Origin of the sequence: Mycobacterium europaeum (assembly GCF_002102155.1) — a bacterium.
GTDB classification, from domain to species: domain Bacteria; phylum Actinomycetota; class Actinomycetes; order Mycobacteriales; family Mycobacteriaceae; genus Mycobacterium; species Mycobacterium europaeum.
The window spans coordinates 1-52,679 of record NZ_LQOU01000071.1 but is presented as its reverse complement, the minus strand read 5'-3'; the positions used below and the strand labels follow the sequence as shown (position 1 = coordinate 52,679).

Sequence of the window (52,679 nt, the reverse complement as noted above, 5' to 3'; positions counted from 1 at the left end):
GGCCGGCGGCGACCGATCCCAACGCACCGCCCCCGCCGCCGGCCGATCCGAACGCCCCGCCGCCGCCTCCCGTCGACCCGAACGCCGGCCGGGTCGCCAACGCCGTGGGCGGCTTCAGCTACGTCCTGCCCCCGGGCTGGGTGGAGTCGGACGCATCCCACCTCGACTACGGGTCGGCGCTGCTGAGCAAGACGACCGGGCCGCCGCCGATGCCCGACCAGCCGCCGCCCGTCGCCAACGACACGCGCATCGTGATGGGCCGGCTGGACCAGAAGCTCTACGCCAGCGCCGAAGCCAACAACGCCAAGGCCGCGGTCCGCCTCGGTTCGGACATGGGTGAGTTCTTCCTGCCGTATCCGGGCACCCGGATCAACCAGGAAGCGACGCCGCTCACCGGTGCCAACGGCATCACCGGCAGCGCCTCCTACTACGAGGTCAAGTTCAGCGACGCGTCCAAGCCCAACGGGCAGATCTGGACCGGCGTGGTCGGGATGCCCTCGACGAGCACCTCCAACGCCGGGCCACCGCAGCGCTGGTTCGTGGTGTGGCTCGGGACGGCCAACGACCCGGTGGACAAGGGTGCGGCCAAGGCGCTGGCCGAGTCGATCCAGCCCTGGGCGGCCCCGGCCGCGCCGGCGCCTGGAACCGCGCCGGCGCCGGGTGCCCAACCCGCGCCAGAGGCTCCGGCTCCCGGTGCTCCGGCACCCGCGCCCGCTCCGGCGCCCGCGCCGGCCCCGGCTCCGGCGGGAGAGATCAGCCCGACCCCCACGCCGGCACCTCAGCGGACGCAATCGGCCTGACAGCCCCAGACGGGGCCTCAGTTGGCGGGTCAACCGTCGCCGAATCGCGCCCTTTTCCGTTACGCAAAGCGGGTATACCGAAGTGACGGCCCAGCAACTAGCTGGGCTTTGCCAGCGATAAGGAGACCCGCATGGACGTCATGGCAGCTACCGAATATCTGGCCCGCTCAACCACGTTCACGAGCGTCGGCATCATCGGTTACATCATCATCGGCGGTCTGGCGGGTGCGCTCGCCAGCAAGATCATCCGGGGCAGCGGCGCCGGCATCCTGATGGACATCGTGATCGGCATCATCGGCGCACTGATCGGCGGCTTCATCCTGAGCTTCTTCGTCAACACCGCGGGTGGCGGCCTGATCTTCACCTTCTTCACCGCGCTGCTGGGGTCGCTGATCCTGCTCTGGATCGTCGGCATGGTGCGGCGGACCTGATCGCGGTAACCGCGTTGCGGCCGTGGTGGTTGGCGGGATGATGGACGAATGGCTCCACCGCTGACCACCACGACCATGCGGGCGTGGCGGGTGCGCCGGCCCGGACCGATGGACACCGACCCGCTCGAACAAGTCACCACGGACGTGCCCCGCCCCGGGCCGTCGGAGTTGCTGGTCGCCGTGCGCGCCTGCGGGGTGTGCCGCACCGACCTGCACGTCACCGAGGGCGACCTTCCCGTGCATCGCGACCGTGTCACACCCGGCCACGAGGTGGTGGGGGAGGTCGTCGAGGTCGGATCCGAGGCCGGCGACACGTTCCGGGTGGGCGACCGGGTGGGCATCGCCTGGCTACGCCACACCTGCGGTGTGTGCAAGTACTGCCGCCGCGGCGACGAGAACCTGTGCCCGCAGTCCCGCTACACCGGCTGGGACGCCGACGGCGGTTACGCCGAATTCGCCACCGTCCCCGCCGCTTTCGCGCACCCCCTGCCGGCCGGATACAGCGACGCCGAGCTGGCGCCGTTGCTGTGCGCCGGCATCATCGGGTACCGCTCCCTGCTGCGCGCGGAGCTGCCACCCGGCGGACGGCTGGGGCTCTACGGCTTCGGCGGAAGCGCCCACATCACCGCGCAGGTCGCGTTGGCGCAGGGCGCCGAGGTGCACGTGATGACCCGCGGGGCCGAGGCGCGTGAGCTGGCGATGCAGCTGGGCGCCGCCTCGGCGCAGGGCGCGGCCGATCCGCCACCGGTGCCGCTGGATGCGGCGATCCTGTTCGCGCCGGTCGGTGAACTGGTGCTGCCCGCCCTCGAAGGGCTGGACCGCGGCGGCACCCTGGCGATCGCCGGCATTCACCTCTCCGACATTCCGCCGCTCAACTACCAGCGTCATCTGTTCCAGGAACGCCAGGTCCGCTCGGTCACGTCCAACACCCGGGCCGACGCGCGAGCGTTCCTCGCGTTCGCGGGCGAACACCACATCGAGGTGACCACGCCGGAATACCCGCTGGACCAAGCGGATCGCGCGTTGGCCGACCTGAGCGCGGGCCGCATCGCAGGCGCGGCTGTGCTGCTGGTGTGAGGGCCTCAGGCCGTCAGGTGCCAGACCAGGGCGGCGGCCAGCGCCCCGAGCCCGTTCAGCGACCAGTGCAGCGCGATCGGCGCGATCAGGCTGCCGCTGCGGCGGCGTAACCAGCTGAAGACGAAGCCGGCCGCTCCCGTGGCCAGCACGGCCCCGGTCACCCCGGCCAGCATCCCGACGAAGCCGCCGCCGAACAGCCGGGTGAACCCGACGTTGCTGCTGGTGAGCCCGAGCGACGTCGCGACATGCCAGAGGCCGAACAGCAGCGAACCCGCCAGGGCGACCCCGCGGAAACCCCAGGCCCGGTGCAGCGCACCGTGCAGCACGCCGCGAAAGGCCAGCTCCTCCGGGATCACGGTTTGCAGCGGGATGATCACCATCGAGGCGATCAGCGCGCCGGAGACCGTGGCGTACCGGTGGTTCAAGAACATCGGCCGGGTCATCGGGAGCAGCACCCCAACGGCGATCACCGAGGCGACGACGACGACCGCGGCCAGCGCATAGATCAGGCCCGATTTCCAGTGGTCGCGCCCCAACCCCAGGTCGGCCCACTCCAGACCGTTGGCGCGCATCAGGAAGACCAGGCCCACGGCCGCGGCGGGAACCGTCGCAACGCTGGCCCACGGCGTGGTGAAGTGCGCGATCAGGTTCGTCAACACCAGCACCGCTACGACGACGACGATGTCGAGATGGACCCGGAACCTGTGCAGCGCCCAGAGCTGCGAAAGCACCGGATGGGTGTCGGCTGTCCCGGTGGCGTCGAGCATCCGACCAGTCTACCGGCGGCCCGCGCCGCCGGCGGTGCGTCGAGATCGCCGTCCGGGTCGTGCCTTGCGACCCGGACGCGACCGTGGCGGCAATCTCGCCGTCAAGCCTCCCAGGTCCAGCCCGCGATCTGCGGGTCGTCCTCGCCGTGCTCGCGGGTGTAGATCCGCGCGGCGAGCCGGGCGTCGACCATCCGCTGGCGCAGCTCGGCGGCCCGGCTGGCCAACCCGTCGACCCGGTCGATGACATCCATGACCAGGTGGAACCGGTCGAGGTCGTTCAGCATCACCATGTCGAACGGCGTCGTCGTGGTGCCGCGCTCCTTGAACCCGCGCACGTGGATGTGCGGGTGGTTGGTGCGGCGATAGGTGAGCCGGTGGATCAACCAGGGGTAGCCGTGGTAGGCGAAGACCACCGGCTTGTCGCGGGTGAACAGCGCGTCGAACTCCCGGTCGGGCAAGCCGTGCGGGTGCTCGGATTCCGGCTGCAGCCGCATCAGGTCGACGACGTTGACCACCCGGACCGCCAGTTCGGGCAGTTCGCGGCGCAGGATGTCGGCGGCGGCCAGGGTTTCCAGCGTCGGGATGTCGCCGGCGCAGGCCAGCACGACGTCGGGTTCTCCGGTGGCCGAGCTCGCCCACGGCCAGATGCCCAGCCCGCGCGCGCAGTGCGCGATCGCCTGATCCATGTCCAGGTAGGCCAGCGCCGGCTGCTTGCCGGCGACGATGACGTTGACGTAATTGCGGCTGCGCAGGCAGTGGTCGGCGACCGACAGCAGCGTGTTGCCGTCCGGCGGCAGGTATACCCGGGTCAGCTCGGCCCTCTTGTTGGCCACCAGGTCGATGAAGCCGGGGTCCTGGTGCGACGCGCCGTTGTGATCCTGGCGCCACACGTGCGAGGAGAGCAGGTAGTTCAGCGACGCGATCGGCCGCCGCCACGGCAGTTCCCGGCTGGTGGCCAGCCACTTGGCATGCTGGTTGAGCATCGAGTCGACGATGTGCACGAACGCCTCGTAGCAGTTGAACAGGCCATGGCGCCCGGTCAGCAGGTAGCCCTCCAGCCAGCCCTGGCACAGGTGCTCGGAGAGCACCTCCATCACCCGGCCGTCCGGGGCCAGGTTCTCGTCGTCGGGCCCGAGCTCGGAGAGCCAGACCTTGGCCGTCGACCCGTACACGGCGTCCAGCCGGTTGGAGGCGGTCTCGTCGGGCCCCATCAACCGGAAGCGGTCGCGGTTGCGGGCGATGACGTCCCGCAGGAAGGTGCCCAGCACCCGGGTGGCCTCGTGGGTCTCCGCCGCCGGCCGCGATACCCGAACCGCGTAGTCGCGGAAGTCGGGCAGGTCGAGGTCGTGCAGCAGCAGGCCGCCATTAGCGTGCGGGTTGGCGCTCATCCGGCGATCGCCGCCGGGTGCCAGCGCCCGCAGCTCGGCGCGCAGCCTGCCGTCGCCGTCGAAAAGCTCCTCGGGGCGGTAGCTGCGCAGCCACTCCTCGAGCTGCGCCCGGTGCTGGGGGTTGTCGTGGGTCTCGGCGAGCGGAACCTGATGCGCTCGCCAGGTGCCCTCGACCTTCTTGCCGTCAACCACCTTCGGGCCGGTCCAGCCCTTCGGCGTACGCAGCACGATCATCGGCCACACGGGCCGCTCGACACTGTCGCCGCTGCGGGCGGCGTCTTGGATGTCCGCGATGTCGTCGAAGGCGTCGTCGAGGGCGGCGGCCAGCTGGCGATGCACGTCGGCGGGGTCGTCGCCGGCGACCGTGATGGGCCGGTAGCCGTAGCCGCGCAGCAGTGATTCCAGTTCGGGGTGGGGGATCCGCGCCAGGACGGTGGGGTTGGCGATCTTGTAGCCGTTGAGCTGCAGAATGGGCAGCACCGCGCCGTCGGTGACCGGGTTGAGGAACTTGTTGGAGTGCCAGCTGGCGGCCAGCGGGCCGGTCTCGGCCTCGCCGTCGCCGATCACGCAGGCCACGACCAGGTCAGGGTTGTCGAAGGCCGCGCCGTAGGCGTGCACCAGCGCGTAGCCGAGCTCACCGCCCTCGTGGATGGAGCCGGGCGTCTGGGCGGCCACATGGCTGGGGATGCCGCCGGGAAAGGAGAACTGGCGGAACAACTTTCGCAGGCCGTCGGCATCCTCCTCGATGCCGGTGTACACCTCGCTGTAGGTGCCCTCCAGATAGGCGTTGGCGACCAGCGCGGGACCGCCGTGGCCGGGCCCGGTGACGTAGATGACGCTGGCGTCCCGGTTGCGGATGATCCGGTTCAGGTGCGCGTAGATCAGGTTCAGCGCCGGGGTGGTGCCCCAGTGTCCCAGCAGACGCGGTTTGACGTGCGCGGGCGACAGCGGCTCGGTCAGCAGCGGATTGTCCAGCAGGTAGATCTGCCCGACCGACACGTAGTTGGCCGCGCGCCAGTACGCGTTGATCAGGTCGAGTTGGTCGTCGGTCAGTGCAGCGGTGGTCGGGGTTTGGAGGCTCACCCCGCCGATTGTCCGCGCCCGCGGTGAACGGCGCCCGACGCGGCGCTCATTCCTGATGGCGGCGACCCGCTTCACCCGGCTCCGCCGCGCTCGCGATCGCCGACTACTCTTCGCCGCGGGCCCGCGACTCGTAGGCTTGGCGCTGCCGGGCGTCGACGTGGTCGGTGAAGACGTGCTCGCCGCCGAGGGCGCGGTTCAGCCCCTCGGACAGCGCGCGCGGCATGAATTTCTGCGACGCGATGATCGCGCCGGCCGTCTTGGTGACCCGGACCCGCGGCCGGGGATGCGCGACCAGCCTGACGATCGCCTCGGCGATGTCGGACGGCTCGGCGTTCTTGATGCCCTTGGCCCCGGAGGTGCCGGCGATCAGTTCGGTGTTGACGAAGGTGGGCATGACGATCGAGAACTTCACGCCCGACAAGCGATTCTCGATCCGCGCGGCGTCGGTGAACCCGATGACGGCGTGCTTGCTGGCGCAGTAGGTGGCCGCGCCGGCGATGTACGTCTCACCGGCCAGCGAGGCGACGTTGATGACGTGGCCGGCGCGGCGGGGAGCCATGCGCCGCACCGCCAGTTTGCTGCCCAGGATCACGCCGTAGACGTTGATGTCGAGGACGCGCCGGGTCACGGCGTCGGGCTCGTCGATGACGAGGCCGAGCGGCATGATCCCGGCGTTGTTGACCAGCACGTCGATCGGGCCGAGTTGGCGCTCGACCTCGTCGAGGAACTCCGCGAACGAGTGTGGGTCGGTGACGTCGAGTTTGCCGTAAACGTCCAGGCCGAGCGCGGTGCCGGATTCCTTCACCCGCACCTCGTCGACGTCGCCGATCGCGACCTTGGCGCCGAGATTGTGCAGCGCGGTCGCGGTGGCCAGCCCGATGCCGCGGGCGCCGCCGGTGATCACGACGACCTTGCCGCGCACCTTCAGGCCGATCGATGCCGTGTCTGCCATTGCCCAAACCCTCCGAATTCTTGACGGGTGTCAACTGAGCACCGCGCTAAGCACAGCACCCGACGGCGGGCTTGCGCAACAACCCGCCCGCCGAGCCCCGATACTGCAACGATGACCGAGGTGCGGGCGGCGGTACCGGCGGACGCCCACGAGGTGGCCGGCCTGCACGCCCGGTCCTGGCGGGTGGCCTACCGGGGGCTCATCGCCGAGGACTACCTGGACAGTCTGAGCCCGGAGGCGTTGGTCGACCGTTACACCTTCGGCCGCGTCGGCCTGCGGATGCCGTCCACCCTGGTCGCGGTCGACGGGCCGGCGATTCGCGGTTTCGCCACCGCGGGGCTGTGCCGCGACGGCGACCTGCCGAACTTCGGTGAGCTGATGGCGCTCTACGTCGACCCGGACCATGTGGCGACGGGGCTGGGGCGTCTGCTCATGTCGGCCGCCCGCGGGCGGTTGCGGTCGATCGGTGTGACGGGCGCGGTGCTGTGGGTGCTGGACGCGAACACCCCCGCGCGGCACTTCTACGAGCGCGACGGTTGGTGGCCCGACGGGGGTAGGCGCTCAGCGGCTTTCGGCGACCAAACGCTGCGGTTGGTGCGCTATCGGCGACAGCCGTTATGACGACGGCGGCGCGACCGCCGACCCGGTCACCAACCCGCCGAACCGGGCCCGCCTTTGAACGGGCCGGTCACCCAGCTGGTGATCCAGCCGCCATAGAAGCCGCCCGGTTGGGGCACGACGACCTCTCCGTTGACCGTGCAGCGGTCGACGTTGCCCGCCATGACCGCGATCGCCCCGCCGATCTGTTCGAATCCCGGCGTCGGGTCCGGGTAGCTCCAGGCGGATTTCGGGGCGACGACGCCGCCGCCGATGAGGTCGTAATACGTTGCCCGGCCTTTCCATTCGCACCAGGAGCTTCCGGGCGCCGCGCGCAGCGCCCCGTCGGCGAACGCCTCGCGTGGCAGGTAATAGGTCGGCGGATGACTGGTCTCGAGCACCCGCCAGGCGCGCGGGGTAGACGCGATGACTTCACCGCCCAGCTCGACGGTGATCCGACCGGTGAACGGCTCGACGCGCGGTGGGCGCGGGTAATCCCACACCGACTCCTTCCGGGGTTCGGTGCCCGCGGGGCCGGTTCGACTCATCCGTCCTCAGCTCGACTCGTCGGTGTCCCGGGTACGGCCTACGGCCAGTACTCGTTCATCGGCTGAGCGTACTTGTCGTTGTTGGTCAGCCGGGGAAGTTGCAGGGAGTCCTCGATGGTGCGCAGCAGGCTGTAGTGGTTGTTGTGCGAGGTCGACACCAAATGCCCTTGACGCATACCGGAATTCGGTGACGGGATGACGATCATGGGAATGTGGTTGCCCTCGTTACCGAGGGTCAGGGACAGGTTGTTGAAGTCTTCGTCCCAGGTGATGAAGATGGCGCTGCGTTGGGTCTGAAAGGCCGGTGAATTCACGATGGTGGGCAATACCTGCTGCAGAAACTGGTCGCCGGCCTTGATGTTGTATTGATGAGACGTGAGCTCACTGCCGACGAAGCGGAGGTTGATCGGCCCTTCCATGTTGTTGTTCTCGTCCGCGGCGAACCACACGAAGTTCGGGGTGGTGGAGGTCAAAGCGAGATCGGTGGCCATCCGCGTCAACGGCAGCACGTGCGCCTGGCAGCGGGCCGCATTGGAGACGATGTCGTGGAAGGCCAAAAAGGGCAACTCGCCGGGGCTGTACGGACCGCTCGAGGCCGTCGCGCACGGGCCGGGCATGGACTGCTCGTAGCTGGCCCACGTCTTGCCCGCCGCCTCGAGCGAGTCGGCCAGGTTCGGCGCGTCGAAGCAGTTCATTTCGCAGTTGTAGTTGGCGCCGAAGTCGGATCCCCCGAGGATCGGGTAGTAATTCGGCAGGCTCGGGTGGGTCAGGGCGAAGTAGTTGGACCCGTACCCGTACGAGCTGATGAGGCTGTTGATGTACGGCGCATTGGGGCTGCCCACAACGTCTTTCACGCCGTGGTTCTCCATGTAGACCAGGAACACGTGATCGAGCGGCCTCACGGTCGACGCGGGCGGGGCGGGCGGCGGCGGCGCGGGCAAGGGGGCGCCGATGGTGAAGGAGAGGTTGTCGGCGTAGGAGTGGTTGTAGGCCCCGCCCGCCCAGTGGGTGTCCTTGAAGGTGACGGTGACGCGTGCGCTGCGGGTGCCCACCGGCACCGTCCCGGTGGTGTCGCGTTCGACCAGCTCGGTCTGGAACCCGCGCTGGAGTATCGAGACCGGCCCGATTGTGCCTGTGCCCAAGGGCAATTGGCTGGCGGCCAGGAAGTCGACGGTGGCCGACGCCTCCGACAGTTCCAGCTTGTTGCCGCCGAGCCAGCCGCTCAGCGTGAAGGGCACGGTGCCGGTGTCGATGGCCGCCGCCGCACCGCTGAGGTCGACGACTTGGGTGAGTGTGGACGTCGCCACGTTGCCACCGCCGAAATACTGCATGCCGCCGTCGGGCGGCCCATGCTGGGCGGCCGGGAATGCCAGGAACTTCGGCATCGTCGGCCCCGGCGACCCGAGCGGCGAGGGCAGCCGCACCAACGTGTTGTATTTGATCACGGTCGGCGTGCCGGTCGGGATCCAGCCCGGTATCGTCACCCCGCTGTAACCGGACAACGACGGGTCGCCGAGCTCGGCGCCCGGGTTGACCAACAGATTCGGGCTCATCGTGGCGGCGGCGGGCGCCTTGGGCGCCGTGACCGTCGACAGCACCAGCAGGGCGGCCCCGACGGTGGCGCCGGCCACGCGACAAAGGCGACAGAACATTCAGGCTTCACCTCTGTGGTCGAGACGCCGCGCATTTGCTCCGTCGATGGTGAGCTACGCCACGCTCAACTCATACGCTGTTGCGCGAACCGATACCCAGCGGTTGCCATTCGGTGACCGAGCCGGTGAGGCGATGTCAGGAGAAGTCGTGTACGAGGTCGCCCGTCAGCCGACGGCGAGCCACACCAGGCCGGCACCGCCGGCCACGGCGCAGTAGACGGCGAACGGGGTGAGCGTGCGGGTCTGAAAGTACTGCGTCAGGAACCGCACGGCGAGGTAGGCACAGACGAAGGACGCGACGCTGCCGGCCAGCACCTGGCCGTGGATTCCGGTGGCGCGGGGCCCGAACAGTTCCGGGATCTTGTACACGCCTGCGGCCAGGATGATGGGCGTGGCCAGCAGGAAGGAGAACCGGGCGGCGTCCTCGTGGGACAGGCCGCGCCACAGGCCCGCCACCATGGTGATTCCCGAGCGGCTGATGCCGGGCAGCAGGGCCAGGATCTGCGCGGCGCCGATCAGGATGCCGCGGCGCAGGGGGAGTTGGGCCAGGCGGTTGTCAACGGCCTCGCCGGTGTGCCCGCGCTGTTCCTCCGGCGGCTGTTCCCGGTCGGGTGCGGGGGCGACGCGCCGGCGCAGCACCTCTCCCGCGTACAGGGCGATGCCGTTGAGCACCAGGAAGATTGCCGCGGGAACGGGCTTGCCCAGCGTGGTGCGGAATGTCCGTTCCAGGACCAGCCCGGCCAGCCCGACCGGGATGGTGGCCCCGACGATCAGCCAGGCGAGCCGCTCATCGGGGGTCTGGATGCGGCGATACCGCAGCGAGGACACGAATCCGGTCACGATGCGCAGCCAATCCCGCCAGAAGAAGACCAGCAGCGCGGCGGCGGTGGCCACGTGCAGCCCGACGATGAAGGCCAGGTAGGGCGACTCGGGCGCGGAGACGCTCAGGTCTTGCGCCCACCGGCCGCCGACCACCGCGGGCACCAACACCGCGTGCCCGAGGCTCGAGACCGGGAACAGCTCGGTGACGCCCTGGAAAGCGCCGACCACCACGGCCTCCATGTAGGTCAGGTGCGCGCTCATGTGGGATGCCTCCGTCGGATCGTTGTGGCGGATACGGCCTCGCCGATCGGCCTGTGACGATAGCCGACGGCGCATTCGCCCGCTCAATCAGCTTGCCCGGTCGCCTTTTCGGTGGGTCGGGCGGCGGCGGGCCCGGCCGGGCCCCGCACCGGCGGGTACCGTGTGCTGATGGCTGACGGGTTGCTCGACGCCGTGCGCGTCCTCGACTTGTCGAGCGGTAACGGCGACGCGGTGACGCGGCTGTTCGCCGACTTGGGCGCCGACGTGCTCAAGGTGGAACCCCCGAGCGGAAGCCCGGCGCGCGACACGCCGCCGACGCTGTCCGGTGCCAGCATTCCGTTTGCTGTGCACAACGCCAACAAGCGCAGTGTGGTGCTGGACCCGTTCGACGAGGACGACTGTGCCGTGTTCCTCGACCTGGCCGCGCAGGCCGACATCGTCGTCGACGATGGTTTCTACGGCGAGGCACCCACGTTCGGGACGTCGGTCGAGGAGCTGGCCGCCCAGCACCCGCACCTGGTGGTGTTGTCCATCACCGACTTCGGGGCGACGGGCCCACGGTCGTTGTGGCGGGCCACCGATCCGGTGCTGTACGCGATGTGCGGCTCGCTGGCGCGATCGGGCCCCACCACGGGCACCCCGGTGTTGCCGCCGGACGGTATCGCGTCGGCCACCGCCGCCGTCCAGGCCGCCTGGGCGACACTCGTTGCTTATTACAGCCGATTGCATTGCGGCACCGGTGAATTCATCGACTTTTCGCGCTTCGACGCGGTCGTCATGTCGCTTGACCCGGCGTTCGGGGCGCACGGGCAGGCCGCCGCCGGCATTCGCCGCGCCGGCCAGTGGCGGGGGCGCCCGAAGAATCAGGACGCCTACCCGATCTACGCGTGCCGGGACGGCTACGTCCGGCTCTGCGTGATGGCACCGCGCCAGTGGCGGGGACTGCGGCGCTGGCTGGGCGAGCCGGAAGATTTCCAGGACCCGAAATACGACGTGATCGGCGCGCGCTTCGCCGCGTGGCCACAGATCAGCGAGTTGGTCCAGGCGCTGTTCGCGGGGCAGACCATGAAGGATCTGGTGAGCGCGGGACAGGCGCACGGGGTGCCGATCGCCGCGGTGCTGACGCCGTCGTGGGCGATGGGTTCCGAGCACTTTCGGGCGGTGGGGGCGATCACCGACGCCGAGCTCGTCCCGGGCGTGCGGGCCAGCGTCCCCACCGGGTACTTCGTCGTCGATGGGCGCCACGCGGGCTTTCGCAGCCCGGCGCCCGCCCTCGGCCAGGACGGACCGGGATGGCGCGGCAACCCCGCCGTGGTGCCGTCGCCCTCCGGCCGCGTCGGCGATTATCCGTTTGCGGGGGTGCGCATCCTGGACCTGGGCATCATCGTCGCCGGCGGCGAGCTCAGCCGGCTGTTCGGTGATCTGGGCGCCGAGGTCATCAAGATAGAGAGCGCCGAGTACCCGGACGGGCTGCGGCAGGCCCGCGCCGGGGAGGCGATGAGCGAGTCGTTCGCCTGGACCCACCGCAACCACCTGGCGATGGGCCTGGATCTGCGCAGCCCCGCGGGCAAGGAGGTGTTCACCCGGTTGGTCGCGGAGTCCGACGCCGTCTTCGCCAACTTCAAGCCGGGAACGCTTACCGCTCTTGGCTTTTCCTACGACGAACTGCGTGCCGTCAACCCGCGGGTCGTGCTGGCCGAGAGCAGCGCCTACGGCGACCAGGGCCCGTGGAGCACCCGCATGGGTTACGGGCCACTGGTGCGCGCCGCCACCGGCGTCACCCGGCTGTGGACGGCCGACGATCCGGAGAACCGTGATGACGGTGCGCGCCATGCCTTTTACGACGCCACCACGATCTTTCCCGACCACGTGGTCGGACGGATCACGGCCATCGCGGCGCTGGCCGCGCTGATCCACCGCCACCGGACTGGCGGCGGGTCGCACGTGCACATCTCGCAGGCCGAGGCGGTGATCAACCAGCTCGACGCCGTGTACGTCGCGCAGGCCGCCCTGGACGCGGGCGTGCCCAGGATCTCCGAAGACACCAGCCTGCATGCCGTCTACCCGTGCGCGGGCGAAGACGAATGGTGTGTCATCTCGATCGGTTCCGACGAGGAATGGGGCTGCGCCGCAGGAGTTTTCCAGCACCCGGAATGGGCCGACGACCCGCGGTTCGCCACCGCTGAGGCCCGGCTGGCGAACCGGCGCGAGCTGGTGGAATCGGTGTCGACCTGGACGCGCAGCCGCACCCCGGCGCGGGTGGCCCAGCTACTGCAGTCCTCCGGAGTCGCGGCCGGACCGATGAACCGGCCGCCGGACATCTTGGAGGACCCGCAGCTCGTCGGGCGACAGGTGTATGCCGAGATGCTGCACCCGCTCATCGAACGCCCGCTGCCCGCGGAGACGGGTCCGGCGCCGTTCCAGCACATCCCGCGGGCGCCCCAGCGGCCCGCGCCGCTGCCGGGTCAGGACACCGTCGACCTGTGCCGGAGGCTGCTCGGCATGAGCCCTCAGCAGATCGACCGGCTCGTCACCGAGGGCGTGCTGTTCGGGCCGCCCTGACAGCCGGGGATCCGGTCCGCATCGTCGCCACGCTAGGTTCGGTGTATGACCGTCGACCCCAGGACACCTGTGCTGATCGGCTACGGCCAGGTCAACCACCGCGACGAGATCGACCCGGCGACACGGTCGGTCGAGCCGTTGGATCTGATGGTGGCCGCGGCCCGGCAAGCCGCCGACGCGCGGATCATCGAGGCCGTCGATTCCATCCGCGTGGTGAACATCCTCTCGGCGCACTACCGCGATCCGGGGCTGCTGCTCGGCCAGCGGATCGGCGCCGCCGACTTCACCACGCTCTACAGTCCCGTCGGCGGCAACGTGCCGCAGTCGCTCGTCAACCAGGCGTGCCTGGACATCCAGCGGGGCAGGGCTCGGGTGGTGCTGTTGGCCGGCGCCGAGACCTGGCGGACGCGCAGGGGCCTGCGCGCCAAAGGCGGCAAGCTCGAGTGGACCGCCCAGGACAACTCCGTCCCGATGGCCGAGGTCAGCGGCGAGGACGTCCCGATGGCGGGCGAGGCCGAGATCAGGATTCGGCTGGACCGGCCCGCCTACGTCTACCCACTCTTCGAACAGGCGCTGCGGATCGCGAACGGCGAGTCGGTCGAGCACCACCGCAAGCGCATCGGTGAGCTGTGGGCCCGCTTCAACGCCGTCGCGGTCGACAATCCGCACGCGTGGATCCGCAAACCGGTGACCGCCGAGGAGATCTGCGAGGCCGGCCAGCAGAACCGGATGATCAGCTGGCCGTATACCAAGCTGATGAACTCCAACAACATGGTCGACCAGGGCGCCGCGCTGGTGTTGACCTCGGTGGAGCAGGCAAGGCGCCTGCAGGTCCCCGCCGACCGCTGGATCTACCCGCACGCGGGCACCGACGCCCATGACACCTCGGCCATCGCCGAGCGCGACGAGCTGCACCGCTCTCCGGCCATCCGCATCGCCGGCGGCCGGGCGCTGGAGCTGGCGGGCCTGGGCATCGACGAGGTCGACTATGTCGACCTGTATTCCTGCTTCCCCTCGGCCGTTCAGGTGGCCGCCGCCGAGCTGGGCCTGCCGGTCGACGATCCCGCCCGCCCGCTCACCGTCACCGGAGGTTTGACGTTCGCGGGCGGCCCCTGGAGCAACTATGTGACGCACTCCATCGCCACCATGGCGGAGTTGCTCGCGGCCAATCCCGGGCGGCGCGGCCTGATCACCGCCAACGGCGGCTACCTGACCAAGCACAGCTTCGGCGTGTACAGCACCGAACCGCCCGCCGAGTTCCGTTGGGAGGACGTGCAACCGGCCGTCGACCGAGAGCCCACCCGCGACGCCCTGGTGGAATGGGAAGGTGTCGGCACGGTCGAAGCGTGGACGACGCCGTTCGATCGCGAGGGGCAGCCGGAAAAGGCCTTCTTGGCCGTGCGCACGCCCGATGGCTCGCGGACGCTGGCCCTGATCACCGATAGCGCCGCGGCGCACGCCACCGTGCGCGAAGACATCGGCGGCGCCAAGGTCACCGTCGCCGCCGACGGCTCCGCGGCGCTGCAATAACCCGGCGAAGCCCTTTCCGCCAGTTCAGGGTCCCGTTAGCCCAGTAACGGTCGCGTAGGTCATGCCGTCTTGCCTATTGTTTAGTGTGAGGTCGGGGAGGTGAGACCCGGGTGCATATCCTGGTTACCGACGCCACCGGCGCACTTGGGCGGCTGGTTGCGCGGCAGTTGATCGCTGCCGGGCACACGGTCAGCGGCATTGCTGAGAGCCGACACCCCTGCCTGGACCGCAACGTTGACCTGGTTTGCGCGTCGCTGCGCGATCCGGTCCTGCGGGAGCTCGCCGAGGAAGCCGATGCGGTGATCCACCTGGCCCCCATCGACACCAGCGCGCCCGGCAGCGCCGACATCGAGGGCCTCGCGCACGTGACCGACGTGGCCGCCCGCGCCGGCGCCCGGCTGCTGTTCGTGTCCCAGGCCGCGGGACGGCCGGAACTGTACAAGCCGGCCGAGGAGCTGGTGGCCACCAGCTGGGGTCCCAGCCTGGTCGTCCGAATCGCCCCGCCGGTCGGCCGCCAGCTCGACTGGATGGTGTGCCGGACCGTGGCCACGTTGCTGCGCACCAAGGTCTCCGCGCAGCCGATGCGGGTGCTGCACGTCGACGACCTGGTGCGCTTCCTGTTGTCGTCGCTCAACACCGAGCGCACCGGTGTGGTGGACCTCGCCTCCCCGGACACCGTCAACGTGGTCACCGCGTGGCGGATGCTGCGCTCCGCCGACCCGCGGTCCCGGCTCAACCGGATCCGCAGCTGGCCCCAGCTCATTCCGGACATGGATATCGCTGCGGTGCAAGAGGATTGGTCGTTCGAGTTCGGCTGGCAGGCGCTCGAGGCGGTGGCCGACACGGCCCGCGGCCTCGTCGGGCGCCGGATCGCGGCGGCCGGGGCCACCGGCGACGGCCGCCGACTGGCGCTCCCCGTCGAGGCCGTCCCGCGCACCCACCCTGCCGGCGGGGAACACAGCGCGGCCCCCGAGGGCGTCGAGGGTGAGTTCGACGACCGGGTCGACCCCCGCTTCCCGATCTTCAGTGCGGGCAACCTCGCCGGAGCTCTGCCCGGGCCGCTCACCCCGATCACGCTGGATGTCCAGCTGAGCGGCTTGCGCACGGCGAATCGGGTGCTCGGTCACCTGTTGGCGCTCGGCGGCGTGGTGGGCGAGGAGTGGGGGAACCGGGCCATCGCCGTATTCGGCCATCGGCCCTACGTCGGGGTGTCGGTCAACATGGTCGCCGCGGCCCAGCTGCCGGGCTGGGATCAGGACGCCGTCGCGCGCAACGCCCTGGTCGGCCGGCCGCACCTGGGAGACCCGCTCCCGTTCGGTGAGCCCGCGTTGGCAGGCGGAGCCCTCGGCTCCGTCGCCAAAGCCGTCGTCGCGGGGCGCTCGCTGGTCCTGTTGCGGCACCTCAAGGCGGACACCCGGGCGTACAGCGCGGCCGCCGAAGCCGAACGGCTGGATGCCGCACAGCTGACGGCGCTGCCCGATGCCGGCCTCGAGGTCCGGATTCCCTTGCTGCGCGACCGCATTCACCAGGGCTGGGCCCTCACCGCGCTGTGGTTGATCGACACGGGCGTCACCGCCGCGGCGCTGGAACGCAGCAAGGCGGCGCCCGGCGTGCCCGGCGTGGACATGATCATGGACAGCAGCCGCGTCGAAACGGAGACCGCCCAGCTGGCAGCCGTACTGCGGGCCGACCCGCCGTTGTGCGCGCTGGCCCAGGAAGGCAATCTCGCCAGCATCCGCGCGTTGTCGCCCACCACCGCGGCGGCCGTGGATGCCGCCGTTGGCCGCATCGGGCACCGCGGGCCCGGCGAGGCCGAGTTGGCCAGTCAGACGTATGCCGACGACCCGGGGATGCTGCTCAGGGCGGCCGGGGATGCCGCCGTGGGCGCCGCGGCGTCGACGGAACCGCCGCCGCCGACGCTGGCTCAGCGCCTGGCCGCCGGCGCTCGCGATTCCCGTGAGCTTGCCCACGACACGACTCTGCGATTCACTCATCAACTACGGATGACGCTGCGCGAGTTGGGGTCTCGGCGAGTGGCGGCGGACCTGATGGATGCCGTCGAGGACGTGTACTACCTGACGTGTGACGAGCTGATCACCATGCCGGGCGACGCCAGGCTGCGAATCAAACGCCGCCGCGCCGAACGGGAACGGCTGCAGGCACAGCGCCCGCCAGAGGTCATCGACGGGACATGGACTCCGGTCGAAACGTCAGCCCAATAGCTCGGCCAGCGGGCGCTCGGGATCGGCCAGCTTGCCGGGGTCGACGGAAATCCCGGATCTGATCAGCGCTTTGACGTCTTCGAGCACATCCCAGACGTTGACGTTCATCCCGGCCAGCACCCGGTTGTCGCCGTCGAGCCAGAACGCCACGAACTCACGTCCGGCCATGTCGCCCCGGAAGACCACCCGCTCGAACCCGGCGGCGTGTCCGGCATATTCCATCCCGAGGTCGTACTGGTCGGTGAAGAAATAGGGCAACTCAGCGTATTCGCCCGGCTTGCCGAGCATGCCCGCCACCGCCACCGCGGGCTGCTTGAGCGCATTGGCCCAGTGCTCGGTGCGGATCCGGCCGCCGAACAACGGGTGTTCCGCGGCGGCGATGTCGCCGACCGCATAGATGTCGGGATCGCTGGTGCGCAGCGACGCATCCACCAGCACGCCGCCGTCACCCATGGCGAGCCCGGCCTGTTCGGCGAGTTCGATGTTCGGCTGCGCGCCGACGGCCACCAACACCGCATCGGCGGCAACCGTCGACCCGTCCCGCAGTTTCAGTCCGGTGGCCTTGCCGCCGGTCGTCGTGATCTCCTCCACCTGCGTCTCGAGCCGCAAGTCCACCCGATGGTCGCGATGCAGCTCGGCGAACACTTCGCCCACCCGTTCGCCGAGCGCGGCCGCCAGCGGTTGTTTGGCCGTCTCGACGACGGTCACGTCGACGCCACGCTGGCGGGCAGCGGCGGCCACCTCCAGGCCAATCCACCCGGCTCCCACCACCGCCAGCGAAGACCCTTCGGTCAGAACAGAATTCAGGGCGACGGCGTCGTCGTAGGTGCGCAGATAGTGGACGGCGTCGGCGTCGGCCCCGGGTATCGGCGGGCGCCGGGACGCCGATCCCGTCGCCAGCAGCAGCTTGTCGTACCGCACGCTGGTGCCGTCGGGGAGCGCGACGGCATGGTCGGAGGGGTCCACGGCCGACACCCGCGCGCCGAGTCTCAGGTCGGCATCGTGGTCGCGGTACCAGGCGGAGCTCTGCACAGTGAAATCGGTCAGCGTCTTCTTGCCGGTCAGGTACTCCTTGGAAAGCGGAGGCCGCTCGTAGGGCAGATGTTCCTCGTCGGCGAACAATGTAACTTGCCCGTCAAATCCATTGCCACGCAGTGCTTCTACCGCTTTTGCTCCGGCAAGTCCGCCGCCGATGATGACGAATCTGGTAGAGCCGGCCATGATCGTCACTCCGTTCCGCCGTTGACAAACTCAGCCTACGCCGGCGTGCTTACCGCAGGAGTTCTTGCAAGGTCAGCGCATTGCGCACCGCGTGCCCGCCCAGGTCGTTGTTGAAATACATCCACACGTCCTTGCCGGCGTCCCGCCACGCGGCGATCCGGTCGGCCCACTCGCGCAGGTCGTCCTTCGAGTAGGAGCCGGCATAGATGGCGTCCTGATCCGGGCCGTGCATGCGGACGTACACCAGATCGGTGGTGGCCCTCGGCACGCATGCCAGCCCGGCGCCGCTCATCACCACATAGGCGGCGTGCCGGCGTTCCAGGAGCGCGTAGACGGCGTCGTCGTTCCAGGACGGGTGGCGCAGCTCGACGGCCACCCGGATCGGCTCCGGGACGCTGCCCAGAAAGGCGTCCAGGCGCGCGTCGTCGCGCTGCTGCTCGGGATGCAGCTGGACGAGCAGGACCCCGCGCCGATCACCCAGCAGTTCCCAGCAGCGTTCGAAGCGCTCGATCCACGGCCCCGGGGAGGACAGCCGCCGGTAGTGGGTCAGTCCGCGATGCGCTTTGACCGACATCCTGAACCCGTCCGGCAGTTGGTCGCGCCATCCCGCGAAGGTCGAATCCTTCGGCCAGCGGTAGAAGCTCGCGTTGAGCTCGACGGTGTCGAACACCTCGACGTAGCGGGCCAGCCGGCGCGCGGCGGGCAGCCCCGGCGGGTAGAGCACGTCCGCCCAATGGTTGTAGGACCACCCGGAGGTGCCGATCCGTACGGTCAACCGCACACCTGCCGGCGTACGTCGTCGTCCAGCGACATCCGGATGAGTGCGGCGGCCAGCCGCGCATTGGCCTGCGGCGCAAGAGCTCCCAGCTTTTCCGGCTGCGTGGGCAGACCGAGTCGCCCGGCCGCTGCGGTGGTGCGGTCGTCGAAATAGGGCCGCACCCAGGTCCACACGTCCTGAACCTCGCGCAGGTAGATGTCGGCGCCGGTATCCCCAATTCCCTTGAATTGCTTGAGCAAACGCTTCGCCGCGGCGATGTCGCGCCGGCTGCGCTCGGCGAGGCCCCGCAGGTCGCCGGAATACTCGTCGCGCACGCGTTCGGCCATCTCGGTGAGCCGGGTGGCCGAGCTTTCGTCGTAACGCACGTAGTGCGCGCGGCCGAAGGCGTCGATCATGGCCTGCCGGTCCGCGGCCAGCACCGCCTTCGGCGTGCGCAGTCCCGCCTTGAACAGTTCGCGCCCGGCGCGCATGGCGATGCCCGCGTCGATCGGCTTGCTGGCAAGCATGCAGATGACCAGCAGCTGAAACAGGGGCATCGGCTTGTCGTCGAGCTTGATTCGCGCCTCGGCGGCATAGGTGGTTCCGGCAACGTCAAGCAGCCGTCGCACCAGTTGCTCGCTTGCGGGCATACCCGATCACGTACCCGCGGCGAGTGCCGGCGAACCGCGCCGGCTCACTTGGGCGGCAGGCCGCGCGCGTAGCCGACGCCGCGGGCCACCCAGGCGTGAAGTTGACGTTTCGTGCGCAGTCCGGCGGCCTCCACCCGCACCCAGCCGCGAACGTCGCGGCCGCCCATCACCATCGGACCGACGTGGGCGCGCCGCAGCACTTTGTCCAGGTCGTCCGCCGGGACCCGGACGAGCAGGCCGCCCTGGCCGCTGACCGCCACCGACATGTTGCCGTTGACCAGGAAGGCGAGCCCGCCGAACATGCGTTTCTCCTCCACGCCGCGTTCGGCGGCCACGAGTTCGCGGATTTCGTCGGCCAGCTCTTCGTCGTAGGCCATGGGCGGCGTCAGTCGAGGTCCACGCGAATGGTCAGCAGGTCACTGCCCATCAGGCGCACCACCGCGCTGTTGAGCCGCGGCAGGTCGCCCAGCCGCTGCAGCGGGTCGTCGTCGGGCAGCAGAAGCGCGGTGCCGCTGCGCCAGCGACCGCCGATGCGCAGCCGAACGGCGGGATTGGCCTTGATGTTGCGCACGTAGTCGGAGTGTTCGCCGTGTTCGGAGACCATCCAGAACTGGTTGTCCACCACGCGCCCGCCGACGGCCGTGCGCCGCGGCTTGCCGCTCTTGCGGCCGGTGGTTTCCAGAATGATGCCCGGCATCTGCCGGCCCACCGGGTTGACGAGCAGCCGTTGCACGCGGTGGACCACTTGGCGTTTGAGAGTCACGGCTTCCATTCAACGCTGAGCCCCCGCCGATGTCACCGGGCAACGAAAACAGCCGCCCCCTTTCGGAGGCGGCTGTTTTCGTTGTGCCGTCTTACGCCGCGTATGCGACGAATTGACCGGTGGGCAGGAACACGCCCCACTGGTTGAACGACGGATTGAACACGACCGGGTAGTCACCCGGCTGGCCCGGCGGCGTCCACCGAGGCGGAAGCCCGTAGCCGACCGGGTCGTTGTAGTGGCCCGGCGGGGGCGTCAGACCGCCCTGCCCCGGCGGAAGGGGAGTGCCCGGACGGTTGCAGTTGACCCCGGGACCGCCGTTACAAATCGGCGTCCCCGGCGGCGGCAGCTGGCCCGGCGCCCGCACATCCGGGCCGGGCACGTTGGGCCCCGGAACGTTCGGGCCCGGCACGTTCGGGCCATTCGGGTCGGCCTGCGCCACGCCGCCCCCGATGCCGAATGCCGCGGACGTGATGGTGCCGGCCATGAGCGCGCCGGCTGCGATTCTGTTCAACTTCATGATGAATCCCCTTGTCGAGCAGTTTGGCTGCCTACGCAGCTGAACCAATTGACTTGGTGATTCGCTCACCCCATCGCCCCTACGGGCAGTCGAACCTCCAACCACGCAATACCCGGCGGGTGGATGCGGAAAACCTCTTCGCCGTATTTGCTGCGTCGGCCCAGGTCCGTGCGGTCGGGCAGCAAAGCACCCCTGGCCTCATGCCGGGCGGGGGCAGGGACCCTTGCCGGCGTCCCGGCAAACCTCACATCAGGCAGCCAGCGTCGCGGGCTCGGCGTGCGGTTCCAGCGCCTGCGCGACGATGTCGGCGACATCGGTCATCGGCCGCACGTCCAGCGCGGAGAGCACCTCGGCGGGCACGTCGTCCAGATCGGGCTCGTTGCGCGCCGGGATGAAGACCGTCGACAGCCCCGCCCGTTGCGCGGCCAGTAGCTTCTGCTTCACGCCGCCGATCGGCAACACCCGCCCGTTCAGGGTGACCTCGCCGGTCATGCCGACATCCGAGCGCACCTGGCGTCCGGTCGCCATCGACACCAGCGCGGTCACCATGGTGACGCCGGCCGACGGGCCGTCCTTGGGCACCGCGCCGGCGGGCACGTGCACGTGGATGCGCCGGTCGAGGGCCTTGGGGTCGACCCCCAACGCCTGGGCGTGGGAGCGCACATAGGACAGCGCGATCTGCGCCGATTCCTTCATCACGTCACCCAGCTGCCCGGTCAGCTGCAGCCCGGCTTCACCGTCGGTGGCGCCGGCTTCGATGTACAGCACGTCGCCGCCCAGGCCGGTGACGGCCAGGCCGGTGGCCACGCCGGGCACCGCCGTGCGCTCGGCCGATTCCGGCGTGAAGCGCGGACGGCCAAGGTAATCCACCAGATCCGGTTCGTCGAGGGTGATCGGCTCGGGCGTTTCCGCCAGCTTGGTGGTCACCTTGCGCAGCGCCTTGGCCAGCAGCCGCTCGAACTGCCGCACCCCGGGCTCGCGGGTGTAGTCGGCGGCGATCTTGCGCAACGCCGCGTCGGTGATCGTCACCTCGTCGTCGGTCAGCGCGGCCCGCTCCCGCTGCCGGGGCAGCAGGTAGTCGCGGGCGATGGCGACCTTGTCGTCCTCGGTGTAGCCGTCGATCTGCACCAGTTCCATGCGGTCGAGCAGCGCCGACGGGATGTTCTCGATCACGTTGGCGGTGGCCAGGAACACCACGTCGGACAGGTCCAGGTCCAGGTCCAGGTAGTGGTCGCGGAACGTGTGGTTCTGCGCCGGGTCGAGCACCTCGAGCAGCGCGGCGCTCGGGTCACCCCGGTAGTCGGAACCGACCTTGTCGATCTCGTCCAGCAGCACAACGGGATTCATCGATCCCGCCTCGCCGATGGCACGCACGATCCGGCCGGGCAGCGCGCCCACATAGGTGCGCCGGTGCCCGCGGATCTCGGCCTCGTCGCGCACGCCGCCCAGGGCGACGCGCACGAACTTGCGGCCCAGGGCCCGGGCGACGCTCTCGCCCAGCGACGTCTTGCCCACGCCGGGGGGACCGGCCAGCACCATCACGGCGCCGGAGCCGCGGCCGCCGACGACCTGCAGCCCGCGCTGGGCGCGGCGCGCCCGCACGGCCAGGTACTCGACGATGCGGTCCTTCACGTCGTCCAGCCCGTGGTGATCGGCGTCCAACACGCCGCGCGCGGCCTTCAGGTTCGTCGAATCCTCGGTCCGCACGTTCCAGGGCAGGTCGAGCGCGGTGTCCAGCCAGGTGCGGATCCAGCCGCTTTCCGGGCTCTGATCACTGGACCGCTCCAGCTTGCCGACCTCGCGCAGCGCGGCCTCGCGCACCTTCTCGGGCAGGTCGGCCGCCTCCACGCGGGCCCGGTAATCGTCGGATCCGTCGGGTTCGCCTTCGCCGAGTTCCTTGCGGATGGCGGCCAGCTGCTGGCGCAGCAGGAACTCCTTCTGGGTCTTCTCCATGCCCTCGCGCACGTCCTCGGCGATCTTGTCGTTGACCTCGACCTCGGCCAGGTGGGCGCTGGTCCACTCGATCAGCACGCGCAGCCGCTCGGCCACGTCGACGGTCTCGACCAGTTGCCGCTTCTGCTCGCTGGACAGGTAGGACGCGTATCCGGACGTGTCCGCCAGCGCCGACGGGTCGGTCAGCCTGTTGACGTAGTCGACGATCTCCCAGGCCTCGCGCCGTTGCAGCATGGCCAGCAGCAGCTGCTTGTACTCCGAAGTCAGGGCCTTGACCTCGTCCGTCGTCTCGGCCTCGGGGACCTCGGTGACCTCGACCCACAGCGCCGCGCCGGGCCCGGACGCGCCGGTCCCGATCTGCGCCCTGCGCTCACCGCGCACGACGGCCGCGGTACCGCCGCCCGCGATGCGTCCCACCTGCAAGATCTTGGCGATCACGCCGTGCGACGGGTAACGGTCGTCCAGCCGGGGCGCGATCAGCAGCTGCCCGGATTCGCTCGCCTGGGCGGCGTCGATCGCCGCCCGGGCGGCCTCGTCGAGCGCGATCGGCACGACCATGCCGGGCAACACGATGGTGTCGGTGACGAACAGCACCGGCATTGATTTGGCTTCAGCCATCAATCCTCCAAAACTGAGTCTGATGCGCTCAACCCTGCCCGGCGCCGGTTTGTTCCCGCGGGGTCAGGCCGTGACGAGTGTGCGGCCAGCCTCACACTCGGTGTCGAATGTGCGGCCAGCTTCACACCGGCGGGACCGGCCCCAGTCGGCGCAATTGCGTCACGTGCTTGGGCGACAGCTCCTCGAGGCAGGTGACGCCGAGCAGCCGCATGGTCCGGATCACGCCTTCGGCCAGGATGTCGATCGCGCGGGTGACGCCGGCTTCGCCGCCGGCCATCAGCCCGTACAGGTAGGCCCGCCCGACCAGCGTGCAGCGCGCGCCCAGCGCGATGGCCGCCACGATGTCGGCGCCCGACATGATGCCGGTGTCCAGCAGGATCTCGGTGTGCTTGCCGACCTCCCGCGCGACCGACGGCAGCAAATGGAAGGGCACCGGGGCCCGATCCAGTTGCCGCCCACCGTGATTCGACAACACGATGCCGTCGACACCGCGGTCGACGACGGCGCGGGCGTCGTCGAGCGTCTGGATGCCCTTGACCACCAACTTGCCCGGCCATTGGGCCTTGATCCACTCCAAGTCGTCGAAGGTGAGGCTCGGGTCGAACATGGTGCTCAGGTACTCGGCGACGGTGCCCGGCCAGCGGTCCAGCGACGCGAACGCCAGCGGCTCGGTGGTCAACAGGTCGAACCACCATTTCGGGTGCGGCACGGCGTCGAGCACGGTGCGCAGCGTCAGCGTCGGCGGGATCGTCATCCCGTTGCGGTTGTCGCGCAGCCGGGCGCCGGAGACCGGGACGTCGACGGTGGCCAGCAGGGTGTCGAAACCCGCGTCGGCCGCACGCTGCACCAGCGCCATCGACCGTTCGCGGTCGCGCCACATGTACAGCTGAAACCACTTCCTGCCCTGCGGAACGGCGGTCGCCAGGTCCTCGATCGCGCAGGTGCCCAGGGTGGACAGCGAGAACGGGATGCCCGCCTTGGCCGCCGCCGCCGCGCCGGCGATCTCGCCCTCGGTGTGCATCAACCGGGTGAAGCCGGTGGGCGCGATGCCGAACGGCAGGACCACCGGCGCACCCAGGACGTTCCAGCCGGCGGTCACGTTCGTGACGTCACGCAGAATCGTCGGATGAAACTCGATGTCGCGAAACGCTTGTCGGGCGCGCCCGAGGGAAAGCTCGTCCTCGGCGGCGCCGTCGGTGTAGTCGAACGCCGCCCGGGGCGTGCGCCGTCGAGCGATGCGCCGCAGGTCTTCGATGGTGTACGCGGTGTCGAGGCGGCGCCTGGTCGCGTCGAACTGCGGCCGCTTGAACCGGATCAGCGGCGCGAGATCGCGCACCCTGGGCACTCGTCGTTGGACGGCCTTCCGTCTTTTGGACTCCACAGTGTGCCACCGTAGTCACATGGAATCGGCGACCGACCCCTACGATCTGAATCGCTTCACCAAGGCTCAGGCCGCGGTCTACCCGCACGTCGTCGCGGAGTTGCGCGACGGGCGAAAACGCGGTCACTGGATGTGGTTCGTGTTCCCGCAATTGCGCGGTCTGGGCAGCAGTCCGACCGCCGATCGGTATGGCATCTCCTCGCTCGGGGAAGCCAAGGGCTATCTGCGCCACGACGTACTGGGACCGCGGCTGCGCGAGTGCACCCGGTTGGTGAACGAGGTGCAGGGCCGGTCGATCGGCGAGATCTTCGGCTCGCCAGACGACCTGAAGCTGCGCTCGTCGATGACGTTGTTCGCCCACGCGACCGACGACAACGCGGATTTCCTTGCGGTCCTGGACAAGTACTACGACGGCCAGCAGGACCGGCTGACACTGCAACGCCTAGGCCGGGCTTAAAATCCGCCAGCCGTGCGGTTCCACGACCAGCGTGTCCACCACCTCTTCGGGCGGGGCCGCCGATCCGCCGATGACCTTTCGGTGGGCCGTACCCAGCTCCGGCAGCGCCAGGCGCAGCGGCTCGTCGTCGATGTTGAGGGCGACCAGCAGCGCGTTGTCCCCGCAGCGGGCCTCGTACACGTAGTGCCGGTTTTCCAACCGCACCGGGCGGGTCGTCGCCCCGTGCAGCCATGGGTGACGGCGACGCAGCCCCACGAGGAACTGGTGCAACGCCCACATCTGCGCCCCGAAGGCATCCAATTCCATTGGGGGAGAGGTGAACTCCGGGCGAACCGCGTCGTCGCCGCCGTACCGCTCCTCCTTGACGCCGCGGAATCCCAGCTCGTCACCGGCGTACACGCTGGGCACGCCGCCGACCGTCAGCAGGATCACCAGCGCGTGTGCCACGTGCTCGGGGCGTTCGAGCCGGCTCGCGATGCGGGTGACGTCATGGTTACCGATGAAGGTGAGCGGGGCGAAGCGGGCCAGGAACTCGCCGTGGCGCTGCAGCGCCCAGTCCAGCTCGAAGAAGTTGCCGTCGTTGAGGCTGCTCCAAATCGCCTTCCACAGCTCGTATTGGGTGGCCGAGTCGAACGTGGCGGCCCGGACCACCGCGGCGTAGTCACCGTGGATGAGCTCGCCGACGAACCAGGACTCCGGGAACCGCTCGCGCACCCGGGGCAGTGTGGATGCCCAGAAGCGTTCCGGCACCGCGTAGGCCGCGTCGAGGCGCCAGCCGTCGGCGCCGCGGTCCAGCCAGTGCGTCATCACGTCGACGGTGTAGTCGACCACTTCGGGATTGTCGTGATTGAGCGTGATCAGCTCCGCGTGACCCTCGAACGTGTGAAAGCGTCCGGGGCGCCCGCGAAACCAGCGCGCGGCGGCCTCGTCGTTGGGCGCCTCCCGGTAGCGGGGGAAATCCAGGCCGACGTGATTGAACACGCCGTCGAGCAGGATGCGCAGGCCGCGGCGACGGGCCTCGGCGACGAGGTGGTCGAAGTCGGCGTCGTCGCCGAGCCGCGGATCGATGCGGTAGTGGTCGGTGGTGTCGTAACCGTGTGTGCGCGAGGCGAAGATCGGTCCCAGCGCGACGCCGGACGCGCCCAGCGCGATGGCGTGGTCGAACCAGTCGACGAGCCGCCGCAGCCGGTGTTGGTCCGGCTGCGGCGGCTCCGACGAAACGGGGAAGGCGCCGACGAACCCCAGCGGGTAGACCTGCCACCAGATGGCGTGCTCTACCCAGGCTGGTGCCGTCACTGCGTCAGCCGACGGCAGCCGGCGTCTGGGAGGTGATGAGCGCTTGCGCCACGCCGGAGACGATCGCCGCGGCCTTCAACGCCTCGTGGATGGTCTCCCGGCTCACGCCCGCCTCGCGCAGCGTGTGCTCGTGGGAGGCCACACAGTCCGGGCATCCGTTGATCGCCGACACCGCGAAGCACCACAGCTCGAAGTTCGCCTTCTCCACGCCGGGATTGGCGATGAGGTTCATCCGCAATCCCGCACGCAGGTCGTCGTACTTGCCGTCCAGGAAGCCCCGGCCACGGTAGAACACGTTGTTCATCGCCATGATCGATGCGGCTCCCAGCGCCGCGTTGTATGCCCCGGCGGACAGGATGTCGGCCGCCTCGGCGCCGATCTCGCTGATCACCTGGGCGTTTCGCGTCGCTGCGGCGGTAGCCAACAGGGTGCCCCACAGCTGTTCCTCGTTGAGCTCGGTCGTGCGCGTGATCGAGCCCAGGTTGAGCTTGAGGTCCTTGACGTACTCAGGCAGTGCCTCTTTGAGGTTGTCTACGCTCATCTCGCCTCCTCAGCAGACCTTAGGCGACTAGGCCGAGGCCTTGAGCAGCTCGGTGGCGTTCAGCGTCGGGTCGCCCTTGCGCCAGTTGCAGGCGCACAGCTCGTCGGACTGCAGCGCGTCGAGAACCCGCAGCACTTCCTCCACGTTGCGTCCCACGGAACCGGCGGTGACCGAGACGAATTGGATCTCGTTGTCCGGGTCCACGATGAAGGTGGCGCGGTCTGCCACGCCATCGGCGTTGAGGACGCCGGTGGCCAGGCTCAGCTCACGCTTGATGTCCGAGAGCATGGGGAACGGCAAGGTCTTCAGGTCCTCGTGCTGGGCCCGCCAGTTGAAGTGCACGAACTCGCTGTCGATCGAAACACCCAGGACCTGCGCGTCACGGTCGGCGAACTCGTCGTTGAGCTTGCCGAACGCGGCAATCTCGGTCGGGCACACGAAGGTGAAGTCCTTGGGCCAGAAGAACACGACCCGCCACTTGCCCTCGTAGTCCTCGCTGGTGACGGTGGTGAAGTAGTCCTCGGGCTGTTGGGCGTCGACCTTGGACAGGTCGCCCGCGATCAGCGCGGTGAGCTCGTAGGCGGGGAACTGGTCGCCGATGGTCAGCAGAGGCATGTCGCTCCTTATTGGATTTACTCAAGATTAGCGGTCGTCACCCATACTGCCGTTCACCCAGGCTGAAGTAAAGGTGATATTTCCCACTACACTTATAGGTATGCCCGATAAGACTTATCAGCCCACCATCGCCGGCCTCCGCGCGTTCGCCGCGATCGCCGAAAAGCGTCAGTTCAGCAGTGCCGCAGCCAGTCTCGGTGTCAGTCAATCCACGCTGTCGCAGGCGCTGGCGGCGCTGGAGACCGGGCTCGGCACCCGGCTCATCGAGCGCTCGACGCGGCGTGTCCTCTTGACGGCAGAGGGCGCGGAGCTGCTGCCGCGCGCCCAGGCCGTGATCGAGGCGGTGGACGCGTTCTCCGCCGCGGCCGCGGGCTCATCCGATCCGTTGCGCGCCGGGATGCGGCTGGGGTTCATCCCGACGGTGGCGCCCTACGTCCTGCCGACCGTGCTCGCCGGCCTCGCCGAGCAATTCCCCGGGATGACCTTGCGGGTGACAGAAGACCAGACCGAGCGGCTGCTGACGGTGCTGCGGGAAGGAGCGCTGGATGCGGCGCTGATGGCCTTGCCCGTCGACCCCGGCGGTGTCACCGCGGTCCCGATCTACGACGAGGATTTCGTCCTCGCGCTGCCGCCGGGGCATCCGCTGTCGGGAAAACGGCGGGTGCCGGCGACGGCGTTGGCCGACCTGCCCTTGCTGCTACTGGAAGAGGGGCACTGCCTGCGCGATCAGGCGCTGGAGGTATGCCACAAGGCGGGCGTGCGAGCGGAGCTGGCCAACACCCGCGCGGCGTCGCTGGCCACCGCCGTGCAATGCGTGACCGGCGGGCTGGGGGTCACGCTGATCCCGCAGAGCGCGGTGCCGGTCGAGGCGACGCGAAGCCGGCTCGGCCTGGCGCGGTTCGCCGCCCCCCGGCCCGGGCGGCGCATCGGACTGGTGTACCGCTCGTCCAGCGGCCGCGACGAGTCCTATCGGCAGCTGGCCAAGACCATCGGCACCCTGGTCAGCGGCGAGCACCAGGTACGGCTGGTCAAATAGCGCGGTCGCCGACGGTAGGTTCTGCCTATGGAAAAGGTCATCGCCGTGCTCATGCGTTCCGATTCGGACGAGGAGTGGTGCGCCCGCCAGCGGGGGCCCGTCGCCAATGCCCTGTTGGAGTTGCGCCTGCCGGGGCTGTCGGTCAACGTCCGCGACGACGCGGTGCGCCACTCACTGATGACGCTCACCACGTTGGCCCCGCCAGTCGCGGCGGTGGTGAGCATGTGGACCCAACAGTGTTACGGCGAGCAGATGGCCGCGGCGCTGACCCTGCTGGAGGCGGAGTGCCAACAGCTCGCCGCGTACCTGGTGACCGAGTCGGTCCCGCTGAAGGCGCCGGTGACCGAATCCGGTGCCCGCACCGCGGGATTGGCCAATATCGCGCTGCTGCGCCGGCCCGCCGGCCTGGACCGGGACAGTTGGCTGACCCGGTGGCAGCGCGACCACACCTCGGTGGCCATCGAGACGCAGTCGACCTTCGGCTACACCCAGAACTGGGTGGTGCGAACGCTGACCCCCGACGCACCGGAGATCGCGGGCATCGTCGAAGAGCTGTTCCCCGCGGAGGCCATCACCGATCTCAAGGCGTTCTTCGGCGCCGCCGACGACGCCGACCTCCAGGACCGGTTGGGCCGAATGGTCGCCAGCACCACGGCATTCGGCGCCAACGAGAACATCGACACCGTCCCCACCAGCCGCTACGTCTTCCGGGCCCCGTTCGTCGAGGAACTCACGTGACAACACTGCGCGACGCCGTCGCGTTGGCCGCGGCGGAACACGGGCTGGCGGTGGTGTCCACCGTCCGCGCCGACACAACCGTACAGGCCTCGCTGGTCAACGTCGGCCTGCTCGCGCACCCCGAAAACGGCCGGGAGGTTTTGGGCTTCACGACCTACGGCAAGGTCAAACTGGGCAATCTCCGGGAACGGCCGCAGCTGGCGATCACCTTCCGCAACGGATGGCGGTGGGTGACCGTCGAGGGCCGCGCGGAGCTGGCCGGCCCGGACGACCCGCAGCCGTGGCTGACCCCCGACCGGCTGCGGCTGCTGCTTCGCGAGGTGTTCACCGCCGCGGGCGGCACCCACGACGACTGGGACACCTACGACCGCGTCATGGCCGGGGAGCGCCGGGCCGTCGTACTGGTCGCGCCCACCCGCGTCTACGGCAACGGCTGACCTCGTTAGGCTGCAGCCGTGACGCTGCAGATCGACGACGACAAGCGGGTGCGCACCCTCACGCTGAACCGGCCCGAGGCGCTGAACGCATTCAACGAAGCCCTCTACGACGCCACCGCGGACGCGCTGCTGGCCGCGGCCGACGATCCCGAGGTCGCCGTGGTGCTGCTGACCGGGGCGGGCCGCGGCTTCAGTGCAGGCACCGACCTCGCCGAAATGCAGGCCCGCATCACCGATCCGGACTTCACTCCGGGCCGGCACGGCTTCACCGGGCTGATCGATGCCCTCAGCGCGTTCCCCAAGCCGCTCATCTGCGCGGTCAATGGCGTCGGTGTCGGCATCGGTGCCACGATCCTGGGGTACGCGGATTTGGCATTCATGTCGTCGACGGCCCGCCTGAAGTGCCCGTTCACCAGCCTGGGCGTGGCACCGGAAGCGGCTTCGTCCTATCTGCTGCCACAGTTGGTGGGCCGCCAGAACGCGGCCTGGCTGTTGATGTCGTCGGAATGGGTCGACGCCGACGAAGCGCTGCGGATGGGTCTGGTCTGGCGGGTGTGCGCTCCCGAGGATCTGCTGCCCGAAGCCCGTCGTCACGCGGAAGTGCTTGCCGGCCGCCCCATTTCGAGCTTGATGGCGGTCAAACACACGATGATGGAACCGGTCCGTCCGGAGATCGCGGCGGCCAGCGCGCGGGAGAACGCTCACTTCGCCGAACTGATGGGCGCGCAGGCCAACGCCGCGGCCCTGGCGGACTTCAACAAGGCCCGCTGAGCGGGCGGCCCCTCAATGCGAGGGAGCGGTCTCGAGATTTGCCGACGCGGCGATGATCGCGCGCAGCGTCCGCTTGCAGCGCCCGCAGTCCCCCCCGGCGCCACACGCGGCGGCGACCTCTTTGGAGGTGGAGGCGCCGCGCGCGACCAACTCGGACACGGTGTGGTTGGTGACGCCGACACACAGGCAGACGTACATCAGCGCGGCCCCTGCATGCGGGCGGTGTTCCCTTGGTTGGCGGCGTGGCCAAGCGAGCGCACTTCGTCCTCCCTCTCGGCGTCCCGTGTCATCGGGGTGGCCGGAAAGTGCCGAACCGAGACCCAGTATTAGTTGAGTCTAACCTAAGTTCGTTAGCGCAGTCTAACCTTACTCGCCAGCAACATCTCGCCTCCGGCTACCACGCGACACACACTGAGCACAGCCATACCTTGCTGGCAGATCGCACCCCGCCGTGGCAAAGTGCGGGTACGGCCAGCCACGATGCGCGCAGCCCAGCGCGTCCGGCCCGGGGCCGAGAATGACCACCGTTTTCACCGTCACCGTAGGGGAGTGAACATGCAAGGGGATCCCGACGTTTTGCGCCTGCTCAACGAGCAGTTGACCGGCGAACTCACCGCGATCAACCAATATTTCCTGCACTCCAAGATGCAGGACAACTGGGGATTCACCGAGGTCGCCAAGCACACCCGGGAGGAATCCTTCGACGAGATGCGGCACGCCGAGGCGATCACCGACCGCATCCTGCTGCTCGACGGGTTGCCCAACTACCAGCGCCTGTTCTCGCTGCGCATCGGCCAGACGCTGCGCGAGCAGTTCGAGGCCGATCTGGCCATCGAGTACGAGGTGATGGACCGGCTCAAGCCCGGCATCATCATGTGCCGCGAGAAGCAGGACACCACGAGCGCCAACCTGCTCGAAGAGATCGTGGCCGACGAGGAGAAGCACATCGACTACCTCGAGACGCAGCTGGAGCTGATGGACAAGCTCGGCGTGGAGCTCTACTCGGCACAGTGCGTCTCGAGGCCGCCAAGCTAACACCGCGCGCGCCTTTCGCGGTTTTGGTTGCCACGGGTTGACCGTGGGCACTCAATACCATCGAAATCCGTGGGAAGGCGGGCATGACGAGGGCGACACCAGCGGCGGCTCCGGCCGGCCGCGCTTCGGATTCGGGACCCGGGGACGTCGCGGTCGACCCGCAGCGACGCAATTTCATCTTCGTGGCGGTCCTGCTCGGCATGCTGATGGCCGCGCTGGACCAGACGATCGTGGCGACCGCGTTGCCAACCATCGTCGCCAATCTTGGTGGCGCAGGCCATCAATCGTGGGTGGTCACCAGCTACCTGCTCGCCTCGACCATCATCACCGCCCTCGTCGGCAAGTTCGGTGACCTGTTCGGCCGCAAGCGGGTGTTCCAGGCGGCCGTCGTATTCTTCGTTGCCGGATCGGTGCTGTGTGGGCTCTCGAGCTCGATGGGCATGCTGGTCGCGTCACGCGCGCTGCAGGGCATCGGCGGCGGCGGGCTCATGGTGACCGCCATGGCGCTGATCGGCGAGGTGATCCCGTTGCGGGACCGCGGCCGCTACCAAGGCGCGATGGGCGCGGTATTCGGCGTCACGACCGTGATCGGTCCGCTGCTCGGTGGCTACTTCACCGACCACTTCACCTGGCGCTGGGCGTTCTGGATCAACGTGCCGATCTCGTTCGTGGTGTTCTTCGTGGCGGCCGCCGCCATCCCGGCGCTGTCCGACCGCACCAAACCGGTCATCGACTACACCGGCATCGTGTTCGTCGGCCTGGGCGCCGCCGGGCTGACACTGGCCACCAGCTGGGGCGGGACCACCTACCCGTGGGGATCGCCCGCGATCATCGGCCTGTTCGTCGGCTCGGTAATCGCGTTGTGCGTATTCGCCTGGGTGGAAAGCCGCGCCGCCGCGCCGATCCTGCCGACCCGGCTGTTCGGCAGTCCGGTGTTCACGGTGTGCTGCGTCCTGTCCTTCGTGGTCGGGTTCGCGATGCTGGGCGCCCTGACGTTCCTGCCGACGTACATGCAGTTCGTCGACGGCGTCTCAGCCACCACGTCGGGCCTGCGCACGCTGCCGATGGTGATCGGGATGCTGACCACCTCGATGGGCAGTGGCCTCATCGTCGGCCGCACGGGCAGATACAAAGTCTTTCCCGTCGCCGGCACCGCCGTCATGGCGGTGGCGTTCTTTCTGATGTCGAGGATGGACCCCTCGACATCGGTGGTGGTTCAATCGCTGTTCCTTGTCATCCTCGGCGCCGGGATCGGGATGTGCATGCAGACCCTTGTCCTGATCGTGCAGAACACCGTGGACTTCGACGACCTCGGCGTCGCAACCTCCGGCGTCACCTTCTTCCGCACGATCGGCAGCTCGTTCGGCGCCGCCATCTTCGGTTCACTGTTCACCAACTTCTTGCACAGCCGGATCGGCCCGGCTCTGGCGGCCGGCCGGGCGCCGGCCGCGGCCGCCGCGTCGCCGGAGGCGTTGCACCGGTTGCCCCGCCAGGCGGCCGCTCCGATCGTCGCCGCCTACTCCGAGTCGCTCACCCACGTGTTCTTCTGGGCGGTTCCGGTCGCGGTTGCGGGGTTCGTCCTGGCGTTGTTCCTGCGGGAGGTCCCCCTGCGGGAAATGCACGACAGCACAATCGATCTCGGCGACGCGTTCGGCATGCCGAACACCGAGACACCGGATCAGATACTCGAGGGCGCGGTCGAACGCATGCTGCGCGGTGTGCCCGGCATGCGATTGCGCAGCATCGCCATGCGACCCGACTGCCGACTCGACGTGGCCGGATTGTGGGGCGTCCTACGCATCAACCGCTACGGACAGATGTACGGCACGGCCCGGCTCACCGACATCGCCGACTATCTACGGATACCCTTCGAGGTCTTGGAGCCCACCTTCTCGCGCCTGATCGCGACCGGATACGCCCGGGGCGACGGCGACCAGATGTGGCTGACACCCGCGGGGGCACAGCAAGTGGACTACGTGCACTCGCTGCTGGTGGGCTGGCTGGTCGACAAGCTCGCCCGGTCACCCGGATTCGACGGACGGCCGGATCGTCGCGCGGTCGAAGCGGCACTGAATCGAGTCGCGGGCCGCGTTCTCGCGCAACGGGACTGGAACGACGACCGTCCCACCACGAAGATCCCGGTGCCCGCACCCTGAAAAGGGCGGCGCGGGCGTACCATCACGCCATGAGCCGAATCGGAACATTTGCTGACGACGACTTGGCCGGCTGGTTCGCGAAGTCTCCTGACATCGGCGGCGCCCTCGGCGGCTTCAGCCAGGCGGTCTACACCAAGAACCGGTTGCCGTTGCGCACCCGCGAATTGGCCCGCGCGGTGATCGCCCACCGCAACGAATGCGTCGTCTGCGTCAACACCCGCGACGAGGACGGGCCCGCCGCCGGTGTCGACGAGGAGTTGTACGACCACGCCACGCAGTGGCGCACCTGGCCCGGCTACACCGACCAGGAGCGGCTGGCGGCCGAGTTCGCCGACCGCTTCGCCACCGACCACACCGCCCTGCGCGACGACGAGGATTTCTGGAGCCGGTGCTCCGAACACTTCTCCGACGAACTGCTGGCCGACCTGGCCCTGTCGTGCGCGCTGTGGGTCGGCATGGGCCGAGTGTTGCGGACCCTCGACATCGGCCAAGCCTGCAAGCTGACCATTCCCAGCCGCGCATAGCCGCCGGGCGCCTTCGGCTCCTCCGTCCGGCACAACGCGCCACGACACATAAACGGCGGCGACGACACGCCGCCGGAAAACGTCGCAGACGTTTATGTCTCGTGGGCACAAAGCGCGGCACCACGGTGTTGCTCCACGGGTGAAGATTCGCTTCGGCGTCGGCCTGGGCGCGGACACCGCTCCAGATCAATTGGCGCCCATCGTCGATCACCTGGAAGCCAGCGGGGTGGACTCCCTGTGGTTCTCCGAGCTGGTGTACACGCCGGCGGTCGATCCGGCGGTCGGGATGGCGTACGCGCTGGCCCGCACGACCCGGTTGAAGGTCGGCACCTCGGTGGCCGTGCTTCCCGGGCGGCACCCGGTACTGGTCGCCAAGCAACTCGCGTCGTTGGCGGCCCTGGCGCCGAAGCGGGTTCTGCCCGTCTTCGGCCTGCGGTCGGCGATACCGGCCGAGCGCGAGGTGTTCGTGGTTCCCGACGGGGAACGCGCCGCGGTGTTCGACGAGTCGCTCCGGGTGCTGCGCTCGGTGCTGGTCGAGGATCCGCCCCGTTACAGCGGCCGGTATTTCACCGTCAGCGGGGCCGGGGTCATGCCCAGGCCGAACCCTCCGCTCGACATCTGGCTGGGCGGCTCCGCGCCGGCGGCGTTCCGGCGCATCGGCGCGCTTGCCGACGGCTGGCTGGGCAGCTTCCTGACCCCGGCGGAGGCGCGGGTGGGCCGGGAGGCGATCGAACGCGCGGCCGAGCAGGCCGGCCGGCAGATAGACCCCGATCATTTCGGGATCTCATTGGCCGTCGTCGACGGGTCCGGCGAGCTGCCCGCGGCGCTGGCCACAGCCGCCCGGGCGCGTCGCCCCGACGTCGATCCCGCCGAGCTGATCGCCGTCGGCTGGGACCGGCTGCACCGGCAGTTGGACGCCTACATCGACGCGGGACTGACCAAATTCGTCATTCGCCCGGCGGGCGGCGCGCCGGTCGACGCCTTCCTCGATCGGTTCGTCACCGAATTGACCGGCCGGCAGAACTGAATTCACGAGCCGGAGCACCGCGACCCTGCACAATGACTGCCATGACCGGCACACCGCTTGCCGCCGCCGCGATCGCCGAGCTGGAGGCCCAGGGCGTCGACACCGTGGTCGGCACCGTCGTGAACCCCGCCGGACTCACCCTGGCCAAGACGGTTCCGATCCGGCGGACGAGCGCGTTCGCCGAACCGGGCCTCGGCGCCAGCCCCTCGTGGCACGCCTTCGCGATCGACCAGAGCGGCATCGCCTTCACCCGCGATGTCGGCGTGGTCGGCGACCAACGCCTCCGCATCGACCTGGCGGCGCTGCGCTTCGTCGGCGACGGGCTCGCGTGGGCGCCCGCCGCGTTCTTCTCCCAGGACGGCGCACCCATTCCCGCCTGCGCCCGCGGCACGCTGAGCCGGATCGAGGCCGCGCTCACCGAGGCCGGGATCGAGGCCATCGTCGGCCACGAGGTCGAATTTCTTCTGGTCGCCCCCGACGGCGGCCGCCTCCCCTCGACGCTGTGGGCGCAATACGGCCTCGCCGGCGTGCTGGAACACGAAGCGTTCGTCCGGGAGGTCACCCGGTCGGCGGCCGCGGCGGGCATCGCGATCGAGCAGTTCCATCCCGAGTACGGCGCCAACCAGTTCGAACTGTCGCTGGCGCCACAGCCTCCGGTGGCCGCGGCCGATCAACTGGTGCTGTTACGGCTCGTCCTCGGACGCGTGGCGCGCCGTCACGGGGTTCGCGTCAGCCTGTCGCCCGCACCCTTCGCCGGTGGCGTGGGATCGGGTGCACACCAGCATTTTTCGCTGACCATGCCGGAGGGACCGCTGTTCTCCGGAGGTACGGGCGCCCAGGGCATGACGGCTGCGGGGGAGAGCGCGGTCGCGGGGGTGGTTGCCGGACTGCGTGAGGCACAGGGCGTGTTGTGCGGGTCGATCGTGTCCGGCTTGCGGATGCAGCCCGGCAATTGGGCCGGGGCGTACGCGTGCTGGGGAACCGAGAACCGCGAGGCGGCGGTGCGATTCATCACGGGTGGGCCCGGCAACCCGCGGGGCGGCAACGTCGAGGTGAAGATCGTCGACCCGTCCGCCAACCCCTACCTGGCGTCGGCGGCGATCCTGGGGCTGGCCCTGGATGGAATCAACCGCCAAGCCGCGCTACCACCGGAGATCACCACCGACCCGGCTACCCTGTCCGAATCCGACCGCCATCGCGAAGGCATCACGTGCCTACACCGGGGGCAGGCCGAAGTGATTGCCGCACTGGATAGCTCGGAGCTGATGCGGAGAATTCTGGGCGACCCCGCGGTCGACATGGTGGTTGCCGTCCGCCGGCTGGAACACGAGCGGTACGGCGATCTCTACACCGAACAATTGGCGGACAGGTTCCGCATGGCCTGGAGCGTGTGACGGCCCCGCCATGGTGTCTGACCCTTCGGCGCTGGCCCAGCGCATCGGCGAAGTGACGCTGATCGATCACCACGTCCACGGCTGCTGGTTGGCGGCAGGGGATCTACCGCGGTTCGAGAACGCGCTCAACGAGGCGAACACCGAGCCCAGCACGGGCCCGGGTTTCGACTCCCAACTCGGCTTTGCGGTGCGCGCCCAGTGCGGCCCTGTCCTGGGACTGCCCAAACACGTTGATCCGCAATCGTATTGGGAACACCGCAGCAGGTTCAGCGAGTCCGAGCTGGCCCGCATGTTCCTGCCGGCCGCGGGAGTGAGCGACTGGCTGGTGGACACCGGAATCGGCGCCGACACCGCCGGCCCGGCCGGCATGGCCGAGCTGTCCGGCGGGCGCGCCCACGAGGTGGTCCGCCTCGAGGAGGTGGCCGAACAGGCCGCGCAGGCGCCGGGGGAATACGCGGCGGCGTTCGAGGAGATCCTTGCGCTGCGCGCGGCTACGGCGGTCGGCACCAAGTCGATCCTGGCCTACCGCGGCGGATTTGACGGCGACCTGAGCGAGCCGTCGGCCGCGCAGGTCGCCGAGGCGGCCGGCCGGTGGCGTGACAGCGGCGGCACCCGGTTACGGGATCGGGTGCTGCTGCGTTTCGGGTTGCACCGGGCGCTGCGGCTGGGGAAGCCGCTGCAATTCCACGTCGGCCTCGGCGACCGGGACTGCGACCTGCACAAGACCAACCCGCTGCTGCTGCTCGACTTCCTGCGGCAGTCCGCGGGCACCCCGATCGTGCTGTTGCACTGCTACCCGTACGAGCGCGAGGCCGGATACCTGGCGCAGGCCTTCGACAACGTCTACCTCGACGGCGGGCTCAGCGTGAACCAGCTCGGAGCGCGGTCACCGGCGTTCGTGGCCCGGCTCCTGGAGTTGGCGCCGTTCCGCAAGATCCTCTACTCGTCGGACGGGTTCGGCCCCGCGGAACTCCACTTCCTCGGCGCGGCCCTGTGGCGCAGGGCGATGCAACGCGTGCTGGGTGATTTCGTGGCCGACGACGACTGGAGCGAGCGCGACGCCCTCCGGGTGGTCGACCTGATCGCCCACGACAACGCCGCCGGACTCTACCGCCTTTGACCCGCGATGATGCCCGGTCAGACCAACCCGGTCGCGTCGAACACCCAGCTGGTGTCGGCGTTCGCCAGGTTCTCGAAGTGGTTCGGGGGAGCGAAGGCCACCAGGCTGTTCATGTCCCAATAGTCTTTCCAGACAGTGATCTTGGCCGCGCCGTCTCGCTCGGCGACCTTATGAACGGTCACGAATCGCAGCACGCCTTGCTCGCCCGACGCGAATGTCCAGGTCTCGGAATGCTCGTACATCACGTCGGAGCCGTTGGACAGCAGCACGCCGTCGTGGTTCTCGTAGCCCGCCAGCGGCTCGAGACCCATCTTGAGCCGCTTGACGATGTCTTCGGGTCCGCGCGCCGCCAGCGCGGGCACCGGCATGTCGACGTAAAGGCAGTCGTCGGAGAGGAACGTCTTGACCGCGTCCCAGTCCCGTCGCGACAGCGCCCGCCACAGCCCGAGCACGGCGTCCTCGACCGAGATCATAGAAGTGTCTGTCATAGCGTAAATAAACTCGGTAACCGCACCGGTGTCAACAGCGTGAATCCCTAGCCGTTCACGCGAGCCATCGACCGCGCCGGCCCCAGTGCCACCGGTAGAGACGACCAACCCCGCAGCACGCGCGTGTCGCGCCTGCTCCCCGCGCCCGCCGCGCGCACCTCGGGAAAACGGTCGAAGAAGGCCCGGAGCCCGACTTCGCCCTCGGCGCGCGCCAGCGCCGCGCCCAGGCAGAAGTGCCGGCCCCCGGAGAAGGCGAGATGCCTTCCGGCATTGGGCCGTTCGATGTCAAAGCGGTGCGGGTCGTCGAAGACGGACGGGTCGCGGTTGGCGGCGGCGAGATAGACAATCACCAAGTCGCCCCGCTGCAGCGGCGTGCCGGCCAGCTCGACGTCGCCCTGCGCCATCCGCGCGGTCAGCTGTACCGGCGACTCCAGCCGCAGAATCTCCTCGACGGCGTTGGGCCACAACTCGGGTCGTTGCCGCAACGCGTCGAGGCGGTCGGGCGCGTCCAGCAGCATACGGATCCCGTTGCCCAACAGGTTGACCGTGGTCTCGAACCCGGCCGCCAGCACCAGTCCGGCGATCGCCTGAAGTTCGTTCTCATCCAAATATGTTTCCGTGGAGCCACTTTCGGCAATTTGAATCAGCTGGCTCAGCAGATTGTCGCTCGGGGCGCGCCGCAACCGGCCCAGATGCTCGCCTAGCCAGGAGCTGAAGCCCTCGAGCCCTCGCTGCACCCTGCGGTACTGCTGCCACGTCAGCCCGATGTCCAGGCTCGGTGCCGCCAGTTCGCCGAATTCCAAGACGCGCGGCCGGTCTGGCTCGGGGACGCCGAGGATGTCGCTGATGATCGCGACCGGAAGTTGCGAGCAATACCGGCCCACGACGTCGACGACGTCGGAGGAACCAGACTCGGCGGCCAACTGATCCAGCAGGCCGGCGGCGGTCTGCTCGACGCGATCTCGTAACGTGGCGACGGCGCGGGGAGTGAACACCGCCGACACCGTCTTGCGGTAGCGGGTGTGGTCTGGCGGCTCGACGGCGAGCAGCGACGGCGCGCGCAGCGGATGCAGCAGCGCGTCGCGGGTGCGGCCCTCCAGCCAGCGCAACGGCCGCGGCAGGTTCGCTCCGAATACCAGCACGCGGAAATCGTCGGACCGCAGCACCTCGTGGGCGAGGGCATGATCGGCCGTCAGATAGCTGACGCGGCCCTTGACCAACGGGCCCGCCGCCCGGAGTTGCTCGTAGAACGGAACCGGATCGGCGGCGACCCGCGGGTCGGCGATCAGCCTGGCGTGCAGGTCGCCCCGCCGGACCCCGAGCGTCGCGACACCCCGGATGAAGCCGTGCATCGCCAACCAGTGCAATCGTTCCTTCACTGGCGCCTCCATCGGTCGATGTCATCGAGCCTAGGCCCGCAGCCCCCGCCGGGTCAGCACTCGGCGATGATCTTGAACTCTGTCGTCACCACTTTGTCCGGGTTGCTGCGGTTGATGCCGTAGGCACTGCCGCTGATCGTGTACGCGTCGTTGGTGATGTCGGCGTGCGCGGCGCCCACGCCGCCTTCCCAGAAGCTGCCGGTGAAACCGTCGACGTCGCGGATCTTCACCCACTCGGGTATCACCCGGTAGCCACTGGTCAGCACCACCGCCTCGACGCCGCCGTCGTGATCCTTGATGTCGATCGTGCGGTACTGCTGGTTCTGGCTGCACGACGGCGGGCGTGTCGTGTGGGTGGCGCCGTCGAGGATCAGGCGCGCCGCCTTGCGGGGGATCGTCGGCGCCGTGCCGCAACCCGCGACACCGATGCCGGCGATGAGAACGAGAACAATCGCGGGTAACCGGTGTCGCACCGGTTCACCTCCTTCACTGCCGCTTCGGCATCAGTGCGGGTAGGGATTTGACGATGCTCCGTCGCACGAGCTCCGGACTCAGACCCTTGAACAAGTCGATCAGACGAATGCTCTTGGGCACGTACCAGTGCAACCGCTTCGGGTGGTGGTAAGCCTGCCACGCCGCTTCCGCCACGCTGCTCGCCGGCATCAACCGCAGCATGCCCTTCTCCGGCGCGACGGCGCGCAGCTCCTCCGCCGACATCGGCGCCGCCCCGTCGTTGGAACGGTTGGGCGTGGTGGTCAGGATCGCCGTGTCGATCAGGCCCGGGAGGACGTCGGCGACGCGGACGCCGTGCCGACCCCATTCGACGCTGAGCGCCTCGGTCAGGCCTTTGACCGCGTGCTTGGTCGACGAATACACGGCCAGGCGCGGCATGCCGTAGGTCGCCGACGACGACGACGTCGAGAACATCAGGCTGCCCGGGGACTTCTTCAGGTACGGCAACGCCGCGTAGGCGCCGGTGAGCACCGCCTTGTAATTGATGTCGACGACGCGCATGGCGGCCTCGTACGGCACGTCCTCGAACCACCCGGATTCGCCGACGCCGGCGTTGTTCCACATCATGTCGAGCCCGCCGTCGCTGTTGCCGGCGCAGAAGTCGGCCAGGGCGGCCTCGAACGCCGCCTTGTCCGTCACGTCGACCCGGCGGGTCCACAGCCGCTCACCCAGTTCTTCTCGCAGCGTCGCGAGGCCGTCGTCGTTGCGGTCCACGGCACCGACCCGCCAGCCCTTGGCGTGGAACAGCTTGGCGCCCTCCCGGCCCATGCCGCTGCCGGCGCCCGTGATGAAGACCGACTTCACGGCGCGTCAGCCCGCCTCGACCACATCTTTGATGCGGTTCAGGGTTTTGGTCATGTCCCGGACGTTGCGTCGCTTGCGCAGAAAACCACCGAACAACCAGTAGATGCCCAGCCACGGCGCCGGGCTGAGCCGGAACGATTCGGTGACGTCGGTGCCGCCGCCGCTGGGCGCCAATCGGTAGTGCCAGTTGTTGACGGCCCGATCGCCGAGCAGCACTGCGAAGCCGAACTCGCGGCCGGGCTCGCACGCGGTGACCTCGCACGTCGTCCAATACACCGGACCGATCTCGTTGCGGCGCACATGACCGCGGAATTTGGCGCCGAGGGCCGGACCATTCGCGTCGCCCAGCCACTCGGCCTCGAACACTTCGGGGGAGAACCGTCCGATATTGCCGACGTTTGCGATCAGATCCCAGATCTTGTCCGCGGACGCCGCCATGTGAACAGTCGCCGAACCTTCCATGGCCTGATCCAAACACAGCTTGCTGCGCGGTCATAGACCGCAACGGCGGTTGATCGTCAGTGCGGGACCGCCGCCTGGATCAGCCCGTTGATGATCTCCTTGATGCCCTGCGCCGGGTGCGAGTACCAGCCGATCGGCAGCCCCGACGCGGTGCCGCACTTCGGCCATGCCTCCACGCCCTGGTCGGCGAAAACCCGGTTGGCTACGGCGATTTGCTGTTCCCTGGACGCGGCGGCCGGGTTGCCGACACCGCCGTAGCGTTCCCAGGTGCCCGGCTTGAATTGGAGCCCACCATATTCGCCGTTTCCGGTGTTGGCGTGCCAGTTGCCACCGGATTCGCACTGGGCGATCGCGTCCCAGTTGGGGGTGGGGGCCGAGGTGGCCACACCGGTGGACGAAGCTATCGACACTGCAACGAACCCGCCGACCGCCAGGGACTTGACGAGAGGCTTGCAGAGAATTTTCATGCCATGGATTTCGGCGGCCGTGGCCAAAGCGTTACCTATTCGAAAATGCCACGAGATTGGCCTTCTATCTGCGGATATGCCCCTATTCCGGGGCCGCAGAAAAATGTTAGAAAGCGATGAGGAAAAACTAAATTATCGCTGGCAATATGACTGAGTTGCTAACGCCAGCGCGCGTTGATAGAGGCCGTCGAGCCGGCGCGCGCCGATGACCGCGCGGCTGGCGAGGTCGAGCTGCCCCGGACACGCCGGCGAATGCAGCAGGTCCCAGCTGGCCGCCACCTGAGACAGCATCACCTGGTTGAGGCCGTCGATGGCGGATCGCGACGCCGCCAGATCCTCCGCCCCGGTGGGTGCGGCCGCGGGGTCGAGCTTCCACTCCGCGAACCGGCTGTATTCGATCCCCTCGGTGGCGCTGATCTGGTCGCCGAACATCCGGGTGACGTAATCGGGGTCGATCTTCCGGGCGGAGGCCTCGGCGGCCATGTTCGCGAGTTCCTGCCTAACGCGGACGCGGTCTTCGATGGCCCCGTGGGTGGTCCACTTGAAGGCGGCCACCGGCTCGGCGATCGCCAACCGCTGCGCCGCGGCGTCGACCAACGCCTCGAGCGGGTTTGTGTCGTCTGCCCTCACCGGCGACGCGACCAAAACCGCCATCCCACCGATCACGCCGCCGCAGCGGCGGGCGATACGGCTGATCCCGCGGTTGGTCATAGCCATGATTGTGCGGCAGGCCCACCCAGCCCTTTCGGAGTTAGCCTGAATTGCTGATGTCGTCGACCATGGACAGCCGCGGCCCGCGCCGCGTGCGAGGGAAGGCGTTGCGCGCGAAGCAGATTCGCGCGCTGATAGCCGTTACGCTGGCGATTCCGCTGCTGTTGGGCGCCCTGTTCCTGCTGGTCGATCGCCTCCATTCGACCCCCGCCGACGCCCTCGAGCATCCAGCCAGCCCGGTCAGCGACGGCCAGTCGAGGGCTCAGGCCGTCGAGGCGGCACAGAGCGTCGTGGTCATGACGGGCCTGCAGACGTCGTCGGCCGGCTACTCGCTGATGTCCTGCAAGAACCGCGACGACCCGCCGTATCAAGGCTCGGTCTACCTGACGTTCACGGTGCCCGCGGCGGCGCCGGCCGACGCCTATTTCGCCCGAATCGCCGCGACGCTGGGCGAGCACGGCTGGGCCGAGGGCCTGCCGCCCAACAATCATGCGTGGGCCAGGACGCTCACCAGGGACTCGGTCACGGTGATCGTTTACCGCCACGACGACGAACCCCGACTGGGGGTCCTGCGGGTCTACGGCGAGTGCCGGAACATGAACGACCATCGCCGCGACGCCACGACATGGACCGATGTCACCGACCAATTCCCCCGGACGCGCTGAACCGCTCAGGGCAAAGGGGCCATGACGTGCTACTGCGCCCGACGGCGTCGTCGTCGGGCGCAGTAGCGACCTCGGGTCAGGCGGGGGTTATCCGCCGCCGCCGGCCGTGGCACCCAGGGTGCCCTGCAGGTCGGGCTTCATGGCGTTGAGCTGAGCTCCCCAGTACTCCCAGCTGTGCGTTCCGTTCTGGTCGAAGTGGAACACGGCGTTGTGGCCGCCGGCCGCGTTGTAGGCGTCCTGGAACTTCAGGTTGCTGCTGCGCACGAAGTTCTCCAGGAACTCGGCGGGCATGTTGGCCCCGCCCAACTCCGACGGTGTGCCGTTACCGCAGTAGACCCAGAGCCGGGTGTTGTTGCCCACCAGCTTGGGGATCTGGATCGTGGGGTCGTTGCGCTGCCACGCGGGATCGCTCGACGGGCCCCACATGTCGCTCGCCTTGTAGCCGCCGGCGTCACCCATCGCCAGGCCGATCAGGGAGGGCCCCATGCCCTGCGAGGGGTCCATCAAGGCCGACAGCGAGCCGGCGTAGATGAACTGCTGCGGGTGGTAGGCGGCCAGGATCAGCGCCGAGGAGCCGGCCATGGAGATGCCGACCGCGGCGCCGCCGGTGGGCTTCACACTCTTGTTGGACTGCAGGTATTGCGGCAGCTCACTGGTCAGGAAGGTCTCCCACTTGTAAGTGGTGCAGCCGGCCTTGCCGCAGGCCGGGCTGTACCAGTCGCTGTAGAAGCTGGACTGGCCACCGACGGGCATGATGATCGACAGGCCGGACTGGTAGTACCACTCGAACGCCGGGGTGTTGATGTCCCAGCCGTTGTAGTCGTCTTGGGCCCGCAACCCGTCGAGCAGGTAGACCGCAGGGGAGTTGTTGCCGCCGCTCTGGAATTGGACCTTGATGTTGCGGCCCATCCCCGCCGACGGCACCTGCAGGTATTCGACGGGCAGACCCGGCCGGGAGAAGGCTCCCGCGGTCGGCGCGCCGCCGGCAAGACCGATCAGGCCCGGCAGGGTGACAGCCGCTGCCGCACCGACTAAAAGCCGGCGCCCCCAGGCCCGGACCATCTCGCTCAGATCTGTCATACCTGCCCCTTGTCGCATGTGATCGTCGTCTCAGCAGGAATTTACCGTGCGAATAGGCTGAATGTCGATCGGGACGCGAGGTCATCTCAATTCGGTATCACTTTTCCCGTACGAATTGGAACCCCGGATAACGGCACGCCAGCCTGATGCCGGTCGGCGCGGCCGCCCACCATCGGCGCTGGCCGGACCGAAACGCCTGGCAGCGGGGCCGCGCGGCGGTTCGCGGTAATGGATAAAGCGCCCATTGTCGACTCGGCGGGGACGACGGCCGGCGCCGCGACGCCGAACCGGCGCCGAAAAGGCGGATTTGGGACGTCGCCGTTGGCGTGGCCGTTTGTCCCCCGGGACAACAAGGCACGGATTCCCGGCGCCGACGACCGTTGCCTCACCCGCCCGTCCGGTCGACACATCCGCCGCTCGCCGCCCGGCAGGTTGCGCGGTGAGGTGAACCGGCGCAGCCGGACTCACGCCGACCGCGTAGGCTCTCACGAAGCAAGCCGATGGAGACCACGTTTTCCCGGTCCGTTCCGGCCCTCACGAACCACCTCACCAGGGATTTCTGGAGCGCGTCGGGTGTGGGTGAGGGTGTCGGAGACCCGGGACCGATTGGGGCAATGAGTTTTGGACACGGTACTTGGGCTATCAGTGACGCCGACCGCCATTGGGTGGGTCCTCGCTGAGGGGCACGGCGCAGACGGCACCATCCTGGACCATCAGCAGCTGACGCTGGACGCCGGCCGGGGGCCGCGCGCCGTCAGTACCGCCGAGCAAGTGGCGGACGAGGTCGCGCGGGTCGAAGCGCAGGCGGCCGCCACCGAGCATCGCCTGCGGATGATCGCGGTGACGTGGAACGACGACGCGGCCGCCCAAGCCGCGCTGGTGCTGGAAGCGCTGACCGACGCCGGCTTCGACAACGTGGTGCCGGTTCGGCAACTCGAGGCCGTCGACACGCTGGCGCAGGCCATCACACCGGTCATCGGCTACGAGCAGACCGCGGTCTGCATCCTCGAACACGATTCGACGACGGTCGTCATGGTCGACACCCACGGTGGGGAAACACAGACGGCGACCAAGCAGGTGCGTGGCGGCTTCGACGGACTGACTCGCTGGCTGACCGGCATGTTCGACCGCAACGGATGGCAGCCCGGCGGGGTCGTGGTCGTCGGTGCCCACGACGACATCGAAAGTTTCTCCTGGCACCTCGAAAAGATGCTGCCGGTACCGGTTTTCGTGCAATCGATGGCTCAGGTGACCATCGCGAGAGGCGCGGCGCTCGCCGCCGCCCGCAGCACCGAGTTCACCGACCACGAACTGGCGGTGGACGACGCGGAAGCCGCGGCCACGCCCGCGCCACCTCGCAAGTTGCCGTACGCCGGTGCCGTGACCACGCTGGCCGCCGGCGTGGTCACCTTCGTCTCCTCGATATCGCTCGCGGTGGGCTTCCAGCTGGCCCCGGCCAGCAACTCCGCCCCGCGGCACGCGGTGCACGCGCCGACCCCGCAGGTCGCCCAGGCCGTGGCGCCGCCGGCGGTCGTCGCTCCGCTGACCCCGCAGGCGAAAGTGCCTGCGGGCGAACCGATCACGGAGCCCGCCGCGTCGGACGCACCGCAGCCGGACCCCGATGGCCGGCAGCCGTATTTGACGCGAGTGCTCGAGCACATTCCGGCCGACGCCGGCGAACCGGTCGGTGACTCGGCAGTGCCGGCGCCCGCCGAGCCGCAGCCCTGACGGCGGCGTTGGCCCCTTCAGGCCTCTTTCGCGTGGGTTGCGGTGAACGACACCACAACGTCGTCGGCGACCTTGAGTGAACCCATCAGCAGTGAGTACGGCTTGACGCCGAAATCGGTCTGCCGGACGGTGGATTCGGCAGACATCCGCCAGGCGTCGCCGAGATCCTCGGTGCGAAGGTCGATGACATGGTCTTGGGACTTCCCCCGAATTTCGAGTTGGCCGGTGAGCCGGTAGCCGTCGCCCGTCTCCTCGATGGTCCGTGCGGAGAAGCGGATCCCGGCAAACCTGCCCGCGTCCAACGACTTCAGCGCGTTGGAGCGCACCAAGGCCTTCTCGGGCCCGGTCAACCCCTTCACGCCACCCTCGCCGCGCAGCACCTCGAAGGAATCGACCTCGACGGCCAGCTCGGCGGTGACCGGTTCGGCGCCGGCCCACCTCACCGTGGCCTCCCAGCGCGTCATCGCGATGGTGAGCCGATGGCCCATCCGCGCGGCCCGGCCGGTGACGCCGGTGCGGATCAACAACTCACCGTCGGATGGGGTAAGGGTCCATAGCTCGGTCACGGACCGACTGTAGTCACATCGTCAAGACGGTGCGGTAATGCGCTCGGCCCTGCTCCAACGCCGCATAGCCTTCGGCCGCCCGCGCCAGCGGCAGCTCCTCGATCCAGGCGCGGACACCGGACAGCACCGCGAAATGCATGGTGTCCTCGACGTCTTTGGCCGTGCCGGACGGATGGCCGACGATGCTCAGGCCCGGCGTTATCAGCTGCACGGGGCTGATGGGCAACGGGTCCGGGGTGACGCCGATGGTCACCAACTCGCCCTGTGGCGCCAGGCCGCCGACGGTGTCGGCCATGGCCTGGGCGTTGCCGGCGGTGCCCAGGACGACGGTTGCGCCGCCCAGGGCCTGCAGTGCGGCAGAGACGTCACCGCTGGTGGAGTCGATGTAATGGTGGGCGCCGAGTTTCTTTGCGTCCTCGGCTTTGCCGGTGCCGCGCGCGATCGCGATGGTCTCGAACCCCATCGCGCGCGCGAACTGCAAGCCGAGATGACCGAGCCCGCCGACGCCCAGGATCGCCACCCGGTCACCGGGCGCCGCCTTCGTGTGACGCAGCGCGTTGTAGGTGGTGACCCCGGCGCATCCCATGGGCGCGGCTTCCGCGTCCGTGAGCTCCGACGGAATCCGGGCCAGCGCGTTGGCGGGCACCGTCACCGATTCCGCGTAGCCTCCGGGGTAGTGCCAGCTCGGCACCTTGCCGTTGACGCAGTGGATGAAAATGCCTTTGCGGCAGGGGTCGCACTGGTAGCAGCAGCCACCGAACCAGCCGACCGCGACGCGGTCGCCGACGGCGAAGTTGTCCACACCCTCGCCGAGTTCGGCTATGGTTCCGGCGATTTCGTGCCCCGGGGTCAGCGGCCACGTGATGTTGGGGAAACCGCCGTGCACGAAGGCGCGGTCGGTGCCGCAGATCCCGCACGCGGTGACCGTCAGGCGTACCTCGTCACGACCGGGTGGGCGGGTTTCTACTTCGGCCAGCTCTAAAGGGCCGCCCACGGATTGGATCCGGACGGCTTGATGTGTCGGCATCGGCTTAGCCTAATGCGCGACAGGTCATTTCGCCGCGTCGGTGTGGTAGTCGACCTGCCAGTGCTTGATCCCGTTGAGCCAGCCCGACCGCAGCCGCTCGGGCTTCCCGATTGACTCCAGGTTGGGGATGCCGTCGGCGATCGCGTTGAACATCAGGTCGATGGTCATCCGCGCCAGATTCGCCCCGATGCAGTAATGCGCGCCGGTGCCACCGAATCCCACGTGCGGGTTGGGGTCGCGCAGGATGTTGAAGGTGAACGGGTCGTCGAAGACGTCCTCGTCGAAATTGGCCGAGCGGTAGACCATCACCACGCGCTGGCCCTTCTTGATCTGCACGCCGGACAGTTCGTAGTCCTGTAGGGCGGTGCGCTGGAACGACGTCACCGGGGTGGCCCAGCGGACGATCTCGTCGGCCGCGGTGGCGGGGCGCTCCCGCTTGTACAGCTCCCATTGGTCGGGGAAGTCGGTGAAGGCCATCATGCCCTGGGTGATGGAATTGCGGGTGGTCTCGTTGCCGGCGACGGCCAGCAGGATGACGAAGAAGCCGAACTCGTCGTCGGAAAGCTTGTGCCCATCGATGTCGGCCTGGACCAGCTTGGTGACGAGGTCTTCGCCCGGATTCTTCGCCCGGTCGGCGGCCATCTGCATGCCGTACATGATGAGTTCGACGGACGCGGTCATGGCGTCGTTGGTGGCGAACTCGGGGTCCTGGTCACCGACCATCTCATTGGACCAGTGGAAGAGCTTCTTGCGTTCTTCCTGTGGCACCCCCATCAACCCGGCGATGGCCTGCAGCGGCAGCTCGCACGAGACCTGCTCGACGAAGTCCCCGCGGCCCTCGGCAGCCGCTTGCTCGACGATGCACCGGGCGCGCTCGGCGAGGTCGCCGCGTAGGCGCTCGATGGCGCGCGGGGTGAAGGCGCGCGAGATGATCTTGCGCAGCCGGGTGTGCTGCGGCGCGTCCATGTTGAGCAGGACGTACTTGCCGCGTTCCACCTGCTCGCCGACCGTGCCGTCCTTATAGCGCGGCAAGGCGGTGTTCTTCAGGCTGGAGAAGACGTCGCTGCGCAGCGAGATCTCTTTGACGTCCTTGTGCTTGGTGACAACCCAGAAGCCGCCGTCGTCGAATCCACCCGCCCCGATCGGCTGTTCGTTCCACCAGATCGGCGCCGTCCGCCGCAGCTCGGCCAGTTCCTCCACCGGCAGCCGCTCGGCGTGGATGTCCGGATCGGTGAAGTCGAATCCGGGCGGGAGATTGGGGACCGGCTTGGCGGTTGGCTCGACGGTTGGCATGGCCCGCTCCTCGATGACGAAGTGGTCTAGTCGTCTTTGTGCAAATAAACCATTGCCGCACCACGGTTGGGAAGCATTGACGCAAGATCGCAGGGGGCAAATTGGAACGTGTTCCTCGTTCCCCGCCCCGCCCGCGGATACGGTCTTGTGGCCGGAGCCCCGATGGATATGCTTTGGTGCAGGTCACCGGCGACGACAGGCGGGGTGGAACATGATTCGGGAACTGCTCAGCGCCGCTTCTGCAGCGGGCATCGCGATTGGCGTGGCACCGTGTGCGGCCGCCGGGTACGACGGCGACGTGCCGGGCATGAATTATCAGGCGTCGCTGGGCGCGCCGTGCGACAACTACGAGCGCTTCATCTTCGGCCGGGGCCCCAGCGGCCAGGCCGAGGCGTGCCATTTCCCCCCGCCGAACCAGTTCCCGGCCGCCACCACCGGGTACTGGGTCATCTCCTACCCGCTGTACGGGGTGCAGCAGGCCGGGGCGAAGTGCCCTGGGCCGCAGGCGGCGGCGCAGTCGGATCGCGGACTGCCCATGCTGTGCCTGGGCGAGCGGGGCTGGCAGGAGGGATGGTTCACCGGGGCGGGCTTCTTCCCGCCTTCCGAATGAGCGGCTGACATGGGTGACGGCCGGCCCTCCGGAACCCCGGTCCCGCGCTGGCTGCGCATCGTCCTCGCGTCGGATCGCGCCGGCTCGGCGTGGTACATCGGGACCGGATTCTTTTTCGCGCCGGTCCTCGCCGTGCTGTCGCCGTGGCCCGTCGTGACCGCTGTGCTGTGGGCCGTCATCGGGCTGGCGGGCCTGTGGCTGGGCCTGCTGGGTATCGCGATGGCCGTGGGTTTGGCCCGAATATCGCGCTCCGGGGCCGAGATCCCCGAGTCTTACTGGCGCAGCTTGGTCAACTACTGACGCGCAGCGCCCGGGCTAGAGTCATACCAACTGGTCCTGCGACAAGAGGAGACTCGAGATGGGCTTCAATCCGAAAGATGCGGTCGACGCGGCCAGGGACATCGCGACCAACGCGGTCGAGAAGGCCTCCGACATCGTCGAGCATGCCAGCGACATCATCCGCGGCGACATCGCCGGCGGTGCCAGCGGGATCGTTCAGAACTCGATCGACATCGGCACGTACGCGGTCGACCGGACGAAGGAGATGTTCACCGGCCGCGACGAGCTCGACGACGACGACGTATAGGAGTCCTCAGACGGAGGCGGCCTCGTTGAGCTCGTCGAGCCTGTTCGTCGCCTCCAGGTACTCCTGCACCCAGCGCTCGATGACCGTCGCCGTCTTCTCCACCTTGGTGAACTGGCCGACGACCTGACCGACCGGGTTGAACGCGACGTCGACACTCTCGTTCGGGTACCGGTTGGTCGCCCGCACCGCCATGCCGGAGACCATGTACTGCAGCGGCATGCCGAGCGGCTTGGGGTTGTCCGGCTGCTCCCACGCCTCGGTCCAGTCGTTGCGCAACATCCGGGCCGGCTTGCCGGTGAACGACCGGCTGCGGACGGTGTCGCGGCTACCCGCCTTGACGTACGCCTGTTGCTGAACCGGCGTGTTCGAGGATTCCTCGACCATCAGCCACTGCGATCCCGTCCACGCCCCTTGGGCGCCCAGGGCCAGCGCGGCCGCGATCTGCTGGCCGCTGCCGATTCCGCCGGCCGCCAGCACCGGCACCGGGGCGACCTCCTTGACGACCTGCGGCCACAACACAATCGAGCCCACCTCGCCGCAGTGGCCGCCGGCCTCGCCGCCCTGGGCGATGATGATGTCGACGCCCGCGTCGGCGTGCTTGCGTGCCTGCGAAGGCGAGCCGCACAGTGCGGCCACCTTGAGCCCGGCGTCGTGGATGTGCTTGATCATGTCGGCCGGCGGGGTGCCGAGCGCGTTGGCGATCATCTTCACCTTGGGGTGCTTGAGCGCCACCTCGACCTGGGGCGTGGCCGTCGCCTCGGTCCAACCGAGCAGCTGCAGGCTGTCGCCGTCGCTGTCCTCGATCGGGACGCCGTGGTCGGCGAGGATCTTCTTGCCGAAGTCCAGGTGCTCCTGGGGGACCATCTTGCGCAGCGTGTCGGCCAGCTCCTCGGCGGACAGATGCGAGTCCATGCCCTCGTATTTGTTGGGGATGACGATGTCGACGCCATAGGGGTGGTCGCCGATGTTCTCGTCGATCCAGTTGAGCTCGATCTCGAGCTGCTCAGGGGTGAAGCCGACCGCGCCGAGCACGCCGAACCCCCCGGCCTTGCTGACCGCGACCACAACATCACGACAGTGGGTGAACGCGAAGATCGGAAACTCGATACCAAGCTCATCGCAGATGGCGGTGTGCATGCCTACTCCTGGGACGCGGCCGAATTGAAACATGTTCTAGTTTAGTACGAACCTCATTGACGTGGCCAGCGGGTCCTGACCTGCATTTTGTCACTACGACCCGTCGCGTCGAACGCTCAGGCCGCCGCGCTGTAAGCGACCCACAGGGCCAGGAACGTGAACATGCACCCGGCGCACACGAGATGGTCCCGGCAGACCGACCGCGCCAGGCGAGTCTGCTCGGGCGGATCATCGGTACGGCCACCCAGTCGCACCGCGTCCAGAACCGTCTGCGTCAAAGCGAGCATGATCGGCGCCCCAGCGAGCACGGCCGACGACAACAAGACCCACCACGGTTCCGGCCCGCGTGCGGACTCGTAGGTCAACGCCCCCAACAAGGTCACCATGACGACGGCGATCAACCGGCCCATCGGGCGCGACGTGGTCGTGGCGCGATGGTAGTAAGCCGCGATGGAAGCGAGCACGCCCTCGGGCAGATCCCCTGAGGCAGAACGGAACCGGAGAACCTGAACGTCGAATGTCAAATCCATCCACAAGACGGCGAGCAGGAACCCGCCGCAGGCTGTGAGCAATGAGGCCATGACGCTCCTCCATCTCCGGCGCACCGGGAGCACTGCTCGGTGTGGACCCATTGTTTCGCAGCGGCGCACGGGCGTCGACGTGGAATCACTTCTGTCACTTCAGTTTCAGGGTTTGCGCGCTCTCAAAAGTTGTCAGTTGGCCGGCATATTGTTAGAACATGCGTTCGAGTGATCGCGAGGACATTGCGGCCGATTACGCCGCGTTGAGCGAGGTCGTCTCCCGCATCGCCGCGCACTCTTACGATGCGCTGACCACCCCGGAACGCTTGACTTACCTCGAGTCCCTCGAACGCGAGATGCGGCGGTTGCCGGTCGCCGGTCATGAGTTGATCAACCAGATCGAGGGCCAAACCACCCCGGCCGAACTCGGCGGAAAGTTCGCCCACGTGCTGGCCGACCGATTGCGCATCACCCGCGGCGAAGCGACTCGCCGGATCACCGACGCACGAGCGCTGGGCACCCGACGCACGCTAACCGGAGAGCCGCTGGCGCCGCGGTATGCGGCCACCGCGGCTGCGCAGCGTGCCGGGCGCATCGGCGCCTCACACATCGCCGTCATCCACCGCTTCTTCGACGAGCTGCCCTGCTGGGTTGACGCGCCCACCCGGGAAGCCGCCGAAGCCGATCTGGCCCGCTGGGCCAGCCAACAGCGTCCCGAAGGCCTGCGGAAAGTCGCCGATCGCATCACCTGCTACCTCAACCCCGATGGACAATTCACCAACCAAGACCGGATGCGGCGACGCGGCCTGACCTTGGGAACCCAAGACTCCGACGGCATGTCGCGGTTGAGCGGCTGGCTCACCCCGGAGGCGCGGGCCACGTGGGAGGCGGTGTTGGCCAAGCTGGCCGCACCGGGCATGTGCAACCCCGACGACCAGACCCC

At 68.7% G+C, this 52,679-nt stretch carries 55 protein-coding genes; 24 read left to right on the top strand and 31 right to left on the bottom strand.

The genetic code is table 11. The annotated features are described in order from the left end of the window. The 3 genes from AWC03_RS26630 to AWC03_RS26620 all read left to right on the top strand — a co-directional run. On the top strand, window positions 1-800 hold an 800-nt coding region (locus tag AWC03_RS26630), incomplete at its 5' end, for an alanine and proline-rich secreted protein Apa (RefSeq protein WP_085243691.1). Between the two features lie 131 nt (window positions 801-931). Beyond that, window positions 932-1,231 (top strand): GlsB/YeaQ/YmgE family stress response membrane protein, encoded by a 300-nt coding sequence (locus AWC03_RS26625; protein WP_067760758.1) that lies wholly within the window; start codon window positions 932-934, stop codon window positions 1,229-1,231. 48 nt (window positions 1,232-1,279) lie between these two features. Further along, window positions 1,280-2,308: a zinc-binding alcohol dehydrogenase family protein gene (locus AWC03_RS26620; RefSeq protein ID WP_085243690.1), complete on the top strand. Its 1,029-nt coding sequence runs from the start codon at window positions 1,280-1,282 to the stop codon at window positions 2,306-2,308. 5 nt (window positions 2,309-2,313) lie between these two features. Here AWC03_RS26620 and AWC03_RS26615 read toward each other — a convergent pair whose 3' ends face one another. The 3 genes from AWC03_RS26615 to AWC03_RS26605 form a co-directional block, all read right to left on the bottom strand. Then, complete coding sequence (locus tag AWC03_RS26615) at window positions 2,314-3,075, bottom strand: CPBP family intramembrane glutamic endopeptidase (RefSeq protein ID WP_085243689.1); 762 nt, start codon at window positions 3,073-3,075, stop codon at window positions 2,314-2,316. 101 nt (window positions 3,076-3,176) lie between these two features. After that, window positions 3,177-5,546, bottom strand: a complete 2,370-nt coding sequence (locus tag AWC03_RS26610) for a phosphoketolase family protein (protein ID WP_085243688.1) — start codon at window positions 5,544-5,546, stop codon at window positions 3,177-3,179. 103 nt (window positions 5,547-5,649) lie between these two features. Next, window positions 5,650-6,498 carry an SDR family oxidoreductase gene (locus tag AWC03_RS26605; RefSeq protein ID WP_085243687.1) on the bottom strand — a complete coding sequence of 283 codons (849 nt, stop codon included), beginning with the start codon at window positions 6,496-6,498 and terminating at the stop codon, window positions 5,650-5,652. 111 nt (window positions 6,499-6,609) lie between these two features. On the opposite strand from AWC03_RS26605, the gene AWC03_RS26600 reads away from it, so the two are divergent. Beyond that, window positions 6,610-7,119 carry a GNAT family N-acetyltransferase gene (locus tag AWC03_RS26600; protein WP_085243686.1) on the top strand — a complete coding sequence of 170 codons (510 nt, stop codon included), beginning with the start codon at window positions 6,610-6,612 and terminating at the stop codon, window positions 7,117-7,119. A gap of 26 nt (window positions 7,120-7,145) precedes the next feature. On the opposite strand, the gene AWC03_RS26595 is transcribed toward AWC03_RS26600, so the two are convergent. From AWC03_RS26595 to AWC03_RS26585, 3 genes are all read right to left on the bottom strand, one after another. Continuing rightward, entirely contained in the window at window positions 7,146-7,643 is a 498-nt protein-coding gene (locus AWC03_RS26595; RefSeq protein ID WP_085243685.1) for a DUF427 domain-containing protein, read from the bottom strand. 38 nt (window positions 7,644-7,681) lie between these two features. Further along, window positions 7,682-9,274 carry an alkaline phosphatase family protein gene (locus AWC03_RS26590; RefSeq protein ID WP_249025979.1) on the bottom strand — a complete coding sequence of 531 codons (1,593 nt, stop codon included), beginning with the start codon at window positions 9,272-9,274 and terminating at the stop codon, window positions 7,682-7,684. Between the two features lie 186 nt (window positions 9,275-9,460). Then, window positions 9,461-10,378, bottom strand: coding sequence for an undecaprenyl-diphosphate phosphatase (locus tag AWC03_RS26585; protein WP_085243683.1), 918 nt, complete (start codon window positions 10,376-10,378; stop codon window positions 9,461-9,463). A 168-nt stretch (window positions 10,379-10,546) separates the two neighbouring features. Between AWC03_RS26585 and AWC03_RS26580 the strand changes: the two genes are divergently transcribed. From AWC03_RS26580 to AWC03_RS26570, 3 genes are all read left to right on the top strand, one after another. Next, entirely contained in the window at window positions 10,547-12,940 is a 2,394-nt protein-coding gene (locus AWC03_RS26580) for a CoA transferase (protein ID WP_420845703.1), read from the top strand. A gap of 45 nt (window positions 12,941-12,985) precedes the next feature. After that, window positions 12,986-14,470, top strand: coding sequence for an acetyl-CoA acetyltransferase (locus AWC03_RS26575; RefSeq protein WP_085243682.1), 1,485 nt, complete (start codon window positions 12,986-12,988; stop codon window positions 14,468-14,470). A gap of 110 nt (window positions 14,471-14,580) precedes the next feature. Further along, window positions 14,581-16,692, top strand: coding sequence for an NAD-dependent epimerase/dehydratase family protein (locus tag AWC03_RS26570; protein ID WP_085243681.1), 2,112 nt, complete (start codon window positions 14,581-14,583; stop codon window positions 16,690-16,692). On the opposite strand, the gene AWC03_RS26565 is transcribed toward AWC03_RS26570, so the two are convergent. The 8 genes from AWC03_RS26565 to AWC03_RS26530 form a co-directional block, all read right to left on the bottom strand. Continuing rightward, complete coding sequence (locus AWC03_RS26565; protein WP_085243698.1) at window positions 16,681-17,913, bottom strand: NAD(P)/FAD-dependent oxidoreductase; 1,233 nt, start codon at window positions 17,911-17,913, stop codon at window positions 16,681-16,683. The genes AWC03_RS26570 and AWC03_RS26565 overlap by 12 nt on opposite strands. A 49-nt stretch (window positions 17,914-17,962) precedes the next feature. Next, window positions 17,963-18,688, bottom strand: a complete 726-nt coding sequence (locus tag AWC03_RS26560) for a DUF72 domain-containing protein (protein ID WP_085243697.1) — start codon at window positions 18,686-18,688, stop codon at window positions 17,963-17,965. Then, window positions 18,685-19,320: an endonuclease gene (locus tag AWC03_RS26555; protein WP_085243680.1), complete on the bottom strand. Its 636-nt coding sequence runs from the start codon at window positions 19,318-19,320 to the stop codon at window positions 18,685-18,687. Before AWC03_RS26555 ends, AWC03_RS26560 begins: the two co-directional genes overlap by 4 nt. A 44-nt stretch (window positions 19,321-19,364) precedes the next feature. Then, entirely contained in the window at window positions 19,365-19,697 is a 333-nt protein-coding gene (locus AWC03_RS26550) for a TfoX/Sxy family protein (protein ID WP_085243679.1), read from the bottom strand. 8 nt (window positions 19,698-19,705) lie between these two features. Beyond that, window positions 19,706-20,092, bottom strand: a complete 387-nt coding sequence (locus AWC03_RS26545) for a nitroreductase family deazaflavin-dependent oxidoreductase (protein ID WP_142278533.1) — start codon at window positions 20,090-20,092, stop codon at window positions 19,706-19,708. An 82-nt stretch (window positions 20,093-20,174) separates the two neighbouring features. Next, window positions 20,175-20,600 (bottom strand): hypothetical protein, encoded by a 426-nt coding sequence (locus AWC03_RS26540; protein WP_249025978.1) that lies wholly within the window; start codon window positions 20,598-20,600, stop codon window positions 20,175-20,177. A 249-nt stretch (window positions 20,601-20,849) separates the two neighbouring features. Next, on the bottom strand, window positions 20,850-23,171 hold the full coding sequence (gene lon / locus AWC03_RS26535) for an endopeptidase La (protein ID WP_085243678.1): 2,322 nt from the start codon (window positions 23,169-23,171) through the stop codon (window positions 20,850-20,852). Between the two features lie 121 nt (window positions 23,172-23,292). Continuing rightward, window positions 23,293-24,552, bottom strand: coding sequence for an alpha-hydroxy acid oxidase (locus AWC03_RS26530; protein WP_090422011.1), 1,260 nt, complete (start codon window positions 24,550-24,552; stop codon window positions 23,293-23,295). 19 nt (window positions 24,553-24,571) lie between these two features. On the opposite strand from AWC03_RS26530, the gene AWC03_RS26525 reads away from it, so the two are divergent. Then, window positions 24,572-25,009, top strand: a complete 438-nt coding sequence (locus tag AWC03_RS26525; protein ID WP_085243676.1) for a DUF1810 domain-containing protein — start codon at window positions 24,572-24,574, stop codon at window positions 25,007-25,009. On the opposite strand, the gene AWC03_RS26520 is transcribed toward AWC03_RS26525, so the two are convergent. From AWC03_RS26520 to AWC03_RS26510, 3 genes are read right to left on the bottom strand one after another with little or no spacing between them, the layout of a single operon-like run. Then, entirely contained in the window at window positions 24,995-26,305 is a 1,311-nt protein-coding gene (locus AWC03_RS26520) for an alpha-amylase family glycosyl hydrolase (protein ID WP_085243675.1), read from the bottom strand. The genes AWC03_RS26525 and AWC03_RS26520 overlap by 15 nt on opposite strands. Before the next feature lie 4 nt (window positions 26,306-26,309). Then, the gene (locus tag AWC03_RS26515) at window positions 26,310-26,846 is read right to left on the bottom strand and encodes an alkyl hydroperoxide reductase (protein WP_085243674.1); all 537 of its coding nucleotides are present in this window, start codon (window positions 26,844-26,846) and stop codon (window positions 26,310-26,312) included. 27 nt (window positions 26,847-26,873) lie between these two features. Continuing rightward, entirely contained in the window at window positions 26,874-27,461 is a 588-nt protein-coding gene (locus tag AWC03_RS26510; RefSeq protein WP_085243673.1) for a peroxiredoxin, read from the bottom strand. Window positions 27,462-27,561: 100 nt separating this feature from the next. Between AWC03_RS26510 and AWC03_RS26505 the strand changes: the two genes are divergently transcribed. The 4 genes from AWC03_RS26505 to AWC03_RS26490 are packed head-to-tail and all read left to right on the top strand — an operon-like array spanning window position 27,562 to window position 30,443. Further along, the gene (locus AWC03_RS26505) at window positions 27,562-28,497 is read left to right on the top strand and encodes a hydrogen peroxide-inducible genes activator (protein WP_085243672.1); all 936 of its coding nucleotides are present in this window, start codon (window positions 27,562-27,564) and stop codon (window positions 28,495-28,497) included. 27 nt (window positions 28,498-28,524) lie between these two features. Further along, a complete protein-coding gene (locus AWC03_RS26500; protein ID WP_085243671.1) occupies window positions 28,525-29,235 on the top strand; it encodes an EthD domain-containing protein in 711 nt (236 codons plus the stop codon). Beyond that, window positions 29,232-29,672, top strand: a complete 441-nt coding sequence (locus AWC03_RS26495; RefSeq protein WP_085243670.1) for a TIGR03618 family F420-dependent PPOX class oxidoreductase — start codon at window positions 29,232-29,234, stop codon at window positions 29,670-29,672. Before AWC03_RS26500 ends, AWC03_RS26495 begins: the two co-directional genes overlap by 4 nt. 18 nt (window positions 29,673-29,690) lie before the next feature. Further along, the gene (locus tag AWC03_RS26490) at window positions 29,691-30,443 is read left to right on the top strand and encodes an enoyl-CoA hydratase/isomerase family protein (RefSeq protein ID WP_085243669.1); all 753 of its coding nucleotides are present in this window, start codon (window positions 29,691-29,693) and stop codon (window positions 30,441-30,443) included. Between the two features lie 12 nt (window positions 30,444-30,455). Here the strand turns inward: AWC03_RS26490 and AWC03_RS26485 are convergent, their stop codons facing one another. Continuing rightward, on the bottom strand, window positions 30,456-30,641 hold the full coding sequence (locus AWC03_RS26485; protein ID WP_067917277.1) for a (2Fe-2S)-binding protein: 186 nt from the start codon (window positions 30,639-30,641) through the stop codon (window positions 30,456-30,458). 357 nt (window positions 30,642-30,998) lie between these two features. Between AWC03_RS26485 and bfr the strand changes: the two genes are divergently transcribed. The 6 genes from bfr (at window position 30,999) to AWC03_RS26455 (ending at window position 37,699) form a co-directional block, all read left to right on the top strand. Beyond that, window positions 30,999-31,478, top strand: coding sequence for a bacterioferritin (gene bfr / locus AWC03_RS26480; RefSeq protein ID WP_007170080.1), 480 nt, complete (start codon window positions 30,999-31,001; stop codon window positions 31,476-31,478). Window positions 31,479-31,561: 83 nt separating this feature from the next. After that, the gene (locus AWC03_RS26475; protein WP_085243668.1) at window positions 31,562-33,634 is read left to right on the top strand and encodes an MDR family MFS transporter; all 2,073 of its coding nucleotides are present in this window, start codon (window positions 31,562-31,564) and stop codon (window positions 33,632-33,634) included. A gap of 29 nt (window positions 33,635-33,663) precedes the next feature. Further along, on the top strand, window positions 33,664-34,158 hold the full coding sequence (locus tag AWC03_RS26470) for a carboxymuconolactone decarboxylase family protein (protein ID WP_085243667.1): 495 nt from the start codon (window positions 33,664-33,666) through the stop codon (window positions 34,156-34,158). A 139-nt stretch (window positions 34,159-34,297) separates the two neighbouring features. Beyond that, window positions 34,298-35,185, top strand: a complete 888-nt coding sequence (locus AWC03_RS26465) for a TIGR03854 family LLM class F420-dependent oxidoreductase (RefSeq protein ID WP_085243666.1) — start codon at window positions 34,298-34,300, stop codon at window positions 35,183-35,185. Between the two features lie 41 nt (window positions 35,186-35,226). Beyond that, window positions 35,227-36,579: a type I glutamate--ammonia ligase gene (locus AWC03_RS26460; RefSeq protein WP_085243665.1), complete on the top strand. Its 1,353-nt coding sequence runs from the start codon at window positions 35,227-35,229 to the stop codon at window positions 36,577-36,579. Between the two features lie 10 nt (window positions 36,580-36,589). Further along, on the top strand, window positions 36,590-37,699 hold the full coding sequence (locus AWC03_RS26455; RefSeq protein ID WP_085243664.1) for an amidohydrolase family protein: 1,110 nt from the start codon (window positions 36,590-36,592) through the stop codon (window positions 37,697-37,699). A 17-nt stretch (window positions 37,700-37,716) separates the two neighbouring features. Here the strand turns inward: AWC03_RS26455 and AWC03_RS26450 are convergent, their stop codons facing one another. From AWC03_RS26450 to AWC03_RS26420, 7 genes are all read right to left on the bottom strand, one after another. Next, window positions 37,717-38,172: a nuclear transport factor 2 family protein gene (locus tag AWC03_RS26450; RefSeq protein ID WP_085243663.1), complete on the bottom strand. Its 456-nt coding sequence runs from the start codon at window positions 38,170-38,172 to the stop codon at window positions 37,717-37,719. Between the two features lie 62 nt (window positions 38,173-38,234). Next, window positions 38,235-39,566 (bottom strand): cytochrome P450, encoded by a 1,332-nt coding sequence (locus AWC03_RS26445; protein WP_085243694.1) that lies wholly within the window; start codon window positions 39,564-39,566, stop codon window positions 38,235-38,237. A 53-nt stretch (window positions 39,567-39,619) separates the two neighbouring features. Then, a complete protein-coding gene (locus AWC03_RS26440; RefSeq protein ID WP_085243662.1) occupies window positions 39,620-40,039 on the bottom strand; it encodes a lipoprotein LpqH in 420 nt (139 codons plus the stop codon). 13 nt (window positions 40,040-40,052) lie between these two features. Then, a complete protein-coding gene (locus AWC03_RS26435) occupies window positions 40,053-40,883 on the bottom strand; it encodes an SDR family oxidoreductase (protein WP_085243661.1) in 831 nt (276 codons plus the stop codon). A gap of 6 nt (window positions 40,884-40,889) precedes the next feature. Next, window positions 40,890-41,363 carry an SRPBCC family protein gene (locus AWC03_RS26430; RefSeq protein WP_142278532.1) on the bottom strand — a complete coding sequence of 158 codons (474 nt, stop codon included), beginning with the start codon at window positions 41,361-41,363 and terminating at the stop codon, window positions 40,890-40,892. A gap of 38 nt (window positions 41,364-41,401) precedes the next feature. Then, on the bottom strand, window positions 41,402-41,839 hold the full coding sequence (rpfC, locus tag AWC03_RS26425) for a resuscitation-promoting factor RpfC (RefSeq protein ID WP_085243659.1): 438 nt from the start codon (window positions 41,837-41,839) through the stop codon (window positions 41,402-41,404). Between the two features lie 105 nt (window positions 41,840-41,944). Further along, on the bottom strand, window positions 41,945-42,523 hold the full coding sequence (locus AWC03_RS26420; RefSeq protein WP_142278531.1) for a chorismate mutase: 579 nt from the start codon (window positions 42,521-42,523) through the stop codon (window positions 41,945-41,947). Window positions 42,524-42,579: 56 nt separating this feature from the next. On the opposite strand from AWC03_RS26420, the gene AWC03_RS26415 reads away from it, so the two are divergent. Further along, a complete protein-coding gene (locus AWC03_RS26415; RefSeq protein ID WP_211279293.1) occupies window positions 42,580-43,188 on the top strand; it encodes a hypothetical protein in 609 nt (202 codons plus the stop codon). A gap of 87 nt (window positions 43,189-43,275) precedes the next feature. Here the strand turns inward: AWC03_RS26415 and ag85B are convergent, their stop codons facing one another. After that, on the bottom strand, window positions 43,276-44,268 hold the full coding sequence (gene ag85B / locus AWC03_RS26410; RefSeq protein WP_085243658.1) for a diacylglycerol acyltransferase/mycolyltransferase Ag85B: 993 nt from the start codon (window positions 44,266-44,268) through the stop codon (window positions 43,276-43,278). Between the two features lie 621 nt (window positions 44,269-44,889). On the opposite strand from ag85B, the gene AWC03_RS26405 reads away from it, so the two are divergent. Beyond that, window positions 44,890-45,996 carry a DUF7159 family protein gene (locus AWC03_RS26405; protein WP_085243657.1) on the top strand — a complete coding sequence of 369 codons (1,107 nt, stop codon included), beginning with the start codon at window positions 44,890-44,892 and terminating at the stop codon, window positions 45,994-45,996. A 17-nt stretch (window positions 45,997-46,013) separates the two neighbouring features. On the opposite strand, the gene AWC03_RS26400 is transcribed toward AWC03_RS26405, so the two are convergent. From AWC03_RS26400 to AWC03_RS26390, 3 genes are read right to left on the bottom strand one after another with little or no spacing between them, the layout of a single operon-like run. Continuing rightward, window positions 46,014-46,562, bottom strand: coding sequence for a YceI family protein (locus AWC03_RS26400; RefSeq protein ID WP_085243656.1), 549 nt, complete (start codon window positions 46,560-46,562; stop codon window positions 46,014-46,016). A 13-nt stretch (window positions 46,563-46,575) separates the two neighbouring features. Further along, entirely contained in the window at window positions 46,576-47,589 is a 1,014-nt protein-coding gene (locus tag AWC03_RS26395) for an alcohol dehydrogenase catalytic domain-containing protein (protein ID WP_085243655.1), read from the bottom strand. 24 nt (window positions 47,590-47,613) lie between these two features. Beyond that, window positions 47,614-48,882: a cytochrome P450 gene (locus tag AWC03_RS26390; RefSeq protein WP_085243654.1), complete on the bottom strand. Its 1,269-nt coding sequence runs from the start codon at window positions 48,880-48,882 to the stop codon at window positions 47,614-47,616. A 211-nt stretch (window positions 48,883-49,093) separates the two neighbouring features. Here AWC03_RS26390 and AWC03_RS26385 point away from each other — a divergent pair, with 211 nt between their 5' ends. The 3 genes from AWC03_RS26385 to AWC03_RS26375 are packed head-to-tail and all read left to right on the top strand — an operon-like array spanning window position 49,094 to window position 50,078. After that, window positions 49,094-49,492: a hypothetical protein gene (locus tag AWC03_RS26385; RefSeq protein ID WP_085243653.1), complete on the top strand. Its 399-nt coding sequence runs from the start codon at window positions 49,094-49,096 to the stop codon at window positions 49,490-49,492. A gap of 9 nt (window positions 49,493-49,501) precedes the next feature. Beyond that, entirely contained in the window at window positions 49,502-49,792 is a 291-nt protein-coding gene (locus AWC03_RS26380) for a hypothetical protein (RefSeq protein ID WP_085243652.1), read from the top strand. A 58-nt stretch (window positions 49,793-49,850) separates the two neighbouring features. Next, window positions 49,851-50,078 (top strand): Rv1893 family protein, encoded by a 228-nt coding sequence (locus tag AWC03_RS26375; protein WP_085243651.1) that lies wholly within the window; start codon window positions 49,851-49,853, stop codon window positions 50,076-50,078. Window positions 50,079-50,084: 6 nt separating this feature from the next. On the opposite strand, the gene AWC03_RS26370 is transcribed toward AWC03_RS26375, so the two are convergent. After that, window positions 50,085-51,215, bottom strand: coding sequence for a nitronate monooxygenase (locus AWC03_RS26370; RefSeq protein ID WP_085243650.1), 1,131 nt, complete (start codon window positions 51,213-51,215; stop codon window positions 50,085-50,087). A 116-nt stretch (window positions 51,216-51,331) separates the two neighbouring features. Then, a complete protein-coding gene (locus AWC03_RS26365; protein ID WP_085243649.1) occupies window positions 51,332-51,796 on the bottom strand; it encodes a hypothetical protein in 465 nt (154 codons plus the stop codon). 158 nt (window positions 51,797-51,954) lie between these two features. On the opposite strand from AWC03_RS26365, the gene AWC03_RS26360 reads away from it, so the two are divergent. Continuing rightward, window positions 51,955-52,679 (top strand): DUF222 domain-containing protein (locus tag AWC03_RS26360; RefSeq protein ID WP_142278530.1); only part of this gene is annotated, 725 nt, incomplete at its 3' end.

What these genes read in the sequence shown, in the direction of transcription:
- AWC03_RS26505 (WP_085243672.1), top strand. Translation starts at nt 27,562, where the DNA reads ATGCCCGATAAGACTTATCAGCCCACCATCGCCGGCCTCCGCGCGTTC.
- AWC03_RS26450 (WP_085243663.1), bottom strand. Translation starts at nt 38,172, where the DNA reads ATGATCTCGGTCGAGGACGCCGTGCTCGGGCTGTGGCGGGCGCTGTCG.
- AWC03_RS26475 (WP_085243668.1), top strand. Translation starts at nt 31,562, where the DNA reads ATGACGAGGGCGACACCAGCGGCGGCTCCGGCCGGCCGCGCTTCGGAT.
- AWC03_RS26565 (WP_085243698.1), bottom strand. Translation starts at nt 17,913, where the DNA reads ATGGCCGGCTCTACCAGATTCGTCATCATCGGCGGCGGACTTGCCGGA.
- AWC03_RS26510 (WP_085243673.1), bottom strand. Translation starts at nt 27,461, where the DNA reads ATGCCTCTGCTGACCATCGGCGACCAGTTCCCCGCCTACGAGCTCACC.
- AWC03_RS26375 (WP_085243651.1), top strand. Translation starts at nt 49,851, where the DNA reads ATGGGCTTCAATCCGAAAGATGCGGTCGACGCGGCCAGGGACATCGCG.
- AWC03_RS26395 (WP_085243655.1), bottom strand. Translation starts at nt 47,589, where the DNA reads ATGCCGACACATCAAGCCGTCCGGATCCAATCCGTGGGCGGCCCTTTA.
- AWC03_RS26580 (WP_420845703.1), top strand. Translation starts at nt 10,547, where the DNA reads ATGGCTGACGGGTTGCTCGACGCCGTGCGCGTCCTCGACTTGTCGAGC.
- AWC03_RS26595 (WP_085243685.1), bottom strand. Translation starts at nt 7,643, where the DNA reads ATGAGTCGAACCGGCCCCGCGGGCACCGAACCCCGGAAGGAGTCGGTG.
- AWC03_RS26555 (WP_085243680.1), bottom strand. Translation starts at nt 19,320, where the DNA reads ATGCCCGCAAGCGAGCAACTGGTGCGACGGCTGCTTGACGTTGCCGGA.
- AWC03_RS26620 (WP_085243690.1), top strand. Translation starts at nt 1,280, where the DNA reads ATGGCTCCACCGCTGACCACCACGACCATGCGGGCGTGGCGGGTGCGC.
- AWC03_RS26370 (WP_085243650.1), bottom strand. Translation starts at nt 51,215, where the DNA reads ATGCACACCGCCATCTGCGATGAGCTTGGTATCGAGTTTCCGATCTTC.
- bfr (WP_007170080.1), top strand. Translation starts at nt 30,999, where the DNA reads ATGCAAGGGGATCCCGACGTTTTGCGCCTGCTCAACGAGCAGTTGACC.
- AWC03_RS26390 (WP_085243654.1), bottom strand. Translation starts at nt 48,882, where the DNA reads ATGCCAACCGTCGAGCCAACCGCCAAGCCGGTCCCCAATCTCCCGCCC.
- AWC03_RS26540 (WP_249025978.1), bottom strand. Translation starts at nt 20,600, where the DNA reads ATGAAGTTGAACAGAATCGCAGCCGGCGCGCTCATGGCCGGCACCATC.
- AWC03_RS26550 (WP_085243679.1), bottom strand. Translation starts at nt 19,697, where the DNA reads ATGGCCTACGACGAAGAGCTGGCCGACGAAATCCGCGAACTCGTGGCC.
- AWC03_RS26515 (WP_085243674.1), bottom strand. Translation starts at nt 26,846, where the DNA reads ATGAGCGTAGACAACCTCAAAGAGGCACTGCCTGAGTACGTCAAGGAC.
- AWC03_RS26600 (WP_085243686.1), top strand. Translation starts at nt 6,610, where the DNA reads ATGACCGAGGTGCGGGCGGCGGTACCGGCGGACGCCCACGAGGTGGCC.
- lon (WP_085243678.1), bottom strand. Translation starts at nt 23,171, where the DNA reads ATGGCTGAAGCCAAATCAATGCCGGTGCTGTTCGTCACCGACACCATC.
- AWC03_RS26365 (WP_085243649.1), bottom strand. Translation starts at nt 51,796, where the DNA reads ATGGCCTCATTGCTCACAGCCTGCGGCGGGTTCCTGCTCGCCGTCTTG.
- AWC03_RS26605 (WP_085243687.1), bottom strand. Translation starts at nt 6,498, where the DNA reads ATGGCAGACACGGCATCGATCGGCCTGAAGGTGCGCGGCAAGGTCGTC.
- AWC03_RS26380 (WP_085243652.1), top strand. Translation starts at nt 49,502, where the DNA reads ATGGGTGACGGCCGGCCCTCCGGAACCCCGGTCCCGCGCTGGCTGCGC.
- AWC03_RS26485 (WP_067917277.1), bottom strand. Translation starts at nt 30,641, where the DNA reads ATGTACGTCTGCCTGTGTGTCGGCGTCACCAACCACACCGTGTCCGAG.
- AWC03_RS26470 (WP_085243667.1), top strand. Translation starts at nt 33,664, where the DNA reads ATGAGCCGAATCGGAACATTTGCTGACGACGACTTGGCCGGCTGGTTC.
- AWC03_RS26460 (WP_085243665.1), top strand. Translation starts at nt 35,227, where the DNA reads ATGACCGGCACACCGCTTGCCGCCGCCGCGATCGCCGAGCTGGAGGCC.
- AWC03_RS26420 (WP_142278531.1), bottom strand. Translation starts at nt 42,523, where the DNA reads ATGACCAACCGCGGGATCAGCCGTATCGCCCGCCGCTGCGGCGGCGTG.
- AWC03_RS26525 (WP_085243676.1), top strand. Translation starts at nt 24,572, where the DNA reads ATGGAATCGGCGACCGACCCCTACGATCTGAATCGCTTCACCAAGGCT.
- AWC03_RS26575 (WP_085243682.1), top strand. Translation starts at nt 12,986, where the DNA reads ATGACCGTCGACCCCAGGACACCTGTGCTGATCGGCTACGGCCAGGTC.
- AWC03_RS26615 (WP_085243689.1), bottom strand. Translation starts at nt 3,075, where the DNA reads ATGCTCGACGCCACCGGGACAGCCGACACCCATCCGGTGCTTTCGCAG.
- AWC03_RS26545 (WP_142278533.1), bottom strand. Translation starts at nt 20,092, where the DNA reads ATGGAAGCCGTGACTCTCAAACGCCAAGTGGTCCACCGCGTGCAACGG.
- AWC03_RS26500 (WP_085243671.1), top strand. Translation starts at nt 28,525, where the DNA reads ATGGAAAAGGTCATCGCCGTGCTCATGCGTTCCGATTCGGACGAGGAG.
- AWC03_RS26415 (WP_211279293.1), top strand. Translation starts at nt 42,580, where the DNA reads ATGTCGTCGACCATGGACAGCCGCGGCCCGCGCCGCGTGCGAGGGAAG.
- AWC03_RS26385 (WP_085243653.1), top strand. Translation starts at nt 49,094, where the DNA reads ATGATTCGGGAACTGCTCAGCGCCGCTTCTGCAGCGGGCATCGCGATT.
- AWC03_RS26625 (WP_067760758.1), top strand. Translation starts at nt 932, where the DNA reads ATGGACGTCATGGCAGCTACCGAATATCTGGCCCGCTCAACCACGTTC.
- ag85B (WP_085243658.1), bottom strand. Translation starts at nt 44,268, where the DNA reads ATGACAGATCTGAGCGAGATGGTCCGGGCCTGGGGGCGCCGGCTTTTA.
- AWC03_RS26455 (WP_085243664.1), top strand. Translation starts at nt 36,590, where the DNA reads ATGGTGTCTGACCCTTCGGCGCTGGCCCAGCGCATCGGCGAAGTGACG.
- AWC03_RS26585 (WP_085243683.1), bottom strand. Translation starts at nt 10,378, where the DNA reads ATGAGCGCGCACCTGACCTACATGGAGGCCGTGGTGGTCGGCGCTTTC.